The sequence below is a fragment of the Acidithiobacillus thiooxidans ATCC 19377 genome (assembly GCF_009662475.1).
Lineage (GTDB): Bacteria > Pseudomonadota > Gammaproteobacteria > Acidithiobacillales > Acidithiobacillaceae > Acidithiobacillus > Acidithiobacillus thiooxidans.
Genome location: NZ_CP045571.1, coordinates 2,143,987 through 2,201,657, shown reverse-complemented (window position 1 = coordinate 2,201,657; position 57,671 = coordinate 2,143,987). Strand labels below are relative to the sequence as shown.

55 protein-coding genes and 3 tRNA genes (2 of these 58 only partly in view) are annotated in these 57,671 nt (G+C 54.2%); 50 read left to right on the top strand and 8 right to left on the bottom strand.

Annotated features, from left to right (window positions below; translation table 11 throughout):
- The 5 genes from GCD22_RS11595 to pilV all read left to right on the top strand — a co-directional run.
- On the top strand, window positions 1–892 hold the 3' portion of the coding sequence (locus GCD22_RS11595) for a type II secretion system F family protein (protein WP_031568857.1). The gene continues 212 nt to the left of window position 1, outside the view; only the last 892 of its 1,104 coding nucleotides appear in the window; its start codon lies beyond the left edge, outside the window; its stop codon occupies window positions 890–892.
- A gap of 72 nt (window positions 893–964) precedes the next feature.
- Window positions 965–1,447, top strand: coding sequence for a type 4 pilus major pilin (locus tag GCD22_RS11590; protein ID WP_031568859.1), 483 nt, complete (start codon window positions 965–967; stop codon window positions 1,445–1,447).
- A gap of 3 nt (window positions 1,448–1,450) precedes the next feature.
- A complete protein-coding gene (locus tag GCD22_RS11585) occupies window positions 1,451–2,434 on the top strand; it encodes an ATPase, T2SS/T4P/T4SS family (RefSeq protein WP_031568861.1) in 984 nt (327 codons plus the stop codon).
- Window positions 2,435–2,757: 323 nt separating this feature from the next.
- The gene (pilM, locus tag GCD22_RS11580) at window positions 2,758–3,222 is read left to right on the top strand and encodes a type IV pilus biogenesis protein PilM (RefSeq protein WP_153940789.1); all 465 of its coding nucleotides are present in this window, start codon (window positions 2,758–2,760) and stop codon (window positions 3,220–3,222) included.
- 17 nt (window positions 3,223–3,239) lie between these two features.
- Window positions 3,240–4,754 carry a shufflon system plasmid conjugative transfer pilus tip adhesin PilV gene (pilV, locus tag GCD22_RS11575; RefSeq protein ID WP_051690420.1) on the top strand — a complete coding sequence of 505 codons (1,515 nt, stop codon included), beginning with the start codon at window positions 3,240–3,242 and terminating at the stop codon, window positions 4,752–4,754.
- Between the two features lie 9 nt (window positions 4,755–4,763).
- Here pilV and GCD22_RS11570 read toward each other — a convergent pair whose 3' ends face one another.
- Complete coding sequence (locus GCD22_RS11570; RefSeq protein WP_153940788.1) at window positions 4,764–6,437, bottom strand: hypothetical protein; 1,674 nt, start codon at window positions 6,435–6,437, stop codon at window positions 4,764–4,766.
- Window positions 6,430–7,377: a glycosyltransferase family 2 protein gene (locus tag GCD22_RS11565; protein WP_153940787.1), complete on the bottom strand. Its 948-nt coding sequence runs from the start codon at window positions 7,375–7,377 to the stop codon at window positions 6,430–6,432. Before GCD22_RS11565 ends, GCD22_RS11570 begins: the two co-directional genes overlap by 8 nt.
- Window positions 7,378–7,658: 281 nt before the next feature.
- Between GCD22_RS11565 and GCD22_RS11560 the strand changes: the two genes are divergently transcribed.
- Window positions 7,659–8,873: an ISL3 family transposase gene (locus GCD22_RS11560; protein ID WP_065973572.1), complete on the top strand. Its 1,215-nt coding sequence runs from the start codon at window positions 7,659–7,661 to the stop codon at window positions 8,871–8,873.
- Window positions 8,874–9,157: 284 nt separating this feature from the next.
- Entirely contained in the window at window positions 9,158–10,315 is a 1,158-nt protein-coding gene (locus tag GCD22_RS11555) for a hypothetical protein (RefSeq protein ID WP_031568871.1), read from the top strand.
- Window positions 10,316–10,390: 75 nt separating this feature from the next.
- Here the strand turns inward: GCD22_RS11555 and GCD22_RS18760 are convergent, their stop codons facing one another.
- Window positions 10,391–10,516, bottom strand: coding sequence for an HU family DNA-binding protein (locus tag GCD22_RS18760; RefSeq protein WP_404813606.1), 126 nt, complete (start codon window positions 10,514–10,516; stop codon window positions 10,391–10,393).
- Window positions 10,517–10,750: 234 nt separating this feature from the next.
- Between GCD22_RS18760 and GCD22_RS11545 the strand changes: the two genes are divergently transcribed.
- Both GCD22_RS11545 and trbB read left to right on the top strand, forming a co-directional pair.
- On the top strand, window positions 10,751–11,203 hold the full coding sequence (locus tag GCD22_RS11545; protein ID WP_031568874.1) for a hypothetical protein: 453 nt from the start codon (window positions 10,751–10,753) through the stop codon (window positions 11,201–11,203).
- Window positions 11,196–12,158 carry a P-type conjugative transfer ATPase TrbB gene (gene trbB / locus GCD22_RS11540; RefSeq protein WP_226856144.1) on the top strand — a complete coding sequence of 321 codons (963 nt, stop codon included), beginning with the start codon at window positions 11,196–11,198 and terminating at the stop codon, window positions 12,156–12,158. Before GCD22_RS11545 ends, trbB begins: the two co-directional genes overlap by 8 nt.
- On the opposite strand, the gene GCD22_RS11535 is transcribed toward trbB, so the two are convergent.
- A complete protein-coding gene (locus GCD22_RS11535) occupies window positions 12,139–12,402 on the bottom strand; it encodes a hypothetical protein (RefSeq protein WP_031568877.1) in 264 nt (87 codons plus the stop codon). The genes trbB and GCD22_RS11535 overlap by 20 nt on opposite strands.
- On the opposite strand from GCD22_RS11535, the gene GCD22_RS11530 reads away from it, so the two are divergent.
- The 12 genes from GCD22_RS11530 (at window position 12,401) to GCD22_RS11475 (ending at window position 22,955) form a co-directional block, all read left to right on the top strand.
- Window positions 12,401–12,649, top strand: a complete 249-nt coding sequence (locus GCD22_RS11530; RefSeq protein WP_031568880.1) for a hypothetical protein — start codon at window positions 12,401–12,403, stop codon at window positions 12,647–12,649. The genes GCD22_RS11535 and GCD22_RS11530 overlap by 2 nt on opposite strands.
- Window positions 12,650–12,707: 58 nt before the next feature.
- On the top strand, window positions 12,708–13,094 hold the full coding sequence (locus GCD22_RS11525) for a hypothetical protein (RefSeq protein WP_031568882.1): 387 nt from the start codon (window positions 12,708–12,710) through the stop codon (window positions 13,092–13,094).
- Window positions 13,095–13,493, top strand: coding sequence for a VirB3 family type IV secretion system protein (locus GCD22_RS11520; protein WP_139112214.1), 399 nt, complete (start codon window positions 13,095–13,097; stop codon window positions 13,491–13,493). It begins immediately after the preceding gene.
- On the top strand, window positions 13,465–15,963 hold the full coding sequence (locus GCD22_RS11515; protein ID WP_065980358.1) for a VirB4 family type IV secretion/conjugal transfer ATPase: 2,499 nt from the start codon (window positions 13,465–13,467) through the stop codon (window positions 15,961–15,963). The genes GCD22_RS11520 and GCD22_RS11515 overlap by 29 nt, the downstream gene beginning before the upstream one ends.
- A gap of 22 nt (window positions 15,964–15,985) precedes the next feature.
- On the top strand, window positions 15,986–16,327 hold the full coding sequence (locus tag GCD22_RS11510) for a hypothetical protein (protein WP_031568892.1): 342 nt from the start codon (window positions 15,986–15,988) through the stop codon (window positions 16,325–16,327).
- Between the two features lie 2 nt (window positions 16,328–16,329).
- Window positions 16,330–17,349 carry a hypothetical protein gene (locus tag GCD22_RS11505; protein WP_226856143.1) on the top strand — a complete coding sequence of 340 codons (1,020 nt, stop codon included), beginning with the start codon at window positions 16,330–16,332 and terminating at the stop codon, window positions 17,347–17,349.
- Complete coding sequence (locus GCD22_RS11500) at window positions 17,339–18,070, top strand: TrbJ/VirB5 family protein (RefSeq protein WP_065974894.1); 732 nt, start codon at window positions 17,339–17,341, stop codon at window positions 18,068–18,070. The genes GCD22_RS11505 and GCD22_RS11500 overlap by 11 nt, the downstream gene beginning before the upstream one ends.
- A gap of 48 nt (window positions 18,071–18,118) precedes the next feature.
- The gene (locus tag GCD22_RS11495) at window positions 18,119–18,367 is read left to right on the top strand and encodes an EexN family lipoprotein (protein ID WP_031568898.1); all 249 of its coding nucleotides are present in this window, start codon (window positions 18,119–18,121) and stop codon (window positions 18,365–18,367) included.
- Window positions 18,368–18,377: 10 nt separating this feature from the next.
- The gene (trbL, locus tag GCD22_RS11490; protein ID WP_065974895.1) at window positions 18,378–19,907 is read left to right on the top strand and encodes a P-type conjugative transfer protein TrbL; all 1,530 of its coding nucleotides are present in this window, start codon (window positions 18,378–18,380) and stop codon (window positions 19,905–19,907) included.
- Window positions 19,908–20,192: 285 nt separating this feature from the next.
- Entirely contained in the window at window positions 20,193–21,713 is a 1,521-nt protein-coding gene (gene istA, locus GCD22_RS11485; protein ID WP_070114524.1) for an IS21 family transposase, read from the top strand.
- Window positions 21,714–21,730: 17 nt separating this feature from the next.
- Window positions 21,731–22,489: an IS21-like element helper ATPase IstB gene (gene istB / locus GCD22_RS11480; RefSeq protein ID WP_065975116.1), complete on the top strand. Its 759-nt coding sequence runs from the start codon at window positions 21,731–21,733 to the stop codon at window positions 22,487–22,489.
- A gap of 112 nt (window positions 22,490–22,601) precedes the next feature.
- Complete coding sequence (locus GCD22_RS11475; protein WP_065974896.1) at window positions 22,602–22,955, top strand: hypothetical protein; 354 nt, start codon at window positions 22,602–22,604, stop codon at window positions 22,953–22,955.
- Window positions 22,956–22,982: 27 nt separating this feature from the next.
- Here the strand turns inward: GCD22_RS11475 and GCD22_RS11470 are convergent, their stop codons facing one another.
- Complete coding sequence (locus tag GCD22_RS11470) at window positions 22,983–25,340, bottom strand: N-6 DNA methylase (protein ID WP_080707721.1); 2,358 nt, start codon at window positions 25,338–25,340, stop codon at window positions 22,983–22,985.
- Window positions 25,341–25,405: 65 nt separating this feature from the next.
- Between GCD22_RS11470 and GCD22_RS11465 the strand changes: the two genes are divergently transcribed.
- Genes GCD22_RS11465 through GCD22_RS11435 form a run of 7 tightly spaced genes read left to right on the top strand, consistent with a single transcriptional unit; the run spans window position 25,406 to window position 31,558 of the window.
- Window positions 25,406–26,191 carry a VirB8 family type IV secretion system protein gene (locus GCD22_RS11465; protein ID WP_077273650.1) on the top strand — a complete coding sequence of 262 codons (786 nt, stop codon included), beginning with the start codon at window positions 25,406–25,408 and terminating at the stop codon, window positions 26,189–26,191.
- The gene (locus GCD22_RS18565) at window positions 26,188–27,426 is read left to right on the top strand and encodes a TrbG/VirB9 family P-type conjugative transfer protein (RefSeq protein WP_237747361.1); all 1,239 of its coding nucleotides are present in this window, start codon (window positions 26,188–26,190) and stop codon (window positions 27,424–27,426) included. Before GCD22_RS11465 ends, GCD22_RS18565 begins: the two co-directional genes overlap by 4 nt.
- Window positions 27,423–28,724 carry a TraB/TrbI/VirB10 family type IV secretion system protein gene (locus tag GCD22_RS11455; RefSeq protein WP_031568914.1) on the top strand — a complete coding sequence of 434 codons (1,302 nt, stop codon included), beginning with the start codon at window positions 27,423–27,425 and terminating at the stop codon, window positions 28,722–28,724. The genes GCD22_RS18565 and GCD22_RS11455 overlap by 4 nt, the downstream gene beginning before the upstream one ends.
- Entirely contained in the window at window positions 28,724–29,023 is a 300-nt protein-coding gene (locus GCD22_RS11450) for a hypothetical protein (protein WP_031568916.1), read from the top strand. The genes GCD22_RS11455 and GCD22_RS11450 overlap by 1 nt, the downstream gene beginning before the upstream one ends.
- A 3-nt stretch (window positions 29,024–29,026) precedes the next feature.
- The gene (locus GCD22_RS11445; protein ID WP_081577653.1) at window positions 29,027–29,872 is read left to right on the top strand and encodes a ParA family protein; all 846 of its coding nucleotides are present in this window, start codon (window positions 29,027–29,029) and stop codon (window positions 29,870–29,872) included.
- Entirely contained in the window at window positions 29,869–31,197 is a 1,329-nt protein-coding gene (locus tag GCD22_RS11440; protein ID WP_065975067.1) for a ParB/RepB/Spo0J family partition protein, read from the top strand. Before GCD22_RS11445 ends, GCD22_RS11440 begins: the two co-directional genes overlap by 4 nt.
- Window position 31,198: 1 nt before the next feature.
- Window positions 31,199–31,558: a hypothetical protein gene (locus GCD22_RS11435; RefSeq protein WP_065975070.1), complete on the top strand. Its 360-nt coding sequence runs from the start codon at window positions 31,199–31,201 to the stop codon at window positions 31,556–31,558.
- 144 nt (window positions 31,559–31,702) lie between these two features.
- On the opposite strand, the gene GCD22_RS11430 is transcribed toward GCD22_RS11435, so the two are convergent.
- Window positions 31,703–31,778: transfer RNA gene (locus tag GCD22_RS11430), tRNA-Thr, on the bottom strand.
- A gap of 70 nt (window positions 31,779–31,848) precedes the next feature.
- A complete protein-coding gene (locus tag GCD22_RS11425) occupies window positions 31,849–33,063 on the bottom strand; it encodes a class I SAM-dependent rRNA methyltransferase (RefSeq protein WP_031568444.1) in 1,215 nt (404 codons plus the stop codon).
- Between the two features lie 150 nt (window positions 33,064–33,213).
- Between GCD22_RS11425 and mtnA the strand changes: the two genes are divergently transcribed.
- From mtnA to GCD22_RS11315, 22 genes are all read left to right on the top strand, one after another.
- Window positions 33,214–34,251, top strand: a complete 1,038-nt coding sequence (mtnA, locus tag GCD22_RS11420) for an S-methyl-5-thioribose-1-phosphate isomerase (RefSeq protein WP_031568446.1) — start codon at window positions 33,214–33,216, stop codon at window positions 34,249–34,251.
- Window positions 34,252–34,319: 68 nt separating this feature from the next.
- The gene (gene gyrA / locus GCD22_RS11415; protein ID WP_031568447.1) at window positions 34,320–36,860 is read left to right on the top strand and encodes a DNA gyrase subunit A; all 2,541 of its coding nucleotides are present in this window, start codon (window positions 34,320–34,322) and stop codon (window positions 36,858–36,860) included.
- A 3-nt stretch (window positions 36,861–36,863) separates the two neighbouring features.
- Window positions 36,864–37,952, top strand: a complete 1,089-nt coding sequence (serC, locus tag GCD22_RS11410; protein ID WP_031568449.1) for a 3-phosphoserine/phosphohydroxythreonine transaminase — start codon at window positions 36,864–36,866, stop codon at window positions 37,950–37,952.
- Window positions 37,953–37,963: 11 nt separating this feature from the next.
- Entirely contained in the window at window positions 37,964–39,046 is a 1,083-nt protein-coding gene (pheA, locus tag GCD22_RS11405) for a prephenate dehydratase (RefSeq protein ID WP_031568452.1), read from the top strand.
- Complete coding sequence (gene hisC, locus GCD22_RS11400; RefSeq protein WP_031568454.1) at window positions 39,046–40,143, top strand: histidinol-phosphate transaminase; 1,098 nt, start codon at window positions 39,046–39,048, stop codon at window positions 40,141–40,143. Before pheA ends, hisC begins: the two co-directional genes overlap by 1 nt.
- 4 nt (window positions 40,144–40,147) lie before the next feature.
- The gene (gene aroF / locus GCD22_RS11395) at window positions 40,148–41,164 is read left to right on the top strand and encodes a 3-deoxy-7-phosphoheptulonate synthase (RefSeq protein ID WP_010638097.1); all 1,017 of its coding nucleotides are present in this window, start codon (window positions 40,148–40,150) and stop codon (window positions 41,162–41,164) included.
- A gap of 1 nt (window position 41,165) precedes the next feature.
- A complete protein-coding gene (locus GCD22_RS11390) occupies window positions 41,166–42,047 on the top strand; it encodes a prephenate dehydrogenase (RefSeq protein ID WP_031568459.1) in 882 nt (293 codons plus the stop codon).
- The gene (gene aroA, locus GCD22_RS11385; protein ID WP_080707703.1) at window positions 42,047–43,348 is read left to right on the top strand and encodes a 3-phosphoshikimate 1-carboxyvinyltransferase; all 1,302 of its coding nucleotides are present in this window, start codon (window positions 42,047–42,049) and stop codon (window positions 43,346–43,348) included. Before GCD22_RS11390 ends, aroA begins: the two co-directional genes overlap by 1 nt.
- Complete coding sequence (gene cmk / locus GCD22_RS11380) at window positions 43,345–44,025, top strand: (d)CMP kinase (RefSeq protein WP_031568464.1); 681 nt, start codon at window positions 43,345–43,347, stop codon at window positions 44,023–44,025. The genes aroA and cmk overlap by 4 nt, the downstream gene beginning before the upstream one ends.
- A gap of 80 nt (window positions 44,026–44,105) precedes the next feature.
- Entirely contained in the window at window positions 44,106–45,818 is a 1,713-nt protein-coding gene (gene rpsA / locus GCD22_RS11375) for a 30S ribosomal protein S1 (RefSeq protein WP_010638104.1), read from the top strand.
- A gap of 132 nt (window positions 45,819–45,950) precedes the next feature.
- Window positions 45,951–46,253: an integration host factor subunit beta gene (locus GCD22_RS11370; RefSeq protein WP_010638105.1), complete on the top strand. Its 303-nt coding sequence runs from the start codon at window positions 45,951–45,953 to the stop codon at window positions 46,251–46,253.
- Window positions 46,254–47,414, top strand: coding sequence for a tetratricopeptide repeat protein (locus tag GCD22_RS11365; RefSeq protein ID WP_031568466.1), 1,161 nt, complete (start codon window positions 46,254–46,256; stop codon window positions 47,412–47,414).
- The gene (gene pyrF / locus GCD22_RS11360) at window positions 47,411–48,109 is read left to right on the top strand and encodes an orotidine-5'-phosphate decarboxylase (protein WP_031568468.1); all 699 of its coding nucleotides are present in this window, start codon (window positions 47,411–47,413) and stop codon (window positions 48,107–48,109) included. The genes GCD22_RS11365 and pyrF overlap by 4 nt, the downstream gene beginning before the upstream one ends.
- A 44-nt stretch (window positions 48,110–48,153) precedes the next feature.
- A complete protein-coding gene (gene pyrE, locus GCD22_RS11355) occupies window positions 48,154–48,741 on the top strand; it encodes an orotate phosphoribosyltransferase (RefSeq protein ID WP_010638110.1) in 588 nt (195 codons plus the stop codon).
- 73 nt (window positions 48,742–48,814) lie between these two features.
- Entirely contained in the window at window positions 48,815–50,092 is a 1,278-nt protein-coding gene (tig, locus tag GCD22_RS11350) for a trigger factor (protein WP_226842649.1), read from the top strand.
- 49 nt (window positions 50,093–50,141) lie between these two features.
- Window positions 50,142–50,789 (top strand): ATP-dependent Clp endopeptidase proteolytic subunit ClpP, encoded by a 648-nt coding sequence (gene clpP / locus GCD22_RS11345; protein WP_288009908.1) that lies wholly within the window; start codon window positions 50,142–50,144, stop codon window positions 50,787–50,789.
- Between the two features lie 19 nt (window positions 50,790–50,808).
- Window positions 50,809–52,083 (top strand): ATP-dependent Clp protease ATP-binding subunit ClpX, encoded by a 1,275-nt coding sequence (clpX, locus tag GCD22_RS11340; RefSeq protein ID WP_024892765.1) that lies wholly within the window; start codon window positions 50,809–50,811, stop codon window positions 52,081–52,083.
- Window positions 52,084–52,170: 87 nt separating this feature from the next.
- Window positions 52,171–54,606, top strand: a complete 2,436-nt coding sequence (gene lon / locus GCD22_RS11335; protein ID WP_024892766.1) for an endopeptidase La — start codon at window positions 52,171–52,173, stop codon at window positions 54,604–54,606.
- A 278-nt stretch (window positions 54,607–54,884) separates the two neighbouring features.
- The gene (locus GCD22_RS11330) at window positions 54,885–55,157 is read left to right on the top strand and encodes an HU family DNA-binding protein (protein ID WP_024892767.1); all 273 of its coding nucleotides are present in this window, start codon (window positions 54,885–54,887) and stop codon (window positions 55,155–55,157) included.
- A gap of 12 nt (window positions 55,158–55,169) precedes the next feature.
- A tRNA-Val gene (locus GCD22_RS11325) sits at window positions 55,170–55,245 on the top strand.
- Window positions 55,246–55,255: 10 nt separating this feature from the next.
- Window positions 55,256–55,332: transfer RNA gene (locus tag GCD22_RS11320), tRNA-Asp, on the top strand.
- 165 nt (window positions 55,333–55,497) lie between these two features.
- Window positions 55,498–57,066 (top strand): peptidylprolyl isomerase, encoded by a 1,569-nt coding sequence (locus GCD22_RS11315; protein WP_031568473.1) that lies wholly within the window; start codon window positions 55,498–55,500, stop codon window positions 57,064–57,066.
- A 20-nt stretch (window positions 57,067–57,086) separates the two neighbouring features.
- Here the strand turns inward: GCD22_RS11315 and GCD22_RS11310 are convergent, their stop codons facing one another.
- Window positions 57,087–57,671: the 3' portion of a L,D-transpeptidase family protein gene (locus GCD22_RS11310; protein WP_081577422.1), read on the bottom strand. The gene runs 414 nt beyond the window's last position; 585 of the gene's 999 nt are visible here — the last part of the coding sequence; its start codon lies beyond the right edge, outside the window; its stop codon occupies window positions 57,087–57,089.

The following is a 57,671-nucleotide window of genomic DNA, read 5'->3' as shown; positions in this document are numbered from 1 at the left end:
GCAAGAAATCGGGGATCGTCTCGCCAACGGAGAAACCCTTTCACAAGCGTTGCGTGGATGGGCCCCGACAGCGGATTTGTCCATTATTCAGGCGGGCGAATTATCGGGTGATTTAGCGAGTGGATTACGAAGTGCCATCGAAGGACAAGGGATTATCGGGCGGATGATGGGGAAAATTGTTGGCGAGGCCATCGATCCTATTGTTATGAGTGGACTTGGTGTTTACCTCGTTTATATCGTTGGCACGAAAATGGTGCCCCCTATGGAGTTGATGTCCAATCCGAATACCTGGCCGACACTTGCCCGCGCTTTGTTACCCATGGCTGCAGCCGCACAAAGTCCATGGTCTGCAGTGGTTTTTTTATTGATGATTGTGGGATTGGTGATCACCATTGTCTCTTTACCTTTCTGGTCACAGCATGGCCGCCGATATGTAGAAAATATCCCTCCGTGGAGCATTTATCGCATGATCATTGGCGCTCAATGGATGATTGGATTTTCGCGCCTTGTGGGGTCGGGAATTACCGCTACGGATGCGTTGGGATTGCAAGCCAAATATGCCCGTCCATGGTTGCGTGACCGATTGCTGGATGCACAACAACGTATGCGAAATGGACGCGAACTGGGCCAGGCTTTTATTGAAGGCGAAATGGGTTTCCCGGATCGTATCCTTGCGGATGACCTGTCCGCGTTTTCGGGGTCAGGAGACTTTGCCAAACTGCTTCGGAGTCTTGGTGAAGAATGGCTGGAAGATATCGAACGACAAGTGATGGGTACTGTGCGGATTATGGCACTGTTTGCCAATATTGGCGTCAACCTGCTTATTTTGCTGGTGGTATTCGGCGTGTTTGATTTGCAGAACGTGATGATGGCTTCTGCGCATACGGGATAAAATGTAGGTTTGTTTTTTAACGCGTTGTGTCGCATGGTTTTAATGTGACGCAAAACAACTAAGGAGAATTTGATGAATCCAATAGCCGTATTATTTGCAGTAATTATCGTTATCGCCGGTCTTGCGGCGGGCATCTACTTTGGTTTGGGCTTGCTGGCGTCAGGTAATACCTCCAATGCCGCGCAAGATATTATGACCATTGTGGGCAACGCGCAGGAAGTGTACGGCGTACAGGGCGATTATGCGGGGATCAGCACTAATGCGTCCAATATCATCCCCAAAGGCATCCAGACAAGTACGCCTTTGGGTGGCACGTTTGCCTTGGCAAGCAGTGGAGCGGGTTTGCCTGCCAGTCAGTTCGATGTGGAGATGACTGGTTTGACGCTCTCTCCAACGGCCTGTCAGAAGCTGGTGACACAGATTTCCGATATCGACACTTCCGTCAATGGGAGTTCGATTGGTAACAGCAACTCTGCCCCGACTGGCGCTCAGGCCGTAAGTGCATGTAGTGGCGGTGCCAGCAGTGTATACTTTACGTTTGGTAATAATTCCTAAGTTATGGGATTGTCTGACCTTGCGTTTGCGGATTTGGCGGTGGAGCAAGACCCCGCCGCCAGTCGGTACAAAAGGTTTTCCGATGATCTCCGGCTCGTTTCTGTGCCGGAGACCTATTGGGGAGAACTGCAGGCATTGAGAAACCAGATGGAAGCGCATAATTCGCATCGCTTTCGTATGGTTTTTGGGGGTATGAATTTACGGGTGCAAAAACGGGATACTCCTTATGGCTCTGTTTTTATAGCACGCCGTATTGCCAGTATTTTACGCAAACTGGATGACATTGGTTTACCGATCCCTTTAGTGCAGACGTTAAGGGATGCGCGGATGCGATCTGGTCTACTGCTGTTTGCCGGTGGCCCAGGCATGGGCAAAACGACATTGGGATGTGCCTTGTTGATGGATCGTCTGGAACGCATTGGGGGATTCACATGGACGGCAGAAAATCCGGTGGAATACGATTTGCAAGGGTCGCGCGGCAATGGTCAATGCTATCAGGAAGAGATTGATGATGACACCGAAGTACAGCGTGTATTTATGGACACCCTGCGCAGCGGTGCGGATACCTTTTATATCGGTGAAATTCGGGAACAGTCTGCTGCCAAAACAGCCGGGTTAGCGGCTGCCAGCGGAATGTTGGTGATCAGTACGTTACATGCGGATAACCCGCAACAGGCCATTTTGAAAATGGGCATGCTATCGGGGTTTGATGGTTTAGCACAATGTTTGCGCGGGGTCGTGACCTTACGGATTGATAAGGAGCCCGCTGGGGGGGCGATGCCCGGGGGTGGAATGCCTGGTGGGGGAGTCGCTAACGGTAAAAGCCCGCAAAGTATTTTGCATGTGCAATCGTTTTTTGTGGAGGATGAGCCAACCCGCATGAAAATTCGGGACGGTAATATGGCGGCCATCAATCAGGATATTGAAGCGCAGAAAAACCGATCCATGTCCATGGGTCGTATTTATGGATCGGCGGGCGGGAGGTGAGCATATTATGATGCGACTACAGTCATGGCGTTGGCGTGCTTTTGATGCGGTTTGCGCGCTGTTTTCGGTGGTGATGACCGTCTATTACGTGCAACCGATGTCCCGTTCATTCATGGGGATGAGCCCTGTCATCTGGGCATGGAGTTGGGGAATCACAGCGGGATTGTGTGCCCTCTCCGTTTTGACGAACGGAACTGGGGTCATGATAGCGAGCATCCAGCGCCTTGCCCGTGCTGCGCTGACTGGAGGCCCGTGCGTCCACGCATCCAAAAGGCGCACATCTTCCATGGTTTTGCCGATAACAAAAGGGAAAACCCGATAATATGCTCGCGTTGATCTACCCCTTTCTGTTGTTAGGATTGCTGGCATTTTATGCGGGCAATTCGATCATTACGTCTCAGTCTATCAATGGTTCGCCAACGTCTGCTTCTGTACCTGGGGATGCGGCATTTGTCGCTTTAGCGCACGCGGCATTAGCCTTTTCGGAGCAGAATCAGGGGTACTCAGGAAACATCACGGCATCGCAACTCGCGCCTTACATGGATGGCTATCAATTCCCGTCGCAATGGAGCGCAAGTGAAAGTGGTGGGCAACTGATTGCCTGGACCAATAGTTTGCCAGCCGATGGGTTGACGGCGCTTTCTGGGGAAACCGGTGGAGACTGCGCCTACGGGAAAAATAACAATGGGTATGTATCCTCGCTTTGTGTTGGCACCATTCCTCAGCCTACGCCGAACGGCATCCCAAACAATGCGGTTGTCTATTGGATAGATAGTCCAACGAATTAAGAGAAGGAACCGAAACCATGAATCCAATCACCGTATTATTCGCCGTGATCATTTCCGCGCTCGCGGTTCCAGCCGTATACATGGTTATGAGCAGTCAACAGCAACAGGAGCTATCCACGGCTGCGGCCATCCAGATGGCGCGCGTGGAAAAGGCAGCAGAAGCCTATATCACTGCTAATGCCGGGGCTATTGAAAGTGTTGCTACCGGATCATCGCCGGCAGTCATTACAGTGCCCATGCTGGAAAGCACCGGATATTTGCCCAACGGGTTTACATCGGTGAATCCATTTGGTCAAACCTGGGAAGTACAGGTATTGCAACCAACCTCCGGCAATTTGCAGGCATTGGTGGTCTCCTATGGTGGAAACACCGTAAAGGCTAAAGTCGCTGGGCAAGTTGCACAGATTGCCGGGGCGTCCGGTGGTGTGATCGGCGGGGGTAGCGGGGAGTATGCCGTACCAGGCTGCACTGGCGGAGAAGCCTGTGGGTCGTATAACGGTTGGTCTGTGACTACCAGTGGGTACCAAAACATTCAACCCGGACATTTCGCGGCTTTACTGGCCTACAGCAACGGCCAGTTGCAGAGCGACTACCTCTACCGCGTCGCCGTCCCTGGCCAGCCGCAGTTGAACACCATGCAGACGAATCTGAATATGGGGACGAACAGCGTCAACAATGCGGACGAAGTCAATGCACAGTCGGAGACGTTGGCCGCTGGGGATCCCAATGGCCAATATGGGGCACTACAAATTGGCAACAACTATTATTATGGGGATAGTTCCAACGCCGCTGTACGCACCCCGGGTGGATTCTATGTGCAGAACCAGAATGGTAGTGAACCTGCGAGCATTGATGAAGTAGATAACGTTAACGCGTCTGGAAATATCACGACACCTGCTACCGTACAAGGTGGTTACGTCAATAGTACAGGCGATGTGAATGCGCAGAGTGCGCTAACGGTAGACGGTGGTAATGCTTGGTGGGCTAATAACGCAGGTAATAGTTCGCAAGCGGGCAGCGCTTCTGTAGGTGGGGTAGTTAATGCCAACGGTGGAGTTGGTTCCGGTAATTATTTTTCTACCTATGATGGTGCTTGGTGGTCTAATAGTTCAGGTGATAGTTCGCAATCGGGGAATCTCTATGCGGGTGGACAGATTCATGCTGGCTATGATGCTTGGTTAGGCACCGCTAATGGTACAGCTAACCAAGGATGGGGTTGCTCAGACTATGGTGAAATAGCGGCTAGTGGCAGTGGAAACGGACAGGCTTTAATGTGTAACGGAAGTTCTTGGCAGGCGATGGGGAGTATGACTGGTTATAACCAAGTTGGTTTTGAGACCATCCCTGGCAACGGCAGTTCTAATTTTGGGATATGGGAATTTTGTAGTATTACTGGACACCAAGGCCAAGGCGCTGATGAACTTGTACCGGTAGGTGGTCCATACGTGGTTGGCAACCATTATGCGTGGGACTGGTCTGGTGGTGGATCTGGCACCAATAATACTCCAGTGACGTGCTGGAACAACAATTGAGTCACTGTTTTAGTGTGCAAACTCTATGTAGGCATGCTCTATGGGCAGAGGGTTTATGTTGAGACTCCGGCAAACTTTGTTGATTCCTTTTACATTTCTTTCGATATTCATTTGCCGCCACCTGTTATTAGACAGCCAACGATTAGCCAATAGGTGCGGCAATAAATTTCTATCATAGATGAATATTGTGTAATTCAGGAAATATATGACACGGTTTGGCGGCCCAATATATTTTTTTGTGATCGAAATCAGCTCGCTGTCTGCTTTGGAAAATATGATAAATTGAGGTGTAGTTTCTTTTGATGGGTCGCTGTACCAGAAACCTTTGTCTCCATTACCCATCTGGATTATTGGCAGCCCCATATTTGATCCCATATGTCTTCCTGTTATTGCGCCATCGCTAGCCAGGGCGAACAATGGTGATTGTGCGCCGAAGTAAGACCCATATCCAAAATATAGGTGGTTTTTTACCAAAAAGTATACAACTTTTTTTGTTTCCCCCCAATTTGGAGAGAATCTAAAATCACCATTAACAATTAACGTCATAGAAAGAACAAGGTATGCTATGACGGAAGCGCGCGTGAAAATGCGTGCCGAAAAATTCATCGATTCGAATACATATGCAATCGCTAGCAATGATAAGATAAAAAGATAAAATATGTTTATTAAATATTCAATTGCCCATCCGCCTGTTGCAAAATTTGTCACGACGAATAAAATAGACATTAAAGCTGACGAATAAAACGCGAATAGAATAACTATAATAAAACTTGCTGGTAATAATTTTCTATAAATTATAGCAAAACAAAAAACAACAAGAACAGAAAATATAAAAATAAACCACACAACTAATGAGATAAAATTGGTTGGCAGTGGATAAAGACATAGATAGGTACCAATACCCTTAGTTAGCAGGATAAGATGCTTCAACATTATTGAAGGTGATGCAAACGATATGGATTGCTGCGAGAAAATATTGAAATCTGCAAATATAAAATAAGTTATTCTTCCTACCACATAAGCTGCTACGATCCATTTAATGGCTATTCTAAAATCGCTTTTGTCTCTTGAAAATAGGGCTGGTGCCTTCCACAAAAGAAATATTATGGGAAGTGTGTAAGCAGCCTGGAACCACGGATCTGATACCGTCCCCGTAAAAACACATACCAGCATTGTAGGGAATGCCCACCTTGGCTTATCAATTATATATCTTAAAAGTGCAATAATGCCAATTAATCCAAACATCCAGACCGCATTATGAGATACAGGATAGGCAAGTATCCCAGGCTGACCTATGGCCATAGGTCCTGCCAGCAGTGCAATTAACCATGCCAAATATCCCCACATCCAGGACCTTGTTACTGTTTTAACAACTAAACCGGACAACATGGCATTCACAACAAAAATAAGCCAACCCTGAATGACGATCGAAGCCCCGGAAACTCCGACCAAAGCATAGAATATAAGAGCAAAAGGAAGCAGGCTCAGAAACTGGTTATCTTGGTTGAATCGCCAGGTAAATGGGAAACGCCAACCGTGGTGGACGATACCTTGATAGATTAGCGCCATTTCCGCCATGTCGGGATTCAAAGGAAGCGTCTGAAACGCTGTACCCAGACTACTGATGAGTGCTGCAACCGAAAGTACAGCAAACAACCCCCACATAAGCCAATGCTTAATCATTTCGCTCTCTATCCCTAATTTTTCCCCACACCTTCCTGACTAAATAAACTGGCCGATGCTTACTTTCTTCGTAAATTCTTCCCAGATATTCACCTATGACACCCAGCGCCATCAATTGCACGCCCCCCAAAAACAGGAGGGTGACCATCATGGAGGGATATCCCTTGACAGGATTACCATAAACTAGGGTGCTGATAATCAGCCATAAAGCATAAATGAAGGACAGACCGGAGACGATAAAACCCAGATAAGCGGCGAGCTGCAAGGGCACCTGGCTGAATGAGGTGATTCCTTCGACGGCAAAATTCCAGAGTTTCCAGTAATTCCAGGTGGTTTTGCCACTATGTCGCGGCGCACGGTGGTAGTAAACATTGGTGCTGCGGAAACCCACCCAGGCAAACAGTCCTTTCATGAAGCGACGACGTTCTTGGAGGCTTTGTAAGGCATCCAGTACCGGACGCGACAAAAGCCGGAAGTCACCCGTGTCAGCGGGAATATCTACGACGCTCATCCGATTGATCACCCGGTAAAAAAAGTGGGCTGAAGCGCGTTTGAGCCAGGATTCCCCCTCTCTGGATAGACGTACGGCATTGACCACATCATAACCATCGCGCCATTGGGCAAGCAGTTCAGGGATGAGCTCTGGAGGATCTTGCAGGTCTGCATCCAAGGGAATGGCGGCATCACCCCGGGCAGCATCCAGTCCGGCCGTCAATGCCGCTTCTTTTCCGAAGTTTCGGGATAAATCTATGACCTGAATGCGCGAATCCTGCTGATGCAACTCAATAAGCTGAAGAAGGGTGTCATCTATGCTGCCATCGTTCACACAGACCATTCCCCACGGTTCTCCGCAGGCATCCATAATGCCACTCACCCGCTCATAAAGGATTTTCAGGTTGCCCGATTCATTATGGCAGGGAACGATGATGGAAACAGTCATTACATGTTTTCGTTATGGTATGGGCGGTCGGCGGCTTTGATTGCGAAACTTATCAGGATAAAACTGCTTTGGTCAAATACAACGACGGTTCTCCAGAATGCTCTCTCCGTAGGGTCCTTCTTTTTTGGCGCAACCGGCCAAGAATAGTGGCTGGTGTTCGAGCCATATGTTTTAACTGATTCCATTGGAAATTTTAAAGATTATTTTGGGCTCTTCGTCAGATCGAGTGGGTAGGGTTTACAATGCAGCGGAGCAGTTGTGTCCCGAATAGGAGTTAGCTGATGGTCCCAGAAGAGCTGTTTTCTCTCGCGTTAGGGTTGGTACCGCCGTGGTTGGTGGACGATGTGACCTTCCAAGTGGAGGAGAAGCGCCTGGATCTGCACATCAACTTTCCCAAGGGCAGTCGCTTTGCTTGCCCCGTCTGTGGTGAGGAGTGTCCGGTACATGACACCCGTGAACATACTTGGCGGCACATGGATTTCTTTCAGCATGAAGCCTATCTCCACGCCCGCGTACCCCGTGTGATGTGCCCGGAACATGGGGTGCATCAGATCCCTGTTCCCTGGGCGCGGGAAGGCTCGCGTTTCACCCTGCTCTTTGAAGCGCTGATCATGACCCTGGTGCGGGAGATGCCGGTATTGACAGTAGCCCGCCTGATCGGCGAGACCGACACGCTCCTGTGGCGGGTGATTGACCACTATGTGCCCGAAGCCCGTACCAGAGTGGATATGGCCCATGTCCATGCCGTCGGCGTCGATGAAACCAGCAGTCGGCGCGGCCATGACTACATCACGCTCTTCGTAGATCTGGAAGCTAGGCGACTGCTGTTTGCCACCCCCGGTAAGGACGTCTCCACTTTTGCGCGATTTGCCACAGACCTTGAAGCCCATGGGGGCAGCGCAGAAGCTGTCACGGACGTCAGCATGGACTTGTCTCCCGCCTTCCAGAAAGGGGCTAAAGAGCATCTTCCCAACGCCCAGGTGACCTTTGATCGTTTCCACCTCATGAAGCTCGTCAACGAGGCCGTGGACGCGGTACGCAGGAGCGAAGCATTTACCCAGCCAGACCTCAAAAAGACCCGCTGGCTCTGGCTCAAGAATGAACGGAAACTCAAGGTGAAGCAGAAAGAAAAGCTGCAGGCATTACTCAAAGACCAGAACCTCAAGACGGCGCAGGCCTACCAATTCCGCCTGACCTTTCAGGACATCTTCACGATCAAGAATCGCCATCAGGGTGCTACCCTCTTGAAAGCCTGGTTGGAAAACGCCAAGACCAGCGATCTGCCGCCTATCGTCAAGGTTGCCTACACCATCATGAATCATTGGGATGGTGTGCTCCACTGGTTTGAGAGCCAGATCACCAATGGAATTCTGGAAGGTTTTAACAGCCTCATTCAATCCGCCAAGGCGAAAGCTCGGGGTTACCGTACCCACAAGAACTTTATCAATATGGCCTACCTGATCTTGGGTAAGCTGGATCTCAGGCTACCCACTTGAAATGACGAGGAACCTTATTTTGTATTGCCCTCCTCGGCCCTATGGGCATGCGCGATTGTCTTTCGCAGAATAGATTATAACACTCGTTGTTGACGATTCGGCACTTCCCATAAGAAGGTGCGGCACAATTTCCACGGGTGATCCAGACCTACCGTGAGTGCGGCATCTTTGTCGAAGTTGCGGGAGACGTCGGTCAGCGGACGCGAGGATATTCTTGTTGACAGTGCCGCGTATTACCGTAACAATAATACACAATGTTCTTTGCTATTGTGGAGGTGGTTACCATGATACACGGTGAAAATGATGATCTCGGCACAGAGGATGGTGCTCGACCATCGTTGGGAAGTGATGATCTGTTTAAGATGAAGAATTTTAGCGTCAGAATTCCAAACTATCTTCTGGATTCAATTAGACGGCTCGTGTCGAACAAACAGACTGCAAGCGATTTGGTTCGACTGAGTATGGAAAAAACCTTTGGCCTTGATGGAGTTAATACGATGAAAGAGTACGAAGAACTTCAGCGAGACAACCGTGCATCTCTTGAGAGACTGGTAAGCAAGGTCAAAACGAGCTCGCAGTTTAGCCGAGCTGAGATTATGTATGTCGCGAACGAGTGCCATAGTGCTTACTCGCACAAGCTCTCAAAATATAAGCGCATCAAGAACTTTTCCATCGTATCGAATTTGCTGGCATTCAATGAAATGATCAAGTTAAGGGATGCTACCAAACCCATGACTGAGGAAGCAAATCGTCTCGACCACTATTATCATGGTTGCCTTGGCCGACAAGGTCGACCGTTTGAGTCATCAATAGATAAACATGTTCATTACATTGTTAACGAAATATTCGGAGCGGATTATGTACACCCGACTTCCGCAGAGATGGCTGCAAGGTGCTTTGAGGTTGCTTCGCGGGATGAGCCAGAGTTGTCAATATGCAAACTTAATGACGCAATACGACCGTTTATTGGAAACATGATCCTGTTTCTACTGAGGGTGTATTATATAAAGAATGGCTCTACGGCAGTAAAAATTGAGGGTGATTTTGCTGAACCAAAGATGATACAGGACGTTATTAACGAATCATTCTGGATAACCCCGATGCTGTCGGAAAACGGATTGAGCTGTGCTGTTGAGTTGCGAGGAAGAAACGTAGTGTTCTCTCTCAACAATACACCAGAAATTGATGATTTTATTGCGGCACTTATGTCGGCAAGGCAAGACGGTGTTATGGAAGCGGTTGTCGGTAGATTCCATTGCCAATATACGATTAACAGCGCTTCTCCGCAAATGAGCACATTCTTCATTTCTGTTGGTGGATGCAGGGTGTTTATGGAGAAAGAAGAATATGATGGGTTGTGTGATCTTTTTAAAACATTTATGGAAAACGAAGACGTTTCTAACGCGCGCAAAAATTTAATGTGGATTTACGGAGATATCTGATTCGCACGTCATAACAAAAGCTATATGCAGTGCCACATCGAACCCGATCTTCTCGGGTAGATGCGCCGCAAATCACTATCCAACGACAAGACAAGCTTCTTTCAGCAGGTGGCTGGCCCGGTACGTCACCACCCGCCTTGCAGTTATTGGAACCATCTCGCCGGTCTTGGGATTGGGGCGGGTGTTGAAAAATGATTCCACCAACCTCTTACTCTCCTTACCAATTCCTGTTTGGGCATGGTGGATGTTCCTCCTTTGACCAATCACATAACTAAATTAAACAGCAATCTATACCATAACCCCCCGGGCTATACCTGACCATTCAAGCATGATCAGGAGATGGCCATGGCCCGTCACCGGTCCATCCATCTTTCCGAAGATCCGCACCAGTCCTTGCTATACCTCAACAACGAGGATCGCTAAGGACTGCAGGAGATGAGCGCAACAGGAACAGTGAAACTGACGGGCCGCTATGGGGACCGAATTGAGCAGGAAGCGCGGGAGCGGAGCGTTTCAAAGGCCGCACTGATCGCCGACTATGCCATGCGGGGCATCGAGACGGCGGAACAGGCGGAAGGTAGTCCGATGGATGGCTTTGAGCGGCGGATTGCGGCCACCATGCTGGCCGTGCGTGGGGACGTGGAGGCCGTCCAGGCGGAGCTGGACACGGTGGCGGCCATGCTGGATCTCTTCGTCAAGCTCATGCTGATCCACCTGCCCGAACCCGTCCTGGACGAGGCCGAGGCGGTGCAATCCTCGGCGCTTACCCGCTATGAGCGGTTCCTGAAGCAGGTGGCCGATGCCGGATTCGACGGGGACCGGCCCCGGGCGCTGAAAAAGATCGCCGAACTCCTGCAAAAGAAGCTGGAACCCGTCCAGAATGGCTGATCCGATCACCATGGACCGCGCACAGGTCGAAGCCCATGGGCGACTTATCGAGCAGATGCGCCGGATTCTCGGTGCGGATATCTGTGCAGTCTTTGGAGACCCTGCTGCCGTGGAAATCATGCTCAACGATGATGGACGGGTTTTGGTGGAACGACATGGGCAGGGGATCACGCACCTGACGGATTTATCCGCGTCCAAGGCCCTGAACCTGCTGGCACTGATGGCCGATTTCCGTGGGACTACCGTCACACGCGACAAGCCCATTGTTGAGGGTGCGATGCCCGATGAGTTCCTGCGTGCGCGTTTTGCAGGAGCCATTCCGCCGCTCATGCCGAGACCGACTTTTTCGATTCGTTTGCCGGCGAGGAAGATTTACACGCTCGAAGATTACCGGAACAACGCCATTATCACCGGTGAACAGTACGACAAGATCATTGAAGCCGTGGAAAACCGAAAAAATATCCTGGTGAGTGGTGGCACCGGGTCGGGCAAAACCACCCTTCTTAATGCCGTATCCGACACCATAGCCTGTCGTGCCGGACTGGATCAGCGGATCGTCATCATCGAGGACACACGGGAAATCGTCTGCAATGCGCCAAATACCGTGCAGATGCTGACCGATGCGGACACCGACATTGACATGACCCGCTTGCTGAAACTCACGCTACGGTACCGGCCCGACCGGATTTTCGTCGGTGAGGTGCGCGATGGTGCGGCTCTGGCTTTGCTGAAAGCATGGAATACCGGGCACCCCGGCGGACTGGCTACTTTACACGCCAACAGCACGCAAGCAGCGCTTACCCGTCTGGACCAACTCTGCCAGGAAGCGGGTGTGCCGTCGCAGATGCCACTCATCCACGAAGCGGTCGATGTCATCATCCAGATTGCGCGGGATGCGTCTGTTCCGGCAGGCCGCCGGATTACCGATATTCTCTTTATGGACAAACAGGATTAAACACCATGTGGTATGCCATATCCCCGGAACTTGCCGATCCACCGTCTCCGCCCGCCATGGTTCGCCCCTTGCAGTCCCCTGCGGGGAGCAATCCCTTAGCAGGGCGCAAGCCCCCTGCGGGGATACCGCTGTCCGCAAGCCCCTTGCGGGGAGCAATCCCTTCGCAGGCTGCAAGCCCTTCGCCTTCTGCAGGACTGCCCCCGGCAAGACTGCCGTCTGCAAGACTGCCACGGGAATTCGCCATGCGGCTTTCCTTGCCGACGGAAACGGCATCCAGCGAGCGGCAGGCATTGCAGTGGATTTGTCGCAGACTTTCGCTTCGTCTGGATTTTCAGGGACCGGATTATGCGCTGTATGGCGCGGGAGTTCCCTTCGGGAAGCCTGTTCCAGCCCTTGAACTGTTGCGTGATCTGGCCGTGATTCCCTATATCCAGGGCACGATGACCGTGCGCCTGCATTCGGTGAAGGTACACAACGCCCCATTGCGCTAAGGCAATATCTCCAGAACGCGCTGCTATACCCCTGGGACAGCATTTCAGGAGGTTTCCCATGGCAGAAAAAATCGTTGTAGTGCAAAAACATCCGCATCGTCTGCGGAATCAGGTGCTGTTTGGTCTGGCCCTGTTCGGGGTTCTGGGGCTGGAAACGGCCATGGCATCCAGCGGCGGACCATTCGGCAAGATCAGCAACTTCATCCAGAGCAACTTCATGCCGTTCATCGGCTCGGTGGGCATTGCGGGCGGCATTGGCTATGGCGCCGTCCACGCCTTCAAGCATGACTACGGCAAGTCCGCCGTCGGCATCGGCACGGCGGCGGGTGGTGGATTCATGATCAGTCAGTACGGATGGTTTGGCCAGCAGGCTGGCATTTCCGCTGCCACTCTGGGCGGGCATGTGGCGTTGATGGCGCCATTTCTGCATCTCCTGGGGGCCTGATTGAGCCAGGAAACCCGCAGCACGCGGCTGTACCAGAGCATGGTGCGGCCGCACTTGCTGATGGGCGGTGAGCGATCAGCCACACTGCTCAATGGCGGGGCGGCGATCACGATTTATTTCCTGACGCTTTCCATTCCCGGCATCATCGCGGGCGTCCTGACATTTACTGCCGTGCAGACGGTGTTGCGCATTCTGGCCAGACAGGACCCGCAGATGATCAGTATCGTGTTCCGGGCCAGGAAGTGGCAGGACTATTACCCGGATGCGCCCTCGCTCGATGCGCCGGTCCGGGAGATTCCGGTGGAGAAGAGCCAGCAGGCATCTATCTGGAACCAGATACTTTCCCGTTTCGCGAAAAAGGATAGAAAACATGCTGAACCTGCGGGAATTCCGGAGTAAGAACCTGTCTCTGCCGGACCTGCTGAATCCGGCTATCCTGGCAGGCCGTGTGCTGGTACTGAACCGGCCCTGCGCGGTGCTGCTCACCAAGGACGGGGCTTTTCTGTCTGCTGTCCGGTTTTTCGGACAGGACCTGGAAAGTCTGTCGGCGGACGACATCAACCGTCTGTCAGCAGTGCTGAATGCTGCGGTTACCCGTCTGGGCACCGGATGGACAGTACAGACGACTGCCATCCGGGAATCCGCCGATGGCTACGTGCCGGAAGACCAGTGCTTTTTCCCGGATCCTGTATCGATGCTCATTGATAACGAGCGTCGCCGCGCCTTCGAGCGGGAAGGGCGCAGGTTTCAGAGCCGGTATTATTTCGTGTTCACCTGGAACACCCCCCCTGAATCAGAAGTCTCGGCCGGGCATCTGTTCGTGGAGAGTCGCAAGGGGATCGTTTCGGACTCTTTTGATACGCTGCTCAAGAAGTTTGAGGATAGTCTGAATATGGCATTGGGGATTCTCTCCCGGCAGTACGCCATTACTCCGCTCGATGATACAGGGCTGTTGACGCATTACCACGAGTGTCTGACCGGAAAATCCCATCCAGTCCACGCACCCACGATTCCGGCATATCTGGACGTACTGCTCGGGCATCACGAGTTCGTGGCGGGTCTGGAGCCCGCCCTGGATGGTGAATCGATTTCGGTACTGACCTTTCTGGGCTATCCGGACCTCACCCGTCCGGAGATGCTGGAGCATCTGCACAATCTGCCCTTTCCGCTGCGCTACACGACCCGCTTCATTCTGCTGGATTCTGTGGATTCCAAAAAGCTTGTGGCCAAAGTCCGGGAGAAGTGGGCGAGCTCCAAGTACACACTGCGGGATTACATTTCCGGAGCCATGAGCCATGGCCAGATGCGCGCCGACCGGCAGGACCGGTTCAAGGCGGGGATGGAGTCAGAAACCGCCCTGGTTGATGCCGACATTTCGAGTGGCGCCATCCTGATGGGGTTTTTCACGGCGACGGTGATCCTGCGTCATCGGGACGCCAAGACGCTGGAAGAACGCTCCCGCATGGTGATGAACCTGCTTTCGACGGTGGGTTTCGTGCCCAAGCGGGAGACGGTCAACGCAGTGGAAGCGTTTTTCGGCAGTCTGCCGGGCCACACCTGGGAGAATGTCCGCAGGGCACCCATTCACAGCCTGAACTTTGCGGATCTCTCACCCAAAACAGGGGTGTGGGCAGGCGACCCGGAATGCCCGAGTCCATTGATCCGGATCGGTTCCCAGCCCGCGCCCTGCCTGGTCCTTGCCCAGACATCGGGGAGTACGCCGTTCCGTTTCAACCTGCATGTGGGGGACGTGGGGCACAGTCTGCTTGCGGGGCCAACGGGCGCGGGTAAGAGCAGTCTGCTCGCCCTGCTTGCCGCCCAATGGTTACGCTACCAAAACGCCCGCGTCATCGCGTTTGACAAGGGCCGCTCGCTGTTCGCGCTGACGGAAGCCGTCGGAGGTCAGCACTATGACCTGGGGGGGGAGTACAGCGGATTGTCCTTTGCACCCCTGGAACGTGTCGATGCGGAAATGGACCGGGTGTTCGCCAAGGACTGGCTGGAGGCACTGGCCATTGTCCAGGGCGTCACGATGACGGTACGGGAGCGCAAAACCATCAACGACGCCGTGGATGGCCTTGCCCGTGAGTCGGGGCGATCACTGACGGATGTTATGCACCTGTTGCAGGATGAGCACCTGAAAGCAGCGGTGAGCGTCTACACGGGTACCGGCAAGTACGGTGATATCCTGGATGCCCGTCAGGATGGTCTGGACCTGTCATCCCGCTTTCTCACTTTCGAGATGGACAGTCTGCCCCAGGGGGAGACCGGCAAGCAGCTGGTAGTGCCGCTTCTGCTCTATCTCTTTTACCGGATCGAAAAGATGTTGGACGGCAGCCCTACGCTGATCGTCATGGACGAGGCATGGACACTGATCGACAACCCGCAATTCCTAGCGAAGATCCGCGAATGGCTGAAAGTCCTGCGAAAGAAAAACGCCGTGGTGGTGTTTGCCACGCAGTCGCTGGCCGACCTGCAGGGCAGTCCGTTGCTTCCGGTGCTTATGGAGTCGTGCCCAACCAAGGTCTTTCTGCCGAACCGGGAAGCAGGCAGTCAGCAACTAAAGCCTATGTACCACAATTTCGGGCTGTCAGACCGACAGATTGAACTGCTCCAGTCGGCTATACCGAAGCAGGACTATTACATTCATTCGCCATTGGGCCACCGGCTGGTGAGCTTTGCCATGGGACCCATCACCCTGGCGTTCTGCGGGGTATCCGATCCCAAGGCGGTGAAACGGGTAGCAGAACTGCGGGAGACACTGGGCCGTGCATGGCCCGTTGCCTGGCTTCGGGAACGGTTGCCTGCGCCCGTGCTGCGGGAATGGGGAGATGTCATCGCGTTCATTGAACGGTCTTTTCACGGGTAAGTTTTGAGAGGGGGTTGAAAAAATGAAATCTATCCAAAGAATCAGTGCGTTTGTTGTTTTGTTGTCTGTTTCCACTCTGGCTTTTGCGGGCGGCCCGGTCAGCAATTTTCCCGTGCAAGAACAGTTGCAGCAGGAAGTCAGGATGGCTCAGGCGGTTCTGAATGATGTCCATTCAGGGGGCAACCGGCACCAGTTGATGCAGCGGGTTCAGGCTTTGAATTTTGCGGTCCAGAACACGGCAAGCCAGATGCGCGTAACACCCCCTGCCGCAAGTCACATGGTGAGACTGCATGCCACCCGCAGGGAATTGGTCAAGCATGTCGAGGTGGTCCGTAACTGGATCGTAGCACAGCAAAAGGCATAAAAATGAAGAAAAAGTTGTTGGTTTTAATGATGTTGACGTGCATTCCTGTGCTGTCCGTTGCGGGTACCCCCTTGCAGGGCGCAAGTCCCTTGCAGGGCATGCAGTCTGACGCTGCGGCCATCCAGAGCATGGCACAGAACTGGACCACGCTGGAAAACGCGGCATCCGGTTATGCGGCACTGGCCCCTTATGCGGCTCAGGAATGGGCAGGTCCGGGTCCAGTAGTCAGCACGCCCATGGGTGGTGAGGAACAATGCCACAATATCCATTGGGATACGGTGACGAACCAGCTAGTGACGGGTGGCCTCAATATCTTTGGTGATGCAGAAGCGGAAGCCTATGCCATCCAGACAATTACGGCGGATTTTCAGACGCAACTGGCGGATTATGAGGTGCAGCAGGCCAAGGTAGGCAATATGGCCATTGTCGATCAGATCAACGCACAGAAAGGCCCGATGAACGCTTCCCTGAATACGCTCATGTCTTTATTGAGCACGACAGGGGATCAGGTGGCTGCTGCCCTGTCGCCGGGAACTACATTGCATCCTCTGCCAATCCAGCACTGGCAAGCAGGTGTTGGTAATGTCCCCGATCTGTCTGCTGTTCAGTATATCGCCGGTCTCAATGATGGCGCGCCGATTGGCTGGGCCGTCGAACCGGTCAGAGGTCTGGCGCGTTTAATCGACGTGTGCCCGACTGGTACTGGCAATGTCCCTATGTACAACCTTTCTGGCCCGGTAAACAGCAATGTGCAGCAAATGCTGGCCGATTCGCCAAGCATGGCACAGGTGGTGCAGTCCGTTGAGGGGGGCAGTACCTATTCTGTTCCAGGTCCGTTCAGCGGCAGTGCGGGCATTGTTCCTGTGGACGGCTTCGGGGATGACACCCGCATGCAACTGGTGAAGGCTTTGGCATCGGATATGCAGCCGCTGGCTCAGTATATGCAACCTCTCCGCCAACCTTTGACGCTATACAGTCAACAGGTGCAACAAATCATGGCCGAGGTGCAACATGCAAACTAATCACAAAAAAATCTTTCTGGCGATAGCTTTGATGCTTTCGCCGGTTTCTGCTTTTGCAGGCACCTTGACGGGTGGCGCGACGATGCCCGAACAGATCGTGCAGGAAGTGACACTGATCCAGTCGAAAGTCACGCAGTCGGAACAGCTGGTCAACATGATCCAGCGTTACGAGAACATGATCCAGAACATGGTGACGCTGCCGCAGACCATGTTAAACCAGATTATGCAACCTGTTGATCAGCTTTATGGGGTGGTGCAGCAGGCGGAAGCCCTGAGCACGGCGGGAGCGAATATCGCCAACCAGTTCCAGAATCTGCACGCCACGTTCAATCCGCAGATCACGGCGGAGTACACACAGCAATATGAGAGCATTACCGAAGGGCTGAACAAGGCCATCGATACAGCCCTGAAGTCAGCGAATCTGAACCCCAACGAGTTCCAGACCCAGGCGCAGGCGCAACAGGCAGTGGACAAGGCCATGCAGAACCCCAATTCGCGCAACGCCATTTTGCAGGCGGCAACGGAAGTGGGACAGGCGACGAATTCCGCCATGGTGCAACTGCAGCAGACGACGCAACAGTACCAGACCATGCAGGCTGCCTGGCGGAAGAAACAGCTCATGCAGCAGGAGGAGCAGAAAGAGGTCAATCAGAAAATGAATAATGACCTCAATGGAACCGGGCAGACGCCAACCTATCATTTGCCCAGTTTCAGTTGGTGACGAGACCGCAGGTGCATAGGAGGGTTCCATCACTTTTAGGAGATTGTCATGCATATCTGGAAACTGTTCGTTCTCTGTCTCGCGGTCTTTGCGCTCGCCGGTTGTTCTTCTTCCACGATAGAAAAGGTCAAGGTGCATTCCGAAGCTTATTATGTGAAGCATCCCAAGGCCCTGAAGCGTGCCAATGCATGGTGCAATCTGAAGCATCTCAGCCGGTCCCAGGCTACCGATTGTGAAAACGCACAGGCCGCAGCCATCGACAAGAATTCACCACATTTGCCCCATTTCAGCTGGTAAGGAGAAAACCATGCGCGGCAGGACAGGAAACCAGAAAATCCCGGCCATCGCCCTGATCGTCGGGGTACTGCTCCTGTTTGCCGCACTGCCTGCGGATGCCGCGACGGGGGCCACTTCTGGCATCCTGTCGGCATTCAGTCAAGTGGTGACGGGTTGGTATGGTAAAATCCTAATTGTGTCGGAGGAAATTTTCTTTACGCTCTTCGGGATCGATTTCGTATACCTGGTGGCTCAGTGGATGATCGGTGGCAAGGACGTGCATGAGATTCTCACATCCTTTGTCAAGAAACTCATCACGATTGGTTTCTGGTACACGCTCCTGCTGCACAGCCAGCAGTTCCTGCACTGGATATATGGAGGTTTCGAGCAGACTGGCGTGGAGGCGGGCGGGGCCGTCAATGTCACGGCGTCTTCCCTGCTCGGCGAAATGATGAAAATCTGGACAGAACTGCTCCAGGGTCCCTATGACGCCAAGTCACATGGCTTCCTTTACGATATCAGCCATGTCGGATCGATCATGATTTCCGGATTGCTGGGCGACCTGCTGGGACTCTTTACGGCGCTGGTCATGCTGTTCATCGTGGTGTACATGGTCATCGAGTTCTTTACCGTCCAGCTTGAAGCCATGCTGGTAGGCAGCATCGGTGCCATCCTGCTGGGCTTTTCGGGCAGTCGCTGGACGGTGCAGCATGCTGACGGATTCATCAAGTATGCCCTTTCCGTGGGCGTCCGCCTGCTGGTATTGACGCTCTGGATGGGCTTTATTACCAAGGAAATACCGCAAAGCATAGAACTCCTGATGAAGAATTCCGGGCTGGGCCTCGAATCCGGTACGCACCTGGCCGGATTGTTCGAGCTCTATGGCGAAATTTTGGTCTTCTTCCTGCTCGTGGGCTGGCTCACCAAGAAACTGCCGGGCATTGCGGCGAGTGTGCTGTCGGGATCGTCGAGCCTGGGCGGTGGAGAACTTATGGGTGCGGCAGTTGGTGGTGCGGCATTGGCTGCGGGTGGAGCAGCGGTCCTGGCTACCGGTGGAGCGGCCCTGGCTGCGGGTGGTGCCAGCGGTGCCATGACCGCATCGGAAGCGGTGGCGGCCAGTGGTGGCGTGGGTGGCGCCGGGGAGATGGGCGCTGCCGCTGGAAATGCGGCTGAAACAGCCGGTGGCGGCGCTGGCGGCATGGGCAATGGACTTGCCGACAGCGGCATGGCGGACACCGGGAATGCGTCCAGCAACAGCCCGGCTTCGCCAGCGCCGGTAACAGAGGCGGAAACAGAATCCATCCGTCGGCAACTCGCGCGGATGAAATCGTCTGATAGGACTGCGTCCAGCACCGGACCTGCATCTGGCACCGAGACTGCAGATGCAATGAGAGGAGAAGCGCAGCCGAAGCCGGAGCAGAAGCCGTTGCATGAGCGTGCCATGGAATGGATTGATAGCAGGGAGAAAGATGCGCATTTCGTGGAGCAGCATGTGGTGCCTGGAGAACACGAGACAGTCTCGGTTAGTGCAGAGGGCAATAAGTTGAGCCATTCCGAGTAACGAGACCAGCGGTGCAATGGGTAGCAGGGAGCTTTAATGCGTATTCTGGCCCATCGTGGGCAGTCATTCTGAATGATCGTGGGCGGTGATTCTGGGCGATGGTGGGCAATGATTCTGGCGGATCGTGGGCAGTTTGCACGATTTTCCAGAATCGGTGCCCACGATGCCAGAATGGCCTGCGGAAATTCGTCTGTGGAGTAAAAAACATTTTGGTCATTCATTGGCTTGAGCGGCATTCTGGGTCTTTTTTAGAGGAGATCCAGCATGCCCACACCGAGGATGACCATGAAAGCGATTATCGAGATCCTGCGATTACATGCCGCCGGCTGTAGCCAGCGGCAAATAGCCCGGGCCTGCGGGCTGTCCAAGGGGGCCGTGGGCAAGTATCTGCAACGGGCGACGGAAGCCCGGATCGGCTGGCCGCTGTCGGAGGGGCTGACGGTCGTGGAGGTAGAACAGCGGCTGAACCCGCGCCGCCAGCCCCTCCCGGCGTCCCGGCCGGTCCCGCCCGACCTGGCGCAGATCCATACGGAGTTACGGCGCAAGGGCGTGACCCTGCAACTGCTCTGGGAGGAGTATGTAGCCACCCATCCGGATGAGCGCACCTATCAGTATGCGCAGTTCTGTGTCCATTACCGTAGCTGGAAAGCCCGCCTCAAAACCAGCATGCGGCAACAGCATGTGGCGGGCGAAAAACTCTTCATTGATTATGCCGGGCCTACGGTTGCGGTCGTGGACCCGGGCACCGGCGAGATCCGGCAGGCGCAGATTTTTGTGGCGGTGCTGGGGGCTTCCAGCTATACCTACTGCGAGGCCACCTGGAGCCAGAGTCTGCCGGACTTCCTGGGCTCCCATGTCCGGGCCTTCCGGTACTTCGGCGGAGTGCCGACTCTCCTGGTCCCCGACAATCTCAAGGCGGCGGTCACCAAGGCCTCCCGCTATGAACCCGAGATCAACCGCAGCTATCGGGATCTGGCCACCCATTACGGGACCGTAGTGCTTCCGACACGCCCCTACAAACCCCAGGACAAGGCGAAGGTCGAGGTCGGCGTACAAGTGGTGGAGCGCTGGATTCTGGCGCGTCTACGCCACTTCCAGTTCTTCTCGCTGATGGAGCTCAACAGGGAGATCCGCCGCCTGCTGGAGGACCTCAATCAACGGCCCTTCAAGCGCCTGCCCGGCAGCCGCCAAAGCGTCTTTGAATCCTTGGACCGGCCCGCCCTACAGCCCTTGCCCGCACAGGACTATGTGTATGCGCTCTGGAAAAGCGCCAAGGTGAGTATCGACTCCCATGTGGCCTATCAGGGGCATTTTTACTCGGTACCCTATCGTCTGGTCAGTGTGCGGGTTGACCTGCGGGTCAGTGCCCGGACGGTAGAAATCTTCCACCAGCAACAGCGGGTGGCCAGCCATCCCCGCCAGACTCTGCAAGGGCGTTACAGCACCGTCCCGGAACACCTGCCCAAAGCCTACCAGCAACACCGGGAATGGTCCCCGGGACGGCTCCTGAATTGGGCCCTGTCCATTGGCCCTGCGACCCGGGACGTAGTGCGCTGGCAACTGGCGCGGCGCGCCCATCCCGAACAAGGCTACCGATCCTGTCTGGGCCTGCTCAGCTACTCCCGGCGCTATGGCAAGGAACGCCTCGATGCCGCCTGTGCCCGGGCGCTGAAGATCGGTTCTCCGACGACCCGGAGCATCCAGTCCATCCTGAAGCAGGGGATGGATCAAGTTCAGGAGAGCCCCTCTCCCACGACCCCCCTCCCGACCCACGACAATATCCGTGGCCCCCACTACTACCAGTGATTTACAAGGAGTCTCTCATGTTATACCAACCCACCCTGCACACCTTACGGCAACTGAATCTCACCGCCATGGCCGAAGCCCTGGAAGAACAATCCCTGCTGCCCCAGGTCCAGGATCTCCCCTTTGAGGAGCGCCTGGGCCTGCTGCTGGACCGGGAACTCAGTGCACGCGACCAGCGCCGCCTGACGCGCCTACTGAAGCTCGCCCACCTCAAGCACAACGCCTGTGTAGAAGACATCGACTACCGTGCTTCGCGCGGCCTGGAACGCGCCCGTATGCTCTCCCTGATCCAGAATACCTGGATCCGTCAGGGCCAGAACCTCCTGATCACCGGTGCCACCGGTACCGGCAAAACCTGGCTGGCCTGTGCCCTGGGACAGCAGGCCTGCCGACAGGGACTGAGTGTCCGCTATCTCCGTCTCCCCCGGCTGTTTGAAGAACTGCAGACCCGCCATGGGGACGGCAGCTTCGGGCGCTACCTGAACACCCTGGCCAAGGTGGACCTGCTGATTCTGGATGACTGGGGCCTGGCGCCCATGCGCGGAGAAGCGGTCCGTGACCTGCTGGAAATCCTCGATGACCGGGTGAACCAGAAGGCCACCCTGATTACCAGCCAGCTACCGGTCAACCATTGGCATGACTATCTGGGCGAGCCCACCGTGGCCGATGCCGTCCTGGATCGCCTGCTGCACAGTGCCCACCGCCTGGAGCTGAAAGGCGAATCCTTACGCCGTCACCGGGACCCCGGCACCGCCCCCAAAGTTGACCCATCGTGACCACCCGTGCTTAAAATCACAACGACCAAAATGTTCCCTCTCCAGGGGTGCCCACGATCGCCAGAATCGGTGCCCACGATCAACAGAATACGCAGCTTTAAGGAGAAACACCATGCTTCGCACAATTGGCAAATTCATTCTCTATATCGTCGGTGCCGCGCTCGCCGTGTCTTTTGTATCAGGATTGGTCCTGACCTGGGTGCAGAAGGGGCCATCAGCAATCAATGCCTATATTTGGCACCAGATTCTGGGCTTCGGGCTTCTGGGGCTGCTGGTCATGCTCGTCTATGGAGTGGCCAAGGGGATTTCGGAGACACGCATAAGAGAAGATGGATATTTGGAACATTTTGCACAGCGGCAGAAAGAACAAAAGAAGCGCGCCGAAGAAGCGTGGCAGCGTCAACAAGAAGCTGACCGCCGCCGCCGGAGCGAAGAAGAGAACAGGCTTCGCCGTTACTATGAATGAGTAACGAGGCCGTCCTTTGGGGCGGCTTCAGCTTTTATGGACCTCAGAGCCATAGGGCAAGGATCTGACGTAGTTCCTTATGAAGTCCCAATCGGGTTCGCCATCTTTTGTTACCGGCAGTTTGATAACTGACTCGCGCATACGCTCAAGATGCCATTTACGTCCATAGTTAAAGCGGTACTTCTCAAGTCGGATTAGTGTACATAGAAACAAGGCGGTCTCAGCAGTTAGCGTAAATCCACATGGGTAGAGCACGTTTACATCGTCGGTCGCCCAGAATGGGTCAGGCTGATAGAATGCTTCAGCCACCGACCCATTGTAGTTGATACTGATTGTTCCGCCAGCATGAATTGCCGGTTGGCCAATATAGCCAGAAACGCCGTTGTTGGAATCTACCGCCCCTATGTAGGGAGTGCTCCCTTCCGTTTGGTTTGCCTTGGTAAGCCGTTTACCCTTCTTGATATCGAACAAATCGGATAACTTGAATGCCTTCCATCCTGCCGAGTTCGGCTCCAGGTCGGGGACCGCAACCTTGCTTGGTGCCTGGAGTTTGAATGCAAGGTAATCCTTGACTGACTGCGCCAGACTTGACGCTGAAACTTTCTCATAATCGGTTGCCATATAGGCTTCTGCGCACCACTCATCCGCTGCCGTAACCGTGTGCATGACGCTTTCCCCGGCATGTACTTCACGGTTTCGGTATGTCTCTACCCAACGGTCACGGATGGTGGGCCATCTGTCATATAGGTCAATTCGTCCTTTGTGCTTTGTCTTGACGAATCCGTCATCCCGCCAGTAGCCAAACCAGGTTTTCTTCGCGGATTTGGCATGCGGCTTGTCCGCAATCCATACCATAATGCAGGGCACAGTGCCGACAGGGTAGAACAGCTCCTGCGGCATGGACATAACAGCGTCCAGGGTATGATGCTTCATCATCTCATCCCGCGCAGAGTTTGGTGAAATCGCACATGACATAGGCACGATTGCAATTCCCATTGAGCCGGGTTCCAGGCAGTCCAGCATCTGCTTCACGAAATACAGTTCGTGAAGCTCCGCATCACTTTTGGACTGAGCGTAGGGCGGATTGAGCATGCCTACGTTTGGCTTCATCTTCTTCACGGCCTTGATAACCGCGTCGTCGAAGCAACTGGCTTGATGCAGGTTCGCCTTGCCGTCACCACGCAAAATCATATTGCTGGCAGCAAGGGCGAACATCTTGGGGTTATTCTCAATGCCAATCAGGCGATTCTTCTTAATATCGGTACGATCTTCTTCGGTGACCGCCTTTTTCAACATATGCTGCATCGCCGAAATAAGAAATCCGCCGGTGCCGGCACAAATATCAAGCACCTTTGATTCCGGACCGACATTCGCTATCAAAGAGAACAGTTCAGCCACATGTCGGGGCGTCAGGACAATGCCCAATGCTTTCTTATCGCCTGCGGTGTACTTCAGGAATTCGCCATAGAACTGCCCGACGACATCAAAGTCATGGTAGACGTTGATGTAAGGCCAGACGTTGTCACAGATGCGGGTGATGATTTCCTTGAATACGCCGTCCGGGTACTCTTTTGCTGTCTTGCTATCTGGCTTACCCAGGTTGGGATGTACGGCAATCGTGGAGTACGGTTGCAGCATCGTGTCCTTCTTGGCCTTGGGGATGTCAGCCTTGTCCAACTCCTTCTTGATAGCCCCCAGCCACGCTTCCTGAACATCTTCAGCCGACAAGGCTGCAAAGGTCTTCAGAAATGCAGAGTTCATCAAGGCAATCAGGGTACCGCTCACCAGCAGCGGTTTATCTTCTTCAGAGATTTTGGCTTTCGTCCAGATCAGCTCGTGCAGATCCTTGGAGAATGCCAGCAAGTCGGAGTGGCGCTTCTTGGCCACATCCGGGTCGAAGGACGCAAGTCGGTAGTAGTCATCAAACGGGATGAGAGCGTCTACGACCACGTCTGATTCGTTTGTCAGGTCTTTGACTTCACTGGTCCCCGCTGGAATCAGGAAATTCGATATCTTCATGGAACTGGCGGTAGTGCCGCTCACCGCAATGGCTACCACCGTGTAGTGCTTTGCCAGATGTTTTGCGTAATGCAGAACACCATCTACCGCATATTCGACTGGCTTGTCCCGGTCGGGGCTCTCGTGCTTTTTGACGTCCTTCTTGCACTCCACCACGATGATGAAACCCGCATCTTTTTTGTCAGTGATGATGAACTCAGGGTATCCAGATTTGCCGCTGGCCTTCTTGCTGGCCTTGGACAGCAGGCTTTTGACCTTGGCTATCTCGGACTTCTGCTCTTCGATTGTGATGCCGTTATCAGGTTCCCTGTAACCCAGCGTCGCCAGCCTATCGCGCACCAAGTTCTCGGTCATACGTTCTGACATTGCTCCCCCCATATCTCCACCACCGAATGCTATACCGTTCCGATGACATTGGCGATGGAGTCTGCATGTTCAAAAAGAAAACCCCCGGTGACGTACAGGTCCCTGACAGCCCGCAGGACCATGGCCGTCCGCAGGACCAATGCGGTCCGCAGGACCATAACAGCGGTGATACAGCAAAAAGCAAGGATCTGCAGTTCTATCTGACCGCCCGCCGTGAGTGGCTGGAACGCTACGGGGATTATATCGCTTCGGCAAAAAACTGGCGGATGGCCGCTTTCGGGGCCATCGGCATTGCGGCGCTGTTTGGCGCAGGCATGGTCTATGAAGCCGACCGCGTCCATGTTGTCCCCTATGTCGTTGAGGTCAACCATCTGGGCGACGCCGTGCATCTGGCACAGGCTGTTCAGGCTGGAACCTATAATATGCCTGTCATCCGCCATGTCGTTGCCAACTGGGTGCACAAGGTCCGCGAACGGATTCCCGCCGTAGCCGCCGAAAAGCAAATCTATCAGTCCACCTATTCCATCGTCGATGGACAGGAAGCCGAACGGCTCACGGCCTATTACCAGCAGCACAATCCCTATTCTGCCTATGTGAAAAACAATGGCGGGCGCACTGTCGAAATCGTTTCCGTCCTGCCCGAAGGCCAGGTAACCGCCAAAGGCGGCACACAGCAGGTGCAGTGGCGCGAAACCCAGTACAACGATAGTGGACAGGTGAAATGGAAAAAGAACTACGAAGGCATGGTGACCTATACCATAGAACCCGTCTCCAACAATCCCCGTGTGCTCAGGGAAGACCCCTTCGGAATCGTCATCCAGTCCTTTGTCTATAACCAGGTGACTCAATGAGAAAATCCATATTCATCGCAGCAATACTTGCCGCAATCTGCTCCGGAACCGCCATGGCGGGCGTTGTATCATCAGGTCTTGCAGACGGCAGTTCTAGCGGACAGCAAAGCCCTGACGGAAAGCAAGGTTCTGCCAGCCTGCAAGGTCATGCCGACCTGCAAGGTCCTGGCGGACAGATCGCCCCGCCATTACAAAAGCCGTTGTCCTCATCGGGCAACAAGCCCGCGCAAACCGCCCCTGTGTCTGTCGCGCAGAATGTGCAGACCGTTCCCGCCATCGCCGCTGGCGCGGGGCAGGACGCTGGCGCGGGGCAGGACGCTGGCGCGGGGCAGGACGGCCCCGCAACCCCCATGGGGCAAAGCTCTGTAGAAGTATGGAAAAGGGCCATCGCTACCCCGCCCCAGGGAAAGATTTCCCAACGCTCGAAAGAGGCGATGGAAAAGGCTCTGGTGTCCGCCTATGAAGCGGGCAAGACCCAGAACCTGCCGCCCATCGCGGGGACCAATGGCGAAGTGCTCTATGCCTACGGACAGAGCCTGCCGACCCTGGTGACCGCACCCCTGCATACTTCACTCATTCTGCTGGAACCCGGATTGAAAGACACGCAGGCCATCGGGCTTTCGCCAGCCTACTGGAGCATGCAGACCATAAAGGCGGGGAACCAGCCTGAACTCGCCATTACCCCACGCTTCAAGGGACTGCACAGCAATCTGGTCATTACCGGGACCGGTCCAGAAGGCAATCCCCGTAACTACGTCATTGAGATGACCAGCGACGCCAACCGCTACACGCCGGTAATCGGTTTCTACTACCCGGGCCCCATCGTCCTCCGATGGAAAGCCACCACTGCAGCCAGACAAACGTTCCAGAAAAAGGTGGAAGCACAGACGGTGGCGGTATTACCCGCCATCAATCCATCAGACCTTGATTTCCACTGGCGTATCGAATGCGGCGGTGGTGGCTGGTTCGACAACAGCGATTGCCGTTCCATCGAACCCACGCAGGTCTTCGATGACGGACGGCAGACTTTCATCCACTGGAAAGCAGGCCAGGCCAGCTACGGCGGAATACCTTCGGTGCTGGCCGAAAATGCCGCTGGACAGAATGCCATCGTCAATACCCAGTTCCGGGATGGATACACCATTGTTGATGGCGTGCCCCCGAAAATCCTGCTGCTGGCGGGCAAGGGGCGTTCGGCAAAGGTGGTGAAACTGGTGCACGAGGGTAAAAAATGACGGACCCCACGCAGACGCCCATGGGTGAAGGCCCCGGCATCACTACGCCGACCGTCAAGGGACCTATTCGCCAGAATGCTTCTGAACTCGCCGCTCACCTGCGGCGTACACCCATCGCTTTAGGTGTCATACTGCTCGTAACCTGTGTCATCGGGGTAGGCTATGTGGCCGTGGACATGTTTTCCGGATCTGGCGGCAGTACGCCCAGACCGAAGCTGGACACCGGTCATCAAGCGCCTGTTTTTCGGGTTCCGCAGAAGGTGTCCAAAATACAGGCGCCAACGGCCCCTGCGACAAGTCCTTCGCAGGCTGCAAGCCCTTCGCTGGGTGCAAAGACCGCCTCTACAGGAAACGCGCTTACAGGGAGTACCCCGGAAAGCCATGCATCTTTTCAGGCGCAACCCACCCCCGGTAACAAGACCCAGGATGCCGCATTCAAAACGGCACTGGACGGTGGTATCCATGTGGTTGCTTGGCAGGACGGTGGCGGAGCAGCCGCACCAGCCGCAGCGGATGAACCCGCTGTTACACCCATGAAGGTACCACAGATTCCTGCGAAGGGCGGACAGAATCTGACTTCTGGTGCCAATGGCGTTTATTCCACCCATCTGGTGCGCAAGGAAGTGAGTCCCTATGAACTGCTGCAGGGCACAGTGATTCCGGCCCTCCTGGAAAGCGGTATCAAGTCGGACATTTCGGGACTGGTAAAGGCTGTCGTCTCCCATCCGGTGTACAACAGCCTGAACGGGGCCTCTGTCCTGATTCCGGCAGGTTCCACCCTGATCGGTAGCTACGCCAGCGGTGCGGCCATGGGCCAGAACCGTGTTGCCGTCCAGTGGACCCGCATCGAGTTTCCCAACGGAACGTACCTGCAGCTCGGATCATCCATGCCCGGAACATCCCCCGCCGGTTACGCCGGTTTCCGGGACCTGGTCAACAACCATACCTGGACGATCTTCAAGAACGCCCTGCTGCTTTCGCTCATCGACGTGGGTATGGCCATGTCCAGTCCTACCAGCACCAGTACCAATACCACCGGGGTAACGGGCAACCAGGCGTTGCAGAACGGCGAACAGGCCCTGGCGCAGACCTTCGGGGAGGCGGAGGCGCAGATGTTCCAGCGGGACATCAACATCGCGCCGACCATGACCATCCGCCCGGGCTACGCATTCAACGTCATCGTTACCCGCGACCTGGTGTTTCCCGAACCTTATGTCCACGGCTTGAGCGAAGTGGGCACCACACGGACAGAACTACCTGCTGCGCCGTCCATGACCAATCCCTATAAGGAACCGTAATGCAGACCTATATCCATGTCCGTCTGGACCCGACACGAATACGCAGCGATCTCTACAGGGACGCACAGTTGCGTTCACGGGTTCTCTGTGAGCGCATCCGGTCCTGCGACCCGGATACCCTGCGCAAGCTGTCGCTAAGACGTGCCTGCCGACGCAAACCGGACCCCCCTTATGTCCCATTCTGTATCGCGGTGGACGCGGAAGTCATCGGGCAACTGCAACATCTGCCCGCCAATGCAAGCGTGTCCGCCCTGGCACAACACCTGTTATCCCCGGAATTCCCGGGAAGGAGAAAATGAAACATGCACATTTATGCTTTCGCCAATCAGAAAGGTGGAGTTGGCAAGACCACCCTGTCCATGCACATGGCGGTGGCGGCCATGCAGCGCAACTGCCAGACCCTGCTCGTGGACCTGGACCAGCAGGGTTCCAGTACCTACCTGTACACCGGAGACGCTAAATATCACCGGTCAGCCGCCATGGTAAGCGGCGAAGTGCGTTCGGCCCTGGACCTGTGGACCCCTGCAAGGGAAATCCAGCCACTCACCGAAAGCGCACGGGGCTTCACCTTCGATTTTTTGCCCGCCCATGCGGGCCTGGACCGTGTGGATGACGATCTCGACGCCGGTGTACAGGCCCTGCAGCGTCTGCGAAGCCTGGATTATGACGTGGTCATTCTCGACTGCCCGCCCGCGCCCAGTGTGCGGCAACTGGCCCCCCTGATCGTTGCGGATGTCCATGTGATTCCGGTCACCCCGGACGCCCTGGGCACCCAGGGAATTTCCCAGGCGTTGCAGCTTTTCCAGAAGCAGATACGGATGCGCAATCCACATCTGGAACTGCAGATACTGATCAATCGCCTGAAAGCCAATTCCCGTACCAACCGGATCATAGCCGACGCGCTGGCGGAAAGACTGGGTAAACGGGTGTTGCCATACGTCCTCTACGAGCGCGAGGACGTGCGCAAGGGGCTGAATGAAGGGAAAGCCTACTGGCAAATCTGCAAAGATAGTCAACGTGAAGAATGGGAAGGGGCCTTTGAAAGTCTTCTGGAGGGTGTGGCATCCACCGAAGACCTGGTGGATGCAGCGGAAGAGCTTGTCGAGGTGGCAAAAACGGAAGAAGCGGCAGAGGAGATTTCATCGTGAAAGACGTTTCCTTTCTGGATGACATGCTTTCCGGGCTCACGGAAGAGGAAAGCCCGCAGACAGTCACCACTGTGGGCAGTCTGTTCACCCTGCTGAACCTGGACGCCATCGAACCAGACGCCGGGCAGCCACGGCAGTACATGGACGAATCGGCCTTGCAGGAAATGGCCGACAGTATTCTGCAGTATGGGGTGCTGCAGCCCATTACGGTCATGGCGCTGGAAAGCGGCAAATATCGTTTGGTGTCCGGTGAACGGCGCTGGCGGGCAGCACGCCTGGCCCGTGATCGCAACACGCTCTGCGCCAGACTGGATTATGACCTGCAGACTATCCCCGCGCTGGTGGTGACCGTCCCGGAAAACCATCAGGAGATCCTGGAGCGTCAGCTCATCGAGAACCTGGTCCGTGAAGATATGTCGATCCCGGATACCGCCATGGCGCTCAGGCGGATCATGGAAAGTACGGAAGAATCCGCCTCGGCCATTGCCAAACGCATTGGCAAAAGTGCCCCCTGGGTGCGCCAGGTACTGGCTTTTGCCGATCCGGACCTGGAATCCCGTCTGGCATATCTGTCCATCCGCGCGGAAGACCTGCCTATCGCCCTGGCGCAGCAGATACTGGCCTGTAGTGATGCGTCTCTGGACTGGATACGCGACCGTATCGCCGAAGGTGCAACGCTGGACCGGAACCTGATGGAGCAGGGCAAAGAGTCCCTGAAGCCGCCTGCAGCAGACATAACGCCTGCGGCGGACATAACACCTGAGACTCCTGCGGAGGGCAATAGTCCTGCGGACAGCAGTCATGCCGACCTGCAAGGTCCTGCGGACGACTATGGTCCTGCGGACGGCAATAGTCCTGCTGAAGGCAGCCATGCGGAACGTGCACCTACGAATGGTGCTTTTGCGGAGGATACGCAGAATGAATCTTCCATGAATGACGGCGAGAGCGTCGAAGACAGCTCAGGCTGTCATGCTCCCCTGGAAGACCGTTTTGGTGGAGCTCCTGCAGAGAACGCTCCCGCAGAGAACGCTCCTGCGGAGGGCACGCCTGCGGATGACGGTTCTGTACCCGGCGGCGAACCTGAAGATGATGCGGAAGATACTGGCGGACAGGAAGAAGGTACGGAGAATCCATGTCCTTTGGCAGAACGGACGGAAGAGGGCAATACCGCGCCGGAAACCGATGTTTCACATTCCGATCCAGCACCGGATTTATGGTTGTCCATTACGCTGCAGAAGCATATCTGGCAACGCCTGCTTGATGCTACCGGGGTAGAAGGAACTCCGGATGTCAACACCATCCATGCGGCTATCGAGGCGCTGTAAGATGATCCATGAAAAAAGTTCTTTTGGGCAGGTCATGACCGCGATACATCAGGTCATGGTGGCCTTGTTACTGGTCATGCAAACCCTGATAAATTACCTGTTCAGCAAGGCTGCCTGGGTGATGCATTACCTTTCCGGTTATCTCCATGTCAACAAGGATCACCTGATCCTTTTTTTGGCCGTGGTGGGTTTGTGGTACCTGGCAATCCAGTTTCTGAAGATGGTGGGTAGTCTTTTCTCTGGAAGCGTGTCGCATGGAGATCCTGCACCGGATCCAGAAAGGCAATGGATAAACCATAGACTCTATCAAGATGGAAAGGGCGCGAATGTTGCAGGAGGGGATGGGGAAAGCAGCCCTTAAAAGCATGTGGAGGCGTCGAACCGTCAAGAAGTCCTCGCTGATTCGACGGTACTGCACCACTTGCTGCACCACTTGCTGCACCACCAACTGCACCACCAACTGCACCATATCAGAACTGAACTTTCTGCAACATCTTGTTTTATTTGGTGCCGTTGAGGGGAATCGAACCTCTGACCTACTGATTACGAATCAGTTGCTCTACCGACTGAGCTACAACGGCGTGGGCGCGATTGTACCTGTCATGGGGCAGCGCGACAAGAATCCACCCCGTACCCGCCCCATCGTGAAAATTACTCCGGTTCGTCTGCAATCAATTCCCGTCGATGTATGTAAAAACCTTTCAAATAGCTGCTTTCGGGCACAGCGGGATGGATGGGATGATCCATGTCCTGGGTGCCTTCGCCGATAATGGCGTAATCGCCTCTTTGCGCCCCAAAGGCAATCTGGCCGAGCAGCGTCTCGCGGTTGAGATGATGGGAGCAGGAGGCCGTGAACAGAATTCCGCCCGGCGCGAGCAGGCGCATGGCCAGATCATTGAAGCGTCGGTAGGCAATGCTGCCTTCCTTGAAATCCTTTTTGGATTTGATCAATGCCGGGGGGTCGAGGACGATCAAATCAAACTGCTCACCACGATCCCGAAGTCGGGCCAAAGCTTCCATGGCGTCATCGTGCATGATGCGAATAGGGGCTACCGCATTGCGCCGGGCATTTTCTTCCAGCAGGGCCAGAGCGGGCGCCGAGCTGTCTACTGCGGTGACTTCAAGCGCCCCGGCCTTGGCCAAGGGGATGCTGAAAGCGCCGAGATAGGCAAAGCAATCCAGAACACGTCTACCGGGGGCATAACTCAGCAGGCGACGACGATTGGCGCGATGGTCGTAAAACCATCCGGTTTTTTGACCGCCGCGCGGGTCCATCTCAAATAAGCAATCATTCTCCCAAATCTGCAGACGCTCCGGAACCTGTCCGAATAGAACCTCTACCCGATCTTCCAAACCTTCCAGACGCCGCGCCGCGCCGCCCGCTTTTAATAGTATGCCCGTGGGGTGTAAAAGTGCTTGCAGGGCGTTGGCAACCAGGGCGATGTCCCGATCCATACCCAAGCTGCCAGGCTGCATGACCAAGGTATCTTCATAGCGATCAATAATCAGGCCGGGCAGGCCATCTCCCTCGCCATGCACCAATCGGTAAAAAGGCGCGGAAAAAAATTTTTCACGCATGCGCAACGCCTGGTGCAAGCGTTCCTGATAAAATGCTTCATCAATCAGTAGATGGGGATCACGGCTGAGGAGGCGCCCGCAAAGGAGGGTGTGCGGATTGATATGCGCCAGGCCGATGGCTTTACCCTGGGCATCTTCTATTCTGCAGACACTGCCGGGGATCATTCCATGCAGAGGCGTTTTGGTGACGTCGATTTCGTTGCTGTAAATCCAGAGGTGACCGGCACGCAAACGGCGGTCTTCCTTGGGGCGCAGGCGCAGAACAGGGTAATGGTGGGTGGCAGACATGATCAAAACCTATAGGAAAAGGAAAGTTGCCCCGGCATTTCGGGGGCGGGTAAGGTCCTGCATTTTACAGATATTTCGTTGATCCGTATATTGAGAGCGCCGTGTATTTTATCCGGCGCCGTCCAAAGCCCGCCACTCAGGAGATTCTCTGTGCCTATAGTCGATAATATTCGTGCCATTCGTTGGGAAGACCAGCAGCTTTGCCTGCTCGATCAGCGCTTGTTACCACAACAGGAAATCTGGTTGCAGCTGGGTGACTATCGCGAGGTGGCTGTGGCCATTACGCAAATGGTAGTACGCGGGGCACCGGCTATTGGCGTGACGGCGGCTTATGCCATGGCATTGGCTGTGCAGGAAATGCGGCAATTTTCTGACTGGCAGCAGCGTTTGGCAGGAGCAGCAGCGGAAATCAAGGCGGCGCGGCCCACCGCCGTCAATTTAGCCTGGGCAACAGATCGTCAATTAAAGCTGGCGCAAGGTGAAAGGGCTGTTGACCGGGCTGCGGCATTATTGCTGCAGGCCGCCCATGACTTGCTGGAACAGGACATCGCCGACAACCAACAGATGGGCCGTCATGGCGCCGCCTTGTTGCCCGAGCAGGGCGGCATCCTCACGCACTGCAACACTGGGAGTCTGGCCACGGGGGGCTACGGTACGGCGCTGGGCGTCATCCGGGCGGGCATTTCTGCCGGAAAACAACTGCAGGTGTATGCCGACGAAACCCGACCCTGGTTGCAGGGTGCGCGTCTGACCGCCTGGGAACTACAGAAGGACGGCATTCCCTTTCACCTGAATGCGGATAGTGCAGCGGCTTATCTCATGCAGCAGGGGCTTATTCAGGCAGTGATCGTGGGCGCTGACCGGATTGCCGCCAATGGCGATGCAGCCAATAAAATCGGAACCTATAGTCTCGCAGTATTGGCGCAATATCATCAGATTCCCTTTTATGTGGCAGCGCCCTTAAGTACGGTAGATTTCGCCATGCCCGCCGGAGAAGGAATCATTATTGAAGAGCGTCCGGACAGCGAAGTCCGGCAGTGTGCGGGTCATGATGTGGCTCCAGCGGGTGTTAAAGTGCGGAATCCGGCTTTTGATGTCACCCCCGCTGCTCTCATCACGGCGATTATTACCGAAAAAGGGGTGGCCCGGCCGGACTACCTGCACAGTCTTGCCAATCTGCGTGGCTGAAACATGCAGACAGCATCCTGTTGTGGCATAATGCCGCGTTAAAATAATCAAGGATATCCGGTCTCCAGATGATAGAGTTCGCCAAAGAAACCATTCCCGTCAGTCTCGAAAAGGAAATGCGCCAGTCCTACCTCGATTACGCCATGAGTGTAATTGTCGGGCGGGCGCTTCCTGATGCCCGCGATGGCCTGAAACCAGTACATCGTCGGGTGCTTTTTGCCATGCACGAGATGAATAACGACTGGAACAAGCCCTACAAAAAATCTGCCCGCGTGGTGGGTGATGTCATTGGTAAATATCATCCGCACGGAGATACTGCCGTATATGACACCATGGTGCGCATGGCTCAGGACTTTTCCATGCGCTATCCCCTTATTGACGGGCAGGGTAACTTTGGTTCGGTAGATGGTGATAGTCCGGCGGCCATGCGTTATACCGAAGTGCGCATGTCGCGCATTGCCCATGAAATGCTCGCCGATCTGGAAAAAGAAACGGTGGATTTTGGCCCCAATTACGACGAGAAAGAATGGGAACCGCTGGTCATGCCAGCACGGATCCCAAACCTGCTCATCAACGGTTCGGCCGGGATTGCGGTGGGTATGGCCACCAACATCCCCCCCCACAACCTGACGGAAATCATCAATGCCTGTCTGGCCTTGGTGGATGATCCGCAGACCTCTGATGAAGCTTTGTTCGATCTGGTGCCTGCACCCGATTTCCCGACTGCCGGCTACATTCTTGGCCGGGCTGGCAGTATTGAAGCATACCGCAGTGGTCGTGGCCGCGTAGTCATGCGTGCGCGTAGCGAATTTGAAACGGACAAAAAAACCAATCGGCAGAGCATTATTGTTACGGAATTGCCCTATCAGGTGAACAAGGCCCGCCTGATTGAACGCATTGCCGAAATGGTCAAGGAAAAGCGTCTGGAAGGCATCAGTGACCTGCGCGATGAGTCGGATAAGTCAGGTATGCGCATTGCCATTGAGCTAAAGCGCGATGCCAATGCCGATGTGGTGCTCAATAATCTGTTCCAGCATACGGCCATGCAAAGCGTTTTTAATATCAACATGGTGGCTTTGCTCGACGGCGCGCCCCGGACTTTGGGTTTACGTGAACTGCTTGATGCCTTCATTCAGCATCGTCGGGAAGTAGTAACCCGCCGCACCATTTTTGAACTGAAAAAAGCCCGTGATCGTGCCCATATTCTGGAAGGTCTGGCGGTGGCTCTGGTCAACCTCGATCCGCTCATCAGTCTGATTCGCGCAGCGGCCAATCCAGCCGAGGCCAAGGCCAAAATGCTGGAGCGGGTTTGGGAGCCGGGGATGGTGGCTTCCCTGCTTACCGAGCGTGGCGAACCCTCTGACGGGATGCAGGCTGATGGTTATCACCTTTCCGAAACCCAGGCACAGGCCATTCTCGACTTGCGTCTGCATCGGCTGACCGGTCTGGAGCAGGATAAAATCCGTGATGAGTACCTGGGTTTGCTGGATCGCATTAAGGAATTACTGGAGATTCTCGGGTCCCATGTGCGCTTGATGGAAGTCATTCGCGAAGAGCTGGTCGCCATTCTTGATCAGTACGGTGATGTCCGACGGAGTGAAATTGTGGCCGATACCGGCGATATTTCCAATGAAGATCTCATTGCCGAAGAAGAAATGGTGGTGACCTTCACCCATGCCGGTTACATCAAAGCCCAACCGGTCACCGTATTTAATGCCCAGCGTCGCGGTGGTAAGGGAAAAATGGCGACGACCACCAAGGAAGAAGACTTCGTGGAGCGGATGTTCTGCGCTTCTACCCATGCCTACTGCCTGTTTTTCAGTAACCTCGGCAAGGTGTTCTGGCAAAAAATTTATCAGTTACCCCAGGCGGGTCGCGGTGCCAAGGGCAAGCCGATTGTAAATCTGCTGTCGCTGGCTCCCACCGAACATATTACTGCGGTGTTGGCGGTGCGCGATTTTACGGAAGGACAATTTGTGTGCATGGTGACTGCCCATGGGGTCGTCAAAAAAACCCCGGTCATGGATTATTCCCGACCGCGCAGTCAGGGTATTAACGCCATCAATCTCGATGATGGAGATCGTCTGGTGAGCGTCTGCCTCTCCGATGGGCAACGCGAAGTCATGCTCTTTACCCGTCACGGCATGGCGGTCCGTTTCCCGGAAGAAAAGGTCCGGGCCATGGGGCGTAATACCCGGGGTGTACGTGGCATTAATCTGGCAGAAAACGATCGGGTGATTTCTGCGGAACTGGTCGATGCGAATCAGATCGTACTGACAGCAACAGCCAATGGTTATGGCAAGCTCACCACGGTCGAGGAATATCGACGGACCAATCGCGGCGGTAAAGGGGTCATCGCCATTCAGACCAATGAACGCAACGGGAATGTGGTTGGTGCACTGGCCGTGGCAGAACGGGACGAGTTGATGTTGGTCTCCGACCACGGCACCCTGATTCGAATTGCGGTGGACAGCATCCGGCGCACGGGTCGTAATGCCCAGGGGGTGCGTTTGATTAACTTGGGCGAAGGCGAACAACTTGCCGGTTTGGCGCTTATTGCAGAGACAGATGAAGAGGAGGGGGAGCAGTCCGAACTGCCCCAGGAATAAATCATGAATCAGCCGGTATATAATTTTGGTGCGGGTCCTGCCATGTTGCCGCCTGCGGTGCTGGAGCAAGTGCAGGCGGAACTGCTGGATTGGCATGGTCGTGGTATTTCCGTCATGGAAATGAGCCATCGTGGTGCGGACTACATGCAGATTATTGCGGAAGCCGAGCAGGATCTCCGTGATCTCATGAACATCCCGGAAAATTACAAGGTCCTGTTTCTGCAAGGTGGTGCCACCCTCCAGTTTGCCATGGTTCCGATCAATTTGTTACGTGGGCATCACAAGGCCAGCTATGTGCAGACCGGCATCTGGTCAGAAAAAGCCTTGAATGAGGCGCGGCGTTTTGCTGAGGTGGAGGTTTCTGCGAGTAATGCCGATCGTCAGGCCCGTCTGGTACCGCCCCAGTCCGAATGGCAGGTCAGCAAAGACACTGCTTATGTGCATATTGCCGGCAATGAAACCATTGGTGGCGTGGAATTCGACTTTGTTCCAGAGTTGGGAGACATTCCGCTGGTCAGCGATGCTTCTTCCCATATTTTATCGCGCCCCGTGGATGTCAGCCGGTTCGGGCTGATTTATGCGGGTGCCCAGAAAAATATTGGTCCGGCTGGCTTGACCCTGGTCATTGTGCGTGAAGACTTGCTGGGACAGGCCCCGGCCAATACGCCCACCATGCTGGATTATGCCGTGCAGGCCAAAGAAGGTTCCATGCACAATACCCCGCCCACATTTGCCATTTATATGGCCGGTCTGGTGTTCAAATGGTTAAAAAAGACCGGTGGTCTGCAGGCTATGGCCGAACGCAATGCGCGCAAGGCGGAATTGCTGTATCAGTCCATAGACGGATCAGCGGGTTTTTATACCAATCCGATTGAACCGCGTAACCGGTCCTGGATGAATGTGCCCTTTACCCTGAAAAATGCCAATCTGGACAAGGTATTCCTGCAGGAAGCCGAGCTTCAGCACCTGCTGCAGCTCAAAGGTCATCGTCTGTTGGGTGGAATGCGCGCATCCATTTATAATGCCATGCCCGAGACCGGTGTGCAGGCGTTGGTGGATTTCATGCGGGACTTTGCCCGCAAGCACAACTAGGAGCGTTGCTTTTGAAAACATCCCCGCGCAGCCTGGTGGAATTGCGTGCCGCCATTGATCAGGTCGATGGCAAAATTCTGGCGTTACTGAGCGAGCGGGGCCAACTGGCCCACGCCGTGGGTGAACTCAAGCGCGCCGAGGGCGAAAGCCGTTTTTATCATCCTGATCGTGAGGCGGAAATCCTGCGACGGATCATGCAGGAAAATCCCGGACCTTTTACAGATGCCCAGGTGGCCAGCATTTATCGGGAGATTATTTCGGCAGGACTGGCTCAGGAAGAAACCCTGCAAGTCGCTTATCTGGGGCCGACAGGGACATTCTCGCAGATGGCCGCACAAAAACATTTCGGCCGTTCAGCATCTTTTCAACCGACGGCCAGTATCCCTGAAATTTTCCGGATGGTGGATGGCGGGCAGGCACAATTTGGCGTGGTTCCGGTGGAAAACAGTACGGAAGGTTCCGTCAACCTGACGCTGGATTTGTTACTGGATTATCCCCTGCAAATTTGCGGGGAAGTACAGTTACGCATTGTCCATAATCTGGTGGCTAATATTCCCATGGAACAAATCCGCAAGGTTTACGTGCATTACCAGACCCGCGCCCAGTGTCGACAATGGTTGGCTATGCATATGCCCCAGGTGGAACTGGTGGATGTTCCCAGTAATGGGGTAGCCGCAGAACGGGCAGTCCAGGATCCGCAAAGCGCTGCCATTTCAACCACTGTAGCTGCCGAAACTTATGCCCTGAATATCCTGCAGGCAGGCATTGAAGACAACCCGGAAAACACCACCCGTTTTCTGGTCATCGGAAAAATTTTTACGCGTCCCACTGGTCAGGATAAAACCAGCCTGGTGGTGGCGGGCATTAATCGGCCGGGAAGTCTCCACGCGCTCCTGTCGCCTCTGGCCGATGCGCATATCAGCCTGACCCGCATAGAATCCCGTCCCGCGCGTTCGGCGGTCTGGGAATACGTTTTTTATCTGGATTTGTTGGGACATTGTCAGGATTCCGACTTAACTCCGGTTCTCGATGCCCTTGCGGCACAGTCTTCTTTTTATCGTTGTCTGGGAAGTTATCCCAAGGCGGTTTTTTAATGGCACTGAATTTTCTGGAGTACGCAGCTCCGGGTGTGGCGGATTTGCGTCCCTATCAACCCGGCAAACCTCTGGCTGAACTGGAACGCGAACTGGGCATTCGCGACGCCATCAAACTGGCTTCCAATGAAAATCCCCTGGGTCCCAGTCCGTTGGCGCTGGCGGCAATACGTGACGCATTGCCCGATCTGGCTCTTTATCCAGAAGGTGGCGCCCCGGAACTGCGGGCGCGCCTTGCGCAAATGCATGACCTGGATCCCCGGCAATTTATTTTTGGAAATGGTTCGGATCAGGTTATTGAAATGGCGGTCCGTGCCTTTGCCGGGCCAGGGACGGAAGTGATTGTGTCGCAATATGCTTTTGCCGCTTATGCCATTGCTGCACAGGCCAGTGGTGCGACGGTACGAACCGCGCCTGCTCGCAATTACGGACATGATCTGGATGCCATGACGGCCTTGCTCAGCGAGCGGACGCGGCTGGTATTTATCGCCAATCCCAATAATCCAACCGGCACGCAATTGTCCGGCGCAGCCCTGGAAACCTTTATTGATAGTGTTCCGGCGCATGCCCTGGTAGTTCTCGACGAGGCCTATCTGGAACTGATGGACGACGACAATTATCCCGATGGTCGCCAATGGCTGGGACGTTTCAGCAATTTGCTGGTAACCCGGACTTTTTCCAAGGCTTATGGCTTGGCCGGCCTGCGCTGTGGTTATGGAATGGGGCATCCGGACCTGATTGCCGTGCTTGAACGCGTCCGTCAGCCTTTCAATATCAACAGCCTGGCGCAGGTAGCTGCGCATGCCGCCCTGCTTGATACCCGGCATCTGGAGGCAACGCGCGTCAACAATCGCCAGGAAAGACAGGTTCTGGCGGAGGGGTTGGATAAATTTGGATTGACAATTCTCCCCCCTGCAGGCAATTTTACCGCCTTCGCCGTACCGGGAGGAGGGCAGAGCGTGTATGTGGCGTTGTTACAGCGTGGTGTGATCGTGCGCCCCCTCAGCCCCTACGGCATGCCGGATCATCTGCGGGTGAGTGTGGGCCTGCCGGTGGAAAATCAACGTTTTCTGAAAATGCTGGGCGAGGTCCTGTAATCCCATGATCGTCATCGTCAAACCACAAGCAAGCGCAGAGCAGATGGAACAGCTGCTTGAGCGGATTCGCCAATTCGGCCTGCAGCCTATGGTCAGTACTGGCTCGGAACGGACCGTGGTGGGTCTGCTGGGCGACGAACGCTTGTTGCCGGAAGGCGCCCTGGAATCCTTACCCGCAGTGGAACAGGTTATGCCCATTCTCAAACCCTATAAGTTGGTCAGTCGTGAATTCAAGTCCACCGATACCATCGTTGAGGTGCGGGGAATTCCCTTTGGTGGTAAACAAATCCAGATTATTGCCGGCCCCTGTTCCGTAGAAACGCCGGAACAGATGCGCAGTGCTGCAGAGGCCGTGAAAGCCGCTGGATGCCGTCTGATGCGCGGTGGTGCTTTCAAGCCGCGTACCAGCCCATATACCTTTCAGGGTGTTGGTGATGAGGGCCTGGACTATTTCCGGACGGCTGCTGATGCAGTGGGCCTGCCTATTGTTACCGAATTGATGGATGTCCGAAAAATCGACCTTTTTCTGGAAAAAGGTGTGGATATTATTCAGATTGGTACCCGCAACATGCAGAATTTTGATCTGCTCAAGGAAGTGGGGCGTCTGGATGTGCCGGTCATTCTCAAACGGGGCCTAAGCGCCACGGTCAAAGAATGGTTGATGGCAGCGGAATATATCGCCGCCCATGGTAATCACAAAATCATTTTTGCCGAGCGGGGCATCCGTACTTTCGAGACTTCCTACCGGAATGTGCTGGATGTCACGGCTATTCCGGTACTCAAGAAGGAAACCCACCTGCCAGTGATCGTCGATCCCAGCCACGCTGGTGGTAAGTCCTGGCTGGTTCCGGCACTTTCCAAAGCTGCCATTGCCGCTGGAGCCGATGGCTTGCTGGTGGAATCTCATCCCTGTCCTGAAGAAGCCTGGTGTGATGCCGATCAGGCACTCAGTCCTCAGCAGTTGATGACCTTGATGGATGATTTGCATAAAGTTGCAGCGGCCATAGGGCGCGAACTGTAAGATGCCGGAGATTCCCTTTCAGCGGGTGGCCATAGTGGGCCTCGGGCTGATGGGTGGCAGTGTTGCCAAGGCCTTGCGCGCTGTGGGGTATGAGGGTCAAATTCATGCCGCGTTGCCCAGTGCCGCTGCCGTAGCCGCTCTGCGGTCCAGTGCAGAACCTTGGCGGATTGAACTGGGTCATCAATTGCCGGAGGTATTGGTGGATGCCGATCTGATCCTGCTGGCCACTCCGCCCAAAGTCTTACTGTCCCAGCTGCCAGAGGTTGCGCGCTGGGCAGACCCTGCTGCGGTAATAACTGATCTGGCCAGTACCAAAAATACTATTGCCTGCCGGGCTACGGAAATTTTCGGGGCGCGCTTTGTACCGGGTCATCCGGTGGTCGGCAGTGAAATGACTGGCTTTCCGGCGGCGCGTGAAGACTTGTATCGTGCTGCACAAGTGGTTCTTACGCCACTGACAGGCCGGACGGATGAGCTGGCGCTGGACAAAGTCCGGCAGTTCTGGATGGCCTTGGGTGCTGGGGTGCAGGAAATGTCGCCCCAGGCTCACGATGCAGCGCTGGCAGCTACCAGTCACCTGCCGCATTTGTTGGCATATATCTATTTGGCCGGACTGGCGCCGCAGTTTCCCGGTCTGGAAAATCTGGCGGGTGGCGGTTTGCGAGATTTCTCGCGAATTGTCGATTCAAACCCCGCACTTTGGGCCGACATTCTGCAGGAAAACCAGCAGGCAGTCCGTCAGCAACTACAACAGTTCCAGGATAACCTGCGTCTGGTGGAACAATTGCTGACGGACGAAGCGATACCTGATCTGCAGACCTGGCTGGAGCGTGGCAAAACGGTTCGCCAACAATTTCATTTTCCACCGGTGCTTTCTGAATGATTACCCGCTACCTCGTCAAACCTGGCAATGCGCTCAAAGGCCGCTTCCCTGTTCCGGGAGATAAGTCCATTTCCCATCGCTCCGTCATTCTCGGTGCCCTTGCCGAAAACGTGACCGAAGTAGAAGGGCTCCTGGAGGGCGAAGACGTACTGGCAACCATTGCGGCATTTCGGGCCATGGGGGTCCAGATGGAAGGACCGGTAAATGGCTACCTGCGCATTCATGGAGTGGGTCTGCATGGCCTGAAAGCACCGCAAGTCCCGCTGGATTGTGGTAACTCCGGCACGGCCATGCGTCTCCTGTCCGGAGTGTTGGCCGGGCAGGCTTTTGCCAGCACCCTGGTGGGTGATTCGAGTTTGCAGAAGCGCCCCATGGGTCGGGTTTTGAAACCACTTACGGCCATGGGTGCGGATATTCAGTCGCAAGACGGTAAAGCGCCCCTGCATATTCACGGCAAGCCCTTGCAGGGATTGCATTATGAGATGCCGGTTGCCAGTGCCCAGGTGAAATCCGCTGTATTATTGGCGGGTCTATATGCCCGGGGCAAAACCTGCGTCACTGAACCGGCACCTACCCGGGATCATAGTGAACGCATGTTGAAAGGTTTCGGCTATGCGGTATCCCGACAGGAAAATCGGGCCTGCCTGGAGGGTGGCGGTCAGCTCACCGGGCAACGCATCCAGGTACCCGGCGATATTTCTTCGGCAGCTTTTTTTCTGTTGGGTGCCAGTATTACCCCGGGTTCGGATCTGCTGCTTGAAGGAGTAGGCATTAATCCTACTCGCACCGGAATCATTGAAATCCTCACCCGGATGGGGGCGCGGATTGATTTGACGGCCCTGCGCGAAATTGGCGGTGAGCCGGTGGCGGATATCCGGGTACGTTATGCCCCACTGCAAGGCATTGAGGTTCCACCCCATTTGGTGCCTTTGGCCATTGATGAATTTCCGGCCCTGTTTATTGCCGCCGCCTGTGCGAAAACGCCTACTACCATTTCGGGGGCTGAAGAATTGCGGGTCAAGGAAAGTGACCGTATTGCCGTGATGGCGGCCGGTTTGCGCGCTCTGGGTGTTGCAGTGGAAGAGCAGCCTGACGGGGCGGTGATTACGCCTTCGACGCTCTGTGGTGGGCAGGTCGATAGTCATGGCGATCATCGCATTGCCATGGCTTTTGCCATGGCCGGGCAGGTAGCCTCCGGAGATGTTGAAATATTGGATTGTGCCAACGTCGCCACCTCTTTTCCCGGTTTTCCGGCGCTGGCGCGTCAGGCAGGGTTGCGCCTGGAGGTTCTTAACGCATGAGCCGGATTCCTGTGGTGACGCTGGATGGGCCGGGCGGCGTTGGTAAAGGGACATTGGGACGCATGCTGGCGCATGATCTCGGCTGGCACTTGCTGGATAGCGGGGCTATTTATCGTGCCCTGGCGCTGGCGGCAGATCGATCAGGAATCGCAAAAGATGATGAAGCCGGCCTGGTTCGGCTGGCGCTGGAATTGCCCTTGCGCTTCCGGGGGGATGGCAACCAGACCCTGGTGCTGCTGCACGATGAACCGGTGGACGAGGCTATTCGTACCCCACAGATCAGCGCACTGACTTCGCAAATTGCTGTTATCCCAGCCCTGCGTACGGCTTTGTTGCAGCGGCAAAGAGACTTTGCCCGGGCCCCGGGTCTGGTGGCCGATGGTCGGGATATGGGTACGGTGGTTTTCCCGGAAGCGGTGCTGAAAGTTTTTTTGACCGCCAGTGCCGAAGAACGCGGTAAAAGACGCCTCAATCAGTTGATGGAACAGGGGATTAGTGCTAATCTCGCGAGCGTTGTGGCGGAAATTGCAGAACGGGATGCCCGGGATCAACAACGCAGTGTCGCGCCGCTCCGGCCCGCTGCGGATGCCCGAGTTTTGGATACCAGTGCGCAAACAGTCGTCGAAACCTATACGGTCTTGCAGGCGTGGGTAAAAACCGCGTTGCAGGAGAATTGAAACCGCCATTGATTTGGCATTGAGCTGTAATCAAAAGGGACACCTGCGGTGCTCCCGGTACATGAGGCCTATTGAAATTTATGACCACCCCTAACGCTGAAATGCTTGTTGAACCCAGTTTTGCCGAGATGTTTGAAGAAAGCCAGAGTACCCAGGGACTGAAGCCTGGTGAGTTGCTCACCGGCATCGTCACCCGCGTGGATAATGATTTTGTCATCGTCGACGTCGGCCTTAAATCCGAAGGACCCATTCCTGCCGAGCAGTTTCGCAACGCCGAAGGTGAAATCGAAGTCAAGGTCGGTGACTCGGTGGAAGTCTGTCTGGAACTGGTCGAAGATGGTATGGGTGAAACCCGTCTTTCGCGTGAAAAAGCCCGTCGTGCCAAGACCTGGGTCGACCTGGAAAAATCCTTCAATGACAATGAAGTGGTACATGGCTTCCTGACCGGTAAGGTCAAGGGTGGTTTCACCGTCAGCATTGATGGTGTCCGTGCCTTCCTGCCAGGTTCACTGGTGGATGTCCGTCCGGTGCGTGATGTGGCTTATCTCGAAGGCAAAGATCTCGAGATGAAAATCATCAAGCTGGATCGCAAGCGTAACAACGTGGTGGTGTCGCGCCGCGCCGTGGTTGAGCAGGAACAAAGCGCTGAACGTGGGGTGTTGCTGGAAAGCATCCAGGAAGGTGCCATCCTCGACGGTGTGGTGAAGAATCTCACCGATTACGGCGCATTTATTGATCTGGGCGGCATTGATGGTCTGCTGCATATCACGGATATGGGTTGGCGTCGCGTCAAACATCCCAGCGAAGTGGTTACCGTTGGCGGCGAAGTGCGTGTCCTGGTCCTCAAGTTCGACCGCGAAAGGGGCCGTATTTCTCTGGGCATGAAGCAGTTGGGTGAAGACCCGTGGCGTGACATTGCCCGTCGTTATCCCGAATCCACCCGCATTTTCGGTAAGGTCACCAATGTCACCGATTATGGTGCCTTCGTTGAAATCGAAGAAGGCGTGGAAGGTTTGGTGCACGTTTCCGAAATCGACTGGACCAACAAGAATATTAATCCGGCCAAGGCCCTGCATGTCAGTCAGGAAGTGGAGGTGATGATTCTTGATATTGACGAAGAGCGCCGCCGTATTTCTCTGGGTATCAAACAGTGTCTGCCTAATCCATGGGATGATTTTGCCCAGAACTTCCAGAAAGGCGATCGGGTCTCCGGCCAGATCAAGAGCATCACCGACTTTGGTGTATTTGTGGGTCTGGATGGTGGAATTGACGGCCTGATTCATCTTTCCGACCTGGCCTGGGATCGTACCGGTGAAGAAGCTGTGCGTGATTTCAAGAAAGGCGATACGCTGGAAGCTGTGGTGCTCAGCATTGATCCGGAACGTGAACGTATCAGTCTTGGCATCAAGCAGATGGAAACGGATCCTTTCATTCAGTTTGTCGTCGCCAATGAAAAGGGCGCGCTGGTAGAAGGTGAAGTCATTTCCGTAGACGGTCGTGGCGCGGAAATTCGCCTGGGTGAAGGGGTTGAAGGCCACCTGCCGCAGCGTGAGTTGAACAAGGGCCAGACCCTGGCTGCGGGTGACAAGATTGAGGTGGCCATTGCCGCCGTAGATCGTAAAAACCGCACCTTGACCCTGAGTACCAAGGCGCGTGATGTGGCCGTAGCTCCAAGTGCTGAAGAACAGGCGGCTGCTACCCAGCAGTATGCCCGCAGCGCGGCAACAGGTACCACCAGTCTGGGTGACCTGATTAAAGAGCAACTCAAGCGCAAGCAGGAAGAAGAGGGTTAATCGCGAAACGGCTCCCGGGATGCCCTTATTGAGTGTCCGGGGAGTCACTTTTTTTGGCGTCAGGCCGAAGTTCTTGCCGTCTGTCGTTTTTATGGTTTTCCAATCAGTGCTTATTTGAAGAAGCTAAAAATCATGACTAAATCTGAATTGATCAAAAACATCAGCGCCCAATACCCGCAGCTCAGTGTGCGTGATATTGAAATGGCCACCCGCCATATGCTGGATTACCTCAGTGATGCACTTGCTGAAGGTGAGCGCATTGAAATTCGTGGCTTCGGCAGTTTTTCCATGCATGTACGTCCAGCTAAACAGGGGCGTAATCCCAAGACCGGCGAATCGGTCATGGTCCCGGAAAAGCGGGTTCCACACTTCAAACCGGGTAAGGAACTGCGCGAGCAGGTCGATTATCCGGAGAATACATCCGGCAAAGCCTGATTGACCATTCTGGGCGTGGATTCTGCGGTTGTCCTCGTCCTGGGGATAGTATCAGGCTTTGCTGCCCTGCTGGGCTTCTGGCTGGGCCGTACCCAAAAAGCCCCCGCTGGCAAAGCCATCCCTCAGGTTTATATTCAGGGCCTGAATTACCTTCTGAGTGAACGTCAGGACGAAGCGGTAGAGGTTTTTCTGGAAGCCTTGCGCCAGCACCCGGAAAGTGTCGATATTCTCCTGGCCCTGGGCCGTCAGTTTCGCCGACGTGGCGAACTGGAAAGGGCATTGCGGGTGCATCAGTACTTATTGGAACAGCCAACCCTGGCTGAGGAACTCAGGCAAAGTGTGCTGTTTGAAATTGCCCGCGATTATTTGAAAGCCGGAATTCTGGATCGGGCAGAAAGCATTCTCAAGGAATTGCTCGAAAGTCAGCCCGCGCATACCGAAGGGCTTGCCACGCTGGCGGAACTCTATGAATTGGGTAGTGAGTGGGCTTCCTCTATTGCCATTCGCAAGCGTTTACTCCAATCAGGAATGTCCGAACAGCAAAAGGTAATTGCCTTGTTGTACGGTGAGCTGGCCGAAGAAGCGTTGCGCAGTGGGGATCAGTCTCAGGCACAAAAGTATCTGAATGCTGCGCGCCGGGAGGTTCCCGACAATCCGCGCGCACTGATGATTGCCGGGCGTCTCGCCTTTGACAAAAAAGATTGGCAGGGTGCTCTCAAATACTGGGATAAATTGCTGGCACTACCGGCTGACTCGGCGATTTTACTGGTGCTGGAGCCCTTTCTGCAGGTTTTGCAGCACATGGGGGGCCAGCAGCAGGATCATCTGCAGCGTTTGCAGGATCACTGTCGTTCGCCGCTGGCCATTAAACGCCTGGCAGAAGCTTTGCAGAAAATAGAGGGACAGGCAGCTGCCAGTAGTTTTTTGCGCAATATTCTGATCAAAAAACCTGATCTTCGGGTATTTCAGCTGTTGTTAAGCATGGACCCGAACGCTCCGGAAACGGAGCTGATCGAAAAAATGGCCCTGGCCGTGCGTCAGTGGCAACTGGAACCTGAACTGTTTCATTGTCAGTCTTGTGGTTATCAAAGTACGCAGTATTACTGGCGCTGCCCCAGTTGTCGCCAGTGGGGTGTCTTTTCAGGAGAGGAAAAGCTGTGAAATCACCACTTATTGTCGCGCTGGATTATGCAGATACGGCAGCAGCATTGGCTATGGCTGAACTTTTGGATCCCCGCCAATGCCGGGTCAAGGTGGGCAAGGAACTCTTTACGGCATCCGGACCCAAAGTGATTGAACAACTTCAGAATCGGGGTTTTGAGGTGTTTCTGGATCTCAAATTTCATGACATCCCGCAGACCGTGGCCAAAGCCTGTCAGGTTGCCGCCCGCTTGGGGGTGTGGATGCTCAACGTGCATGCCAGTGGGGGGAAGGCCATGCTGGAGGCCGCGCGGGAGGCTGTTGATGGGGTGACGGCTTCCGGGCATCAGCCGCTGCTGATTGCGGTGACGGTATTGACCAGTCTGGATGCCGATGCCCTGGGGCAGCTGGGTGTGCATGACTCTGTTAAGCTACAGGTAGAAAGGTTGGCCGCGCTCAGTGCAGAGGCTGGTCTGGATGGACTGGTCTGTTCTGCGCAGGAGGCTTCCCGGCTCAAACAATTGCATCCGGAGTTTTGTCTGGTGACCCCCGGTATCCGGCCCGCCCAGCATGGCGCCGATGACCAGAGGCGGACCATGACGCCTGGAGCCGCCCTGGCGGCGGGTTCAGACTATCTGGTCATTGGCCGCCCCATTACTGCAGCGCCGGATCCGGCAGAAGCTTTGTCTGCCCTGTTGGCTGCTTGCGCGGGATAATGTGTCCCATTTTATAAAATCAGACTAATGGAGAAACAAACTCAGTGACAGCAGATGAAGTAGTGGATTTATACAAAAATGATGGTGCCTTGTTACAAGGACATTTTTTATTGTCCTCTGGCTTGCACAGCGATACCTACTTGCAATCTGCAAAAGTGTTGCAGAACCCAGAACATGCAGAACGCCTCTGTGTCGCGATGGTTGCCGGTATTCCAGAAGCAGTCAGGAAGCAGATCCGTTGTGTCGTGGGGCCAGCCATGGGTGCCGTATTGGTTTCCTATGAATGTGCCAGAGCGCTGGGGGTACGCAGTCTTTTTACCGAACGTGAAAATGGCCAGATGGTCCTGCGCCGGGGCTTTGCTTTATCCCCAGGTGAAGGGGTGTTGGTCGTTGAAGATATTACTACGACCGGTGGATCGACTCGTGAATGTATTACTGCGGTAGAGGCAGCAGGTGGCAAGGTACTGGCTAGTTCTGCAATTATTGATCGTAGCGCGGGCTTCCAGGATTTTGATGGTATTCCATTTTATCCACTCCTGCGTTTGCCGGTGCGGACCTGGTCCGCTGAAGATTGTCCGCTCTGCGCGGCGGGTGGTGTCCCGGTGAAACCGGGCAGTCGGGGGCTGCGCTGACCTTGAGGGGCGGCGGGCTTGTGTTTATGATGGGTGTTTAGGCTTAGACAAAATGAAAAACAAGGATCAGTTCATGCAAATTTCCACACCGGAGGCTGCGCCTCTGGAACGCCACATTCATGTGACCATTCCTGCCAGTGAGGTGGAAAGTGGTGTCACGCAACGTTTACGTAACAAGGCCCGCTCAGCGCGTTTTCCGGGATTCCGTCCGGGCAAGGCACCATTGGCTATTGTTGAACGCCATTATGGTTCAGATGCCCTCATGGAAACCTTTGATCAGCTGATTAATGAGCGCTATTCCCAGGCCGTCCGTGAACAATCCCTGCGTCCCGTAGGGCGTCCCGAAGTGCAGGTTGAAAAAGGCGGACGCGGAGAAGACTTCGTGTTCACGGCGGTTGTTGAAGTCTATCCTGAATTCGAACCGCAAATTCCCACGGCTACGGTGATTCGCAAGAGTGCCGTTGTTACGGAAAGTGATGTAGATGCCACGATTGATATCATGCGCCAGCAGCGCCGTTTTTATGTTAAAACCGAGCGTGCGGCACAAAATGAAGACCGGGTTACGGTAGATTTCCAGGGACTTATGGATGGTGAACCCATGCCCGGTGGCGATGTGGTGGATTATCAGGTAGTCCTGGGCGCCGGACGGCTGCTCCCGGATATTGAACAGGGCCTCATCGGGCTTTCTGCCGGTGAAGAAAAAAGTGTTTCTGTACAGTTTCCTGCGGATTATCATGTGGCAGAACTGGCGGGCAAAAATGCCGAATTTCATCTCCAGGTCAAGGAAGTGGCCGAAGCACAGTTGCCTGAATTGAATGCCGAATTTGCTCTGGCGCTGGGTATCGAAGATGGTGATGTTGCCGTCCTGCGTCAGGAGGTCAAGGAGAATCTGGAACGCGAAGCCCAAAGGCTGAGTCATGCCCAGGTGAAATCGCAACTGCTGGATCTGGTGGTCGAGAGTAACCAGCCAGACCTGCCCAAACAAATGTTGGCCCGGGAACTGGAACAATTGCAGAAAGACCCCAATGCCAGTGCTGCTGGAGACCTGGAAAATATCTCCAGGCGCCGGGTAGTGCTCGGTCTGGTCCTCAGTGAAGTGGTGCGCCGGGAAAAGCTGCAGGCCAGTTCTGCCGAGGTGACGCAAGTCATCCGTGACATGGCCGAGCAATATGAGGATCCCGACCAGTTTGTGGCCTGGTATCGCAGCAAACCGGAGCAGCTGGAACAGGCAGAAGCCATGGTGCTGGAGGATAAAGTGGTGGCATGGCTTCTGGAGCGTGTTAAAGTGACCGAAGAGTCGGTGAACTTTAATCAGTTGATTGGCCGTTCTCCGGCAACCCCGGCGGCGTAAATCGGGTATTCAGACGAATGTGGCAGCGTCCCTTAATCGAGGAGCAGCAATGATGTGGAAACAAGCAGGAGAACCAGTTACGTCCGCCCCCCAGGGTTTGGGATATGTTCCGATAGTGGTGGAACAAACGGGTCGTGGTGAGCGGTCGTATGATATTTACTCCCGCCTGCTGAAAGAACGGGTTATTTTCATGGTGGGTCAGGTGGAAGACATGATGGCCAACCTGGTGGTAGCCCAGCTGCTTTTCCTGGAAGCGGAAAATCCTGACAAGGATATTGCTTTGTATATCAATAGCCCGGGCGGGTCTGTGACGGCAGGGATGGCTATTTACGATACCATGCAGTTCATTCGTCCCAAGGTGAGCACGGTCTGTATTGGCCAGGCCGCCAGTATGGGCGCCGTGCTGCTGGCCGCTGGTGCGGAAGGCAAACGCTACGCATTACCCAACGCCAGAATCATGTTGCATCAGCCTTCCGGTGGTTTCCAGGGGCAGGCGCATGATATCGAAATTCACACCAAAGAGATTCTGCGCATTCGTGAACGTCTGAATGATATTCTGGTCCACCATACTGGACAGAGTCGCGAACGCATTGAGCAGGATCTCGACCGGGATTTTTTCATGTCGGCCGAAGAGGCCCAAACCTACCATCTCGTCGATGCCGTGATTACCCATCGCGGCGATAACGAGACCGCCTGAAGCAGGCAGGAGAACAGCTATGGCTGGAAAGCATGAGGGAAGTGGCGAAAAGACCTTGTATTGTTCTTTTTGCGGAAAAAGTCAGCACGAAGTCCGGAAACTGATTGCTGGACCATCGGTATTCATCTGCGATGAATGCATAGAACTGTGCAATGATATCGTCAAGGACGAGATCCTGGATGATCTGCGCGGTGATCAGCCGGATAAGCTTCCGAAACCCATGGAAATACGCAAGACCCTGGATGATTATGTTATTGGTCAGGACAGTGCCAAAAAAGTGCTTTCCGTGGCGGTGTACAATCATTACAAACGTCTGGAGCATGGCGGTAAGGACAATGAAGTAGAACTCGACAAAAGTAATATTTTGTTGATTGGTCCGACCGGTTCCGGCAAGACCCTTCTGGCTCAGACCTTGGCGCGCCTGTTGAACGTGCCCTTTGCCATGGCCGATGCCACGACCCTCACCGAAGCCGGTTATGTCGGTGAGGATGTGGAAAACATCATTCAAAAACTGCTGCAGAAATGTGATTATGACGTCGAGAAAGCCCAGACGGGAATTGTCTATATCGACGAAATCGATAAGATCACTCGCAAATCTGAAAACCCTTCCATTACCCGCGATGTATCGGGAGAAGGCGTGCAGCAGGCTTTGTTGAAACTGATTGAAGGCACCGTTGCCTCGGTTCCTCCTCAGGGTGGTCGTAAACATCCACAGCAGGAGTTTTTGCAGGTGGATACCCGTCACATTCTGTTTATTTGCGGGGGTGCGTTTGCGGGCCTTGAAAAATCCGTTTCTTCCCGCATCGAAAAAGGCGGTATGGGCTTTAACGCGCCCCTCAAAAAACGGGACAAAGATGCTACTGCAGCCATGCTCATGCAGAATCTGGAACCGGAAGATCTGGTGCGCTATGGGTTGATTCCCGAGTTTGTCGGACGTTTGCCCATTCTGGCACTTTTGGAAGAGTTGGACGAAGAAGCACTCATGTCCATCCTCACTGAACCCAAAAATGCCCTGATCAAGCAATATCAGAAAATGTTCTCCCTGGAGGGCGTTACCCTGGAGTTCCGTCCGGAGGCCCTCAAGGGGATTGCCAAAAAAGCCCTTGCGCGGAAAACCGGTGCTCGCGGCTTGCGCTCCATCCTTGAGCAGATTTTGCTGGACACGATGTACGAGCTGCCTTCCATGACCGGCGTCAAAAAAGTGGTGGTGGATGCTGCGGTGGTGGAAAGTGGCGGCAAGCCGCTTCTGGTTTATGACGATGCCATCAAGGTAGATATGTCTCATCCTGCCTGATACAAGCTGGGGGCGCGTTGAAAACTCGACCATGCGCCCCAATCTGCTTCCCTAATGATGGTTATCATCGAATTTCTGGAGTGAACCGTGGCGCAAATAGATAAAAGTCTCCTGGTAGAAGAAGAATCCCTGATGGTGCCCGTGCTTCCGTTACGGGACGTGGTGGTTTTCCCATATATGGTGATCCCGCTTTTTGTAGGTCGTGCGAAGTCTATCCGCGCACTGGAAGAAGCCATGTCAGGAGAAAAACAGATCCTGCTGGTTTCTCAGAAAAATGCGGCTGATGATGATCCCCAGCCGGAAAATATTTATCGTATCGGGACCTTGGCGACCATTTTGCAGTTGCTGAAACTGCCGGACGGAACGGTTAAAGTCCTGGTGGAAGGTACGGACCGGGCCAAAATTGTCTCTTTTTTGCCGGCCGACGAATCACTGCGCGCCCAGGTTCAGGTAGTGGTCAGTGGTGCCGCCAATGATCGTGAACTGGAAGCGCTGATGCGTTCAGTCAGCGCGCAGTTTGAGTCCTATGTAAAGCTCAACAAAAAAATCCCGCCAGAAATTTTGTCTACCCTGGCCAGTATGGATGATCCGGCGCGACTGGCGGATACGGTGGCTGCCCATCTCAGTCTCAAGCTGGAAGAAAAACAGGATATTCTCGAAAAAGCAGATACGCGTGTGCGACTGGAACACCTGCTGGGCATGATGGAATCCGAAATTGATCTGCTGCAGGTAGAAAAGCGGATTCGTGGACGTGTCAAGCGGCAAATGGAGAAAAGCCAGCGCGAGTATTATCTGAATGAGCAGATGAAGGCCATCCAGAAGGAGCTCGGCGATCTTTCGGAAGAGGGTGGTAGTGAGCTGGATGAGCTCGCCCGTAAAATTGAAAAAGCCGGAATGCCCAAAGATGTGCGGGCCAAGGCGGATGCCGAATTAAAGAAGCTACGGATGATGAGCCCCATGTCTGCGGAAGCGACGGTGGTGCGTAATTATATTGACTGGCTGGTTGGTGTTCCTTGGCGTAAACGCAGCAAAATTACTAAAGACCTTAAGCGTGCCAAGGCCATCCTCGATGCCGACCACTATGGTCTGGAAGATGTGAAGGAGCGGATACTGGAGTATCTCGCTGTGCAGGAACGTGTGGGTAACAGTCGTGGCCCCATTTTGTGTCTGGTTGGTCCGCCCGGTGTTGGTAAAACCAGTTTGGGCCGCTCCATTGCGGAAGCAACCAATCGCAAATTTGTGCGGATGTCTCTGGGCGGAGTACGTGATGAAGCGGAAATTCGCGGACATCGGCGGACTTATATCGGCGCATTGCCGGGAAAAATTGTCCAGAGTCTGGCCAAGGTGGCAACCCGCAACCCGCTGATGTTGCTGGATGAAGTCGACAAAATGGCGATGGATTTTAGGGGTGATCCGGCTTCGGCACTGCTTGAAGTGCTCGATCCGGAGCAGAATGCCACTTTTAATGATCATTACCTGGAAGTGGACTTTAATTTGTCCGAGGTGATGTTTGTTACTACAGCTAACACCCTGAATATTCCGGCACCTTTAATGGATCGTATGGAGGTCATCCGGATTTCCGGTTATACCGAAGATGAAAAAATCCATATTGCCACTAAGTATCTGCTCCCGAAGCAAATCGAGAAAGCCGGTCTGAAAGACGGGGAGATGCAGGTTTCGCAAACCGTAATTCGGGACATCATCCGTTACTATACACGCGAGGCGGGGGTGCGGAATCTTGAGCGGGAGCTGGCGCGCATTTGCCGTAAAGTCGTCAAGGAGCTCCTGCTGGACAAGAAGCGCACTAAAATTCAGGTATCTGATCGTAATCTGGACAAATATCTGGGTGTTCGGCGTTTTGATTTTGGCAAGGCAGAAAAAGAAAATCGTATTGGTGAAGTCACCGGCTTAGCCTGGACGGAAGTCGGGGGTGAATTGCTGAGTATTGAGGCTGTGGTTGTACCGGGTCGGGGTAAACTGCTGATTACAGGCAAACTCGGTGACGTCATGCAGGAGTCCATTCAGGCTGCTATGAGTGTGGTGCGTGCCAGATCGCGTGCGTTGGGTATTCCGGCTGACTTTTATCAGAATCGGGATGTCCATATTCACGTTCCTGAAGGTGCGACCCCCAAAGATGGCCCCAGCGCCGGCATCGGCATGGCCACGGCTTTGGTTTCTGCGCTGACCGGTATTCCGGTCAAGGCTACGGTGGCCATGACGGGTGAAATTACTCTCCGTGGTGAGGTTCTGCCTATTGGGGGCTTGAAAGAGAAACTGTTGGCAGCACATCGCGGGGGCATCAGTACGGTGATGATTCCTGCTGAAAACGAAAAGGATTTGCAGGAAATCCCCAAAAACGTGCGTGATGCACTCACGATCAAGCCGGTACGCTGGATTGACGAAGTGTTAGCGATTGCTCTGGAGACGTCACCAACACCATTGCCTGATGATGGAGAACCTCTACTGGGTGTTGTACCGCCAGTTAGTGGAGATAACGCGGAAGATAAAGCAACAGCCCACTAGATTACTGTTATCAGCCTCTGGGAATATGATTATTCTCAGAGGCAGTATTTTGTTCTGCTATCAACTTGTACTGTTATAATTTGTCATTGATTAATACGTAGACAGTCGCTAAATCACGACGAATATTGTCAGATAGATAGGGTCTAACATGTGAAATCATTTGTAGATTTTGTTGGTGATCTTGACAAGTGTTTTTTTACCCTGCTATAACCTCTACTAGCATTAGCTGATTCGTAGTTTTACAGAAGTGTCTGGGTCTATAACAGGAGAAAGAAATTATGAACAAATCCGAATTGATCGAAAAAATTGCAGAAGAAGCAGGTGTTACGCGTGCCGCCGCAGGACATACCCTGGATGCCGCTATTAAAGTGGTTACTGCTGCCTTGAAAGAGGGTGATCAGGTCACGCTGGTAGGTTTTGGTTCTTTCCTGGTTTCTGAACGCGAAGCGCGTAAGGGTCGGAATCCTGCAACAGGTGCAGAAATCATGATTGCCGCCAGTCGCACACCTAAATTTAAAGCTGGTAAAGCATTGCGTGATGCAGTAAACTAGCGCGTCTGGTTTGGGCGGTTAGCTCAGTTGGTAGAGCGTCGGCTTTACACGCCGAATGTCGGGGGTTCGAGCCCCTCACCGCCCACCACCAATTTATTGGGGTGGTAGTTCAGTTGGTTAGAATGCCGGCCTGTCACGCCGGAGGTCGCGGGTTCGAGCCCCGTCCGCCCCGCCAAATGAAGAAAGGCGCCCTCGCAAGCGGGCGCTTTTTTATTTTTAACAGCAGAAATTCTCTGCTGCGATTTATTCGTATCCAAGTTTAATTCGTGGTAAGAGTGGCTTTCATCAACCAGTAAAGTGGTCATATATACCGGAGCACTGTTTCGCGAGGATTGTAATTATGATGGATGTATTTCGTAATTTTGGACAATCATTTATTGCCAAAATAATTATGGTACTCATTGCGTTGTCCTTTGTCCTCTGGGGCGTTAGCGGCTATTTGATGTCCGGTAGTTCCGGACCTGCGGCTGTAGCCTCTGTAAATGGCCAAAAAATTACCGAAGCGGTGTTTCATAAGCGCTTGGAAGAAGCGCAAGAACGTTATAGTCATGTTTTTGGAGCAGCAACGGCTGCTAAAATGGCACAGCAGAGCAGCTTTGCCCATGATGTACTGAATGGATTGATTGATAATATATTATTGGGTACCGAAGCCGGACGCCTGGGTTTACAAGTTTCGGATACGGCCTTGGCCAAAAAAGTAGAAGCCATTCCTGCTTTTCAGGAAAAGGGCGTTTTTTCCAAGGCAAAATACCAGAAATTATTAGCCGCCAACGGAATGACACCTGCACAATTTGAAGGTATGTTGCGCGAAAGCATGCGGCTGGAGCAACTTCAGGTTATTCCTCAAATTATTGCCAGTGCTTCTGATCAGGCAGCGACTGAAGTATGGGGTTGGTCGCAGGAATATCGGGATATCAAGACAGTGACCATCACTGATGCGCATTTTGCTGAGCAAGCCAAGCCGGATACGGCGGAAGTGCAGTCATTTTATCAGTCGCACTTATCTGAATTTCATTTGCCTGCTGAAGTTGAAGTGCACTACGTAGTTATGGGACCGCATAATTTCCTTGGCGCGAACCAGGCATCGGCGAAAGGCGTCACTGCAGCGGCTGCTTCCGGAAGTAAAAATTCAGAACAGGCTGATCAGGCTGCTGAAAATGCTTTTCAGGCCCAGGTTGAAAACTTCAAGGATCGCCTTTTCAGTAGTCCCGATGGACTTCAGTCAGTGGCGAAAGCATATCACTTAACCATTGAATCGAGCGGGCAGCTGACTGCTGGAAAACAAGCATCCAGTGGTCCCTTTTCTGATCCGAAAGCATTGGATCTGGCTTTTAGCAAAGCCGTATTGGCTGGTAAAAACAGTTCGGCCCTGACTTTGAAAAATGGAGATTTGCTGGCCGTTCATCTGCTCCATTATACCCCGGGTAGAGCCCAGACTTTAGCAGCAGTCAAAAATCAGATTGTGGCGCAATTAACGGCAGAAAAAGCCACGCAACTGGCTAAAAGCAAAGCAGAAGCCCTGCTGGCTTCGGCCAGGAAAGCCGGTAAGGTAGAGGTGTTGACTGCGGATGGTACTTATCCTGTCCAAGTCCATTTGAATGTCACCCGGAAAGATGCGCGGGGTTTGTATCCGACTTTGCTGAGCGCAGCATTTGATGCCCCAGCTCCTATAAAGCATATACCTTCCATGGGGATGGTTCGTGGACAGAATGGCTACACAATATTTGCGGTGACTCAAGTGATGGCGCCTTCTTCAGTAGCCGTCAATCCCAAGGTGACGGCAGAAATTCGTGCCTCGCTGGAAGAACAACGGGGAAGATTGTTGTCGGCAGCTTATTTGCGTGATCTGCGCGATCATGCCAAGGTAAAAATCGACGCTGCGAAGCTCGCGGCTGCTACCAGCCAATAATTATCGGTAAAGTATTGACGTTAATGATTCGCGTCTGAAACGCTCGTTTCCACCAGTTGCAGATGTACGCTAAGTGCTGTGGATTTGGCAGCGATTTCTCGATAAGCCAAATGGATGGGTTTAATGTTCAGGGGTTGTTTCAGGTATTTGCTTCCTGGCGGATCCCAGGGGCCGATCGCAGCGTGGCTGACGGTAACGGGTGTTCCATAATGGATGAGTCCGTACACTTTGTGTGCCGCGCTTTTGGGAAGCTCGACGCAGCCCGCACTTTGTGGAAAGCCGTAATTGGCCCGGGGATAAAAATGTACGGCACGGCCTCTGTCGAAATAATTGACCCAACGGATATCCGGGTCATCATAATGTTGGTATTCCACCCAGTGGTGATGATAGCGCGAATAATGCACGGACTGGAGGGCATAACCTGCCGACTTCGCGGCTTCATATAAGCGTATTTGCGCGTGGGATACTGGTATGGGAAAGCGGCCAACCATGGCGGTATGGGTATCACGGGCATAAATCGGCCAGGTCCCATCCGGAGTGGCATGCATGACGCCGGTATTGGCTTTGCTCTGGAAAATCCAGCCATGTCCGCCCATAAACAAATG

Coding starts and splice junctions, on each gene's coding strand:
- GCD22_RS11535 (WP_031568877.1), bottom strand. CDS start 12,402: ATGGCGAATTCCCGTGGCAGTCTTGCAGACGGCAGTCTTGCCGGGGGC.
- pilM (WP_153940789.1), top strand. CDS start 2,758: ATGCTCGCGTTGATCTACCCCTTTCTGTTGTTAGGATTGCTGGCATTT.
- GCD22_RS11505 (WP_226856143.1), top strand. CDS start 16,330: ATGAAGAAAAAGTTGTTGGTTTTAATGATGTTGACGTGCATTCCTGTG.
- serC (WP_031568449.1), top strand. CDS start 36,864: ATGAATCAGCCGGTATATAATTTTGGTGCGGGTCCTGCCATGTTGCCG.
- GCD22_RS11435 (WP_065975070.1), top strand. CDS start 31,199: ATGATCCATGAAAAAAGTTCTTTTGGGCAGGTCATGACCGCGATACAT.
- GCD22_RS11570 (WP_153940788.1), bottom strand. CDS start 6,437: ATGATTAAGCATTGGCTTATGTGGGGGTTGTTTGCTGTACTTTCGGTT.
- GCD22_RS11465 (WP_077273650.1), top strand. CDS start 25,406: ATGTTCAAAAAGAAAACCCCCGGTGACGTACAGGTCCCTGACAGCCCG.
- GCD22_RS11545 (WP_031568874.1), top strand. CDS start 10,751: ATGAGCGCAACAGGAACAGTGAAACTGACGGGCCGCTATGGGGACCGA.
- GCD22_RS11445 (WP_081577653.1), top strand. CDS start 29,027: ATGCACATTTATGCTTTCGCCAATCAGAAAGGTGGAGTTGGCAAGACC.
- GCD22_RS11450 (WP_031568916.1), top strand. CDS start 28,724: ATGCAGACCTATATCCATGTCCGTCTGGACCCGACACGAATACGCAGC.
- istA (WP_070114524.1), top strand. CDS start 20,193: ATGAAAGCGATTATCGAGATCCTGCGATTACATGCCGCCGGCTGTAGC.
- GCD22_RS11370 (WP_010638105.1), top strand. CDS start 45,951: ATGACTAAATCTGAATTGATCAAAAACATCAGCGCCCAATACCCGCAG.
- GCD22_RS11530 (WP_031568880.1), top strand. CDS start 12,401: ATGCGGCTTTCCTTGCCGACGGAAACGGCATCCAGCGAGCGGCAGGCA.
- GCD22_RS11475 (WP_065974896.1), top strand. CDS start 22,602: ATGCTTCGCACAATTGGCAAATTCATTCTCTATATCGTCGGTGCCGCG.
- GCD22_RS11470 (WP_080707721.1), bottom strand. CDS start 25,340: ATGTCAGAACGTATGACCGAGAACTTGGTGCGCGATAGGCTGGCGACG.
- GCD22_RS11390 (WP_031568459.1), top strand. CDS start 41,166: ATGCCGGAGATTCCCTTTCAGCGGGTGGCCATAGTGGGCCTCGGGCTG.
- GCD22_RS11455 (WP_031568914.1), top strand. CDS start 27,423: ATGACGGACCCCACGCAGACGCCCATGGGTGAAGGCCCCGGCATCACT.
- trbL (WP_065974895.1), top strand. CDS start 18,378: ATGCGCGGCAGGACAGGAAACCAGAAAATCCCGGCCATCGCCCTGATC.
- cmk (WP_031568464.1), top strand. CDS start 43,345: ATGAGCCGGATTCCTGTGGTGACGCTGGATGGGCCGGGCGGCGTTGGT.
- rpsA (WP_010638104.1), top strand. CDS start 44,106: ATGACCACCCCTAACGCTGAAATGCTTGTTGAACCCAGTTTTGCCGAG.
- GCD22_RS11425 (WP_031568444.1), bottom strand. CDS start 33,063: ATGTCTGCCACCCACCATTACCCTGTTCTGCGCCTGCGCCCCAAGGAA.
- GCD22_RS11565 (WP_153940787.1), bottom strand. CDS start 7,377: ATGACTGTTTCCATCATCGTTCCCTGCCATAATGAATCGGGCAACCTG.
- clpX (WP_024892765.1), top strand. CDS start 50,809: ATGGCTGGAAAGCATGAGGGAAGTGGCGAAAAGACCTTGTATTGTTCT.
- tig (WP_226842649.1), top strand. CDS start 48,815: ATGCAAATTTCCACACCGGAGGCTGCGCCTCTGGAACGCCACATTCAT.
- gyrA (WP_031568447.1), top strand. CDS start 34,320: ATGATAGAGTTCGCCAAAGAAACCATTCCCGTCAGTCTCGAAAAGGAA.
- clpP (WP_288009908.1), top strand. CDS start 50,142: ATGATGTGGAAACAAGCAGGAGAACCAGTTACGTCCGCCCCCCAGGGT.
- GCD22_RS11500 (WP_065974894.1), top strand. CDS start 17,339: ATGCAAACTAATCACAAAAAAATCTTTCTGGCGATAGCTTTGATGCTT.
- GCD22_RS11555 (WP_031568871.1), top strand. CDS start 9,158: ATGATACACGGTGAAAATGATGATCTCGGCACAGAGGATGGTGCTCGA.
- GCD22_RS11560 (WP_065973572.1), top strand. CDS start 7,659: ATGGTCCCAGAAGAGCTGTTTTCTCTCGCGTTAGGGTTGGTACCGCCG.
- GCD22_RS11510 (WP_031568892.1), top strand. CDS start 15,986: ATGAAATCTATCCAAAGAATCAGTGCGTTTGTTGTTTTGTTGTCTGTT.
- istB (WP_065975116.1), top strand. CDS start 21,731: ATGTTATACCAACCCACCCTGCACACCTTACGGCAACTGAATCTCACC.
- GCD22_RS11495 (WP_031568898.1), top strand. CDS start 18,119: ATGCATATCTGGAAACTGTTCGTTCTCTGTCTCGCGGTCTTTGCGCTC.
- aroF (WP_010638097.1), top strand. CDS start 40,148: ATGATCGTCATCGTCAAACCACAAGCAAGCGCAGAGCAGATGGAACAG.
- hisC (WP_031568454.1), top strand. CDS start 39,046: ATGGCACTGAATTTTCTGGAGTACGCAGCTCCGGGTGTGGCGGATTTG.
- GCD22_RS11515 (WP_065980358.1), top strand. CDS start 13,465: ATGCTGAACCTGCGGGAATTCCGGAGTAAGAACCTGTCTCTGCCGGAC.
- GCD22_RS11525 (WP_031568882.1), top strand. CDS start 12,708: ATGGCAGAAAAAATCGTTGTAGTGCAAAAACATCCGCATCGTCTGCGG.
- GCD22_RS18565 (WP_237747361.1), top strand. CDS start 26,188: ATGAGAAAATCCATATTCATCGCAGCAATACTTGCCGCAATCTGCTCC.
- pilV (WP_051690420.1), top strand. CDS start 3,240: ATGAATCCAATCACCGTATTATTCGCCGTGATCATTTCCGCGCTCGCG.
- trbB (WP_226856144.1), top strand. CDS start 11,196: ATGGCTGATCCGATCACCATGGACCGCGCACAGGTCGAAGCCCATGGG.
- GCD22_RS11330 (WP_024892767.1), top strand. CDS start 54,885: ATGAACAAATCCGAATTGATCGAAAAAATTGCAGAAGAAGCAGGTGTT.
- GCD22_RS11590 (WP_031568859.1), top strand. CDS start 965: ATGAATCCAATAGCCGTATTATTTGCAGTAATTATCGTTATCGCCGGT.
- GCD22_RS11315 (WP_031568473.1), top strand. CDS start 55,498: ATGATGGATGTATTTCGTAATTTTGGACAATCATTTATTGCCAAAATA.
- GCD22_RS11585 (WP_031568861.1), top strand. CDS start 1,451: ATGGGATTGTCTGACCTTGCGTTTGCGGATTTGGCGGTGGAGCAAGAC.